This window comes from Sphingopyxis sp. BSN-002, from assembly GCF_022024275.1.
Classification (GTDB): Bacteria; Pseudomonadota; Alphaproteobacteria; order Sphingomonadales; family Sphingomonadaceae; genus Sphingopyxis.
This window is the reverse complement of the sequence record NZ_CP091804.1, coordinates 1,063,052-1,116,995: the sequence shown is the minus strand read 5'-3', so window position 1 is coordinate 1,116,995 and position 53,944 is coordinate 1,063,052. Positions and strand designations below refer to the sequence as shown.

59 protein-coding genes and 1 pseudogene (2 of these 60 cut by a window edge) are annotated in these 53,944 nt (G+C 64.4%); 26 read left to right on the top strand and 34 right to left on the bottom strand.

The features are described 5' to 3' along the window. Positions 1–1,066, top strand: the 3' portion of a protein-coding gene (locus L7H23_RS05610) for a long-chain-fatty-acid--CoA ligase (RefSeq protein ID WP_237838369.1). Its footprint begins 500 nt before the window's first position; the window shows 1,066 of its 1,566 coding nt (coding positions 501–1,566); its start codon lies beyond the left edge, outside the window; its stop codon occupies positions 1,064–1,066. 68 nt (positions 1,067–1,134) lie between these two features. Here the strand turns inward: L7H23_RS05610 and L7H23_RS05605 are convergent, their stop codons facing one another. The 7 genes from L7H23_RS05605 to L7H23_RS05575 are packed head-to-tail and all read right to left on the bottom strand — an operon-like array spanning position 1,135 to position 6,578. Next, positions 1,135–1,728, bottom strand: coding sequence for a VOC family protein (locus L7H23_RS05605; RefSeq protein WP_237838368.1), 594 nt, complete (start codon positions 1,726–1,728; stop codon positions 1,135–1,137). Positions 1,729–1,747: 19 nt separating this feature from the next. Beyond that, positions 1,748–2,365, bottom strand: a complete 618-nt coding sequence (locus tag L7H23_RS05600; protein WP_237838367.1) for a glutathione S-transferase — start codon at positions 2,363–2,365, stop codon at positions 1,748–1,750. A 43-nt stretch (positions 2,366–2,408) separates the two neighbouring features. Continuing rightward, a complete protein-coding gene (locus L7H23_RS05595; RefSeq protein ID WP_275671228.1) occupies positions 2,409–3,338 on the bottom strand; it encodes an SMP-30/gluconolactonase/LRE family protein in 930 nt (309 codons plus the stop codon). Next, positions 3,335–3,982 (bottom strand): carboxymuconolactone decarboxylase family protein, encoded by a 648-nt coding sequence (locus tag L7H23_RS05590; RefSeq protein WP_237838365.1) that lies wholly within the window; start codon positions 3,980–3,982, stop codon positions 3,335–3,337. The genes L7H23_RS05595 and L7H23_RS05590 overlap by 4 nt, the downstream gene beginning before the upstream one ends. A gap of 10 nt (positions 3,983–3,992) precedes the next feature. Beyond that, a complete protein-coding gene (locus tag L7H23_RS05585; RefSeq protein ID WP_237838364.1) occupies positions 3,993–4,388 on the bottom strand; it encodes a nuclear transport factor 2 family protein in 396 nt (131 codons plus the stop codon). Between the two features lie 10 nt (positions 4,389–4,398). Continuing rightward, a complete protein-coding gene (locus L7H23_RS05580; protein WP_237838363.1) occupies positions 4,399–5,286 on the bottom strand; it encodes an SDR family NAD(P)-dependent oxidoreductase in 888 nt (295 codons plus the stop codon). Then, positions 5,283–6,578, bottom strand: a complete 1,296-nt coding sequence (locus L7H23_RS05575; RefSeq protein ID WP_237838362.1) for an MFS transporter — start codon at positions 6,576–6,578, stop codon at positions 5,283–5,285. The genes L7H23_RS05580 and L7H23_RS05575 overlap by 4 nt, the downstream gene beginning before the upstream one ends. A gap of 108 nt (positions 6,579–6,686) precedes the next feature. Here L7H23_RS05575 and L7H23_RS05570 point away from each other — a divergent pair, with 108 nt between their 5' ends. Next, entirely contained in the window at positions 6,687–7,454 is a 768-nt protein-coding gene (locus L7H23_RS05570; RefSeq protein WP_237838361.1) for an SDR family oxidoreductase, read from the top strand. Here L7H23_RS05570 and L7H23_RS05565 read toward each other — a convergent pair. The 3 genes from L7H23_RS05565 to L7H23_RS05555 are packed head-to-tail and all read right to left on the bottom strand — an operon-like array spanning position 7,451 to position 10,874. Beyond that, on the bottom strand, positions 7,451–8,161 hold the full coding sequence (locus L7H23_RS05565) for a glutathione S-transferase N-terminal domain-containing protein (protein ID WP_237838360.1): 711 nt from the start codon (positions 8,159–8,161) through the stop codon (positions 7,451–7,453). The genes L7H23_RS05570 and L7H23_RS05565 overlap by 4 nt on opposite strands. Next, the gene (locus L7H23_RS05560; RefSeq protein WP_237838359.1) at positions 8,158–8,655 is read right to left on the bottom strand and encodes a nuclear transport factor 2 family protein; all 498 of its coding nucleotides are present in this window, start codon (positions 8,653–8,655) and stop codon (positions 8,158–8,160) included. Before L7H23_RS05560 ends, L7H23_RS05565 begins: the two co-directional genes overlap by 4 nt. Further along, positions 8,655–10,874 carry a TonB-dependent receptor gene (locus tag L7H23_RS05555; protein WP_237838358.1) on the bottom strand — a complete coding sequence of 740 codons (2,220 nt, stop codon included), beginning with the start codon at positions 10,872–10,874 and terminating at the stop codon, positions 8,655–8,657. The genes L7H23_RS05560 and L7H23_RS05555 overlap by 1 nt, the downstream gene beginning before the upstream one ends. 124 nt (positions 10,875–10,998) lie before the next feature. Here L7H23_RS05555 and L7H23_RS05550 point away from each other — a divergent pair, with 124 nt between their 5' ends. Both L7H23_RS05550 and L7H23_RS05545 read left to right on the top strand, forming a co-directional pair. After that, complete coding sequence (locus L7H23_RS05550; protein ID WP_237838357.1) at positions 10,999–11,505, top strand: DUF3237 domain-containing protein; 507 nt, start codon at positions 10,999–11,001, stop codon at positions 11,503–11,505. Position 11,506: 1 nt separating this feature from the next. Next, entirely contained in the window at positions 11,507–12,232 is a 726-nt protein-coding gene (locus L7H23_RS05545; RefSeq protein ID WP_237838356.1) for a glutathione binding-like protein, read from the top strand. A gap of 2 nt (positions 12,233–12,234) precedes the next feature. On the opposite strand, the gene L7H23_RS05540 is transcribed toward L7H23_RS05545, so the two are convergent. Then, complete coding sequence (locus L7H23_RS05540; RefSeq protein ID WP_237838355.1) at positions 12,235–12,939, bottom strand: glutathione S-transferase N-terminal domain-containing protein; 705 nt, start codon at positions 12,937–12,939, stop codon at positions 12,235–12,237. A gap of 4 nt (positions 12,940–12,943) precedes the next feature. Continuing rightward, positions 12,944–14,110 carry a CoA transferase gene (locus tag L7H23_RS05535; RefSeq protein ID WP_237838354.1) on the bottom strand — a complete coding sequence of 389 codons (1,167 nt, stop codon included), beginning with the start codon at positions 14,108–14,110 and terminating at the stop codon, positions 12,944–12,946. 119 nt (positions 14,111–14,229) lie between these two features. On the opposite strand from L7H23_RS05535, the gene L7H23_RS05530 reads away from it, so the two are divergent. Continuing rightward, the gene (locus L7H23_RS05530) at positions 14,230–15,144 is read left to right on the top strand and encodes a hydroxymethylglutaryl-CoA lyase (protein WP_237838353.1); all 915 of its coding nucleotides are present in this window, start codon (positions 14,230–14,232) and stop codon (positions 15,142–15,144) included. Here the strand turns inward: L7H23_RS05530 and L7H23_RS05525 are convergent. Next, a complete protein-coding gene (locus L7H23_RS05525) occupies positions 15,137–15,568 on the bottom strand; it encodes a heme-binding protein (RefSeq protein ID WP_237838352.1) in 432 nt (143 codons plus the stop codon). The two genes, L7H23_RS05530 and L7H23_RS05525, sit on opposite strands and share 8 nt — an antisense overlap. Positions 15,569–15,793: 225 nt before the next feature. On the opposite strand from L7H23_RS05525, the gene L7H23_RS05520 reads away from it, so the two are divergent. Further along, positions 15,794–16,816, top strand: coding sequence for an acyl-CoA dehydrogenase (locus L7H23_RS05520; RefSeq protein ID WP_237838351.1), 1,023 nt, complete (start codon positions 15,794–15,796; stop codon positions 16,814–16,816). On the opposite strand, the gene L7H23_RS05515 is transcribed toward L7H23_RS05520, so the two are convergent. Together L7H23_RS05515 and L7H23_RS05510 are read right to left on the bottom strand one after the other, a co-directional pair. After that, complete coding sequence (locus L7H23_RS05515; protein WP_237838350.1) at positions 16,813–17,937, bottom strand: acyl-CoA dehydrogenase family protein; 1,125 nt, start codon at positions 17,935–17,937, stop codon at positions 16,813–16,815. The two genes, L7H23_RS05520 and L7H23_RS05515, sit on opposite strands and share 4 nt — an antisense overlap. A 55-nt stretch (positions 17,938–17,992) precedes the next feature. Beyond that, a complete protein-coding gene (locus tag L7H23_RS05510) occupies positions 17,993–18,742 on the bottom strand; it encodes a helix-turn-helix transcriptional regulator (RefSeq protein ID WP_237838349.1) in 750 nt (249 codons plus the stop codon). A gap of 148 nt (positions 18,743–18,890) precedes the next feature. On the opposite strand from L7H23_RS05510, the gene L7H23_RS05505 reads away from it, so the two are divergent. The 3 genes from L7H23_RS05505 to L7H23_RS05495 all read left to right on the top strand — a co-directional run bounded on the left by L7H23_RS05505 (position 18,891) and on the right by L7H23_RS05495 (position 24,145). After that, positions 18,891–21,332: a TonB-dependent receptor gene (locus tag L7H23_RS05505; RefSeq protein WP_237838348.1), complete on the top strand. Its 2,442-nt coding sequence runs from the start codon at positions 18,891–18,893 to the stop codon at positions 21,330–21,332. Positions 21,333–21,360: 28 nt separating this feature from the next. After that, positions 21,361–22,266 (top strand): oxygenase MpaB family protein, encoded by a 906-nt coding sequence (locus L7H23_RS05500; RefSeq protein ID WP_237838347.1) that lies wholly within the window; start codon positions 21,361–21,363, stop codon positions 22,264–22,266. 61 nt (positions 22,267–22,327) lie between these two features. Continuing rightward, positions 22,328–24,145, top strand: a complete 1,818-nt coding sequence (locus L7H23_RS05495) for a DUF885 domain-containing protein (RefSeq protein ID WP_237838346.1) — start codon at positions 22,328–22,330, stop codon at positions 24,143–24,145. 144 nt (positions 24,146–24,289) lie between these two features. Here L7H23_RS05495 and L7H23_RS05490 read toward each other — a convergent pair whose 3' ends face one another. Then, positions 24,290–25,141, bottom strand: a complete 852-nt coding sequence (locus L7H23_RS05490; RefSeq protein WP_237838345.1) for a hypothetical protein — start codon at positions 25,139–25,141, stop codon at positions 24,290–24,292. Positions 25,142–25,332: 191 nt separating this feature from the next. Between L7H23_RS05490 and L7H23_RS05485 the strand changes: the two genes are divergently transcribed. After that, positions 25,333–26,532 carry a family 1 glycosylhydrolase gene (locus L7H23_RS05485; protein ID WP_345790421.1) on the top strand — a complete coding sequence of 400 codons (1,200 nt, stop codon included), beginning with the start codon at positions 25,333–25,335 and terminating at the stop codon, positions 26,530–26,532. A 96-nt stretch (positions 26,533–26,628) separates the two neighbouring features. Here the strand turns inward: L7H23_RS05485 and arsH are convergent, their stop codons facing one another. From arsH to L7H23_RS05465, 4 genes and pseudogenes are all read right to left on the bottom strand, one after another. Continuing rightward, positions 26,629–27,387 (bottom strand): arsenical resistance protein ArsH, encoded by a 759-nt coding sequence (gene arsH, locus L7H23_RS05480; RefSeq protein ID WP_237838343.1) that lies wholly within the window; start codon positions 27,385–27,387, stop codon positions 26,629–26,631. Between the two features lie 4 nt (positions 27,388–27,391). Next, positions 27,392–28,455: pseudogene (gene arsB / locus L7H23_RS18575) on the bottom strand (ACR3 family arsenite efflux transporter). A 10-nt stretch (positions 28,456–28,465) separates the two neighbouring features. Continuing rightward, positions 28,466–28,894 (bottom strand): arsenate reductase (glutaredoxin), encoded by a 429-nt coding sequence (arsC, locus tag L7H23_RS05470; RefSeq protein ID WP_237838342.1) that lies wholly within the window; start codon positions 28,892–28,894, stop codon positions 28,466–28,468. A gap of 13 nt (positions 28,895–28,907) precedes the next feature. After that, positions 28,908–29,237: a metalloregulator ArsR/SmtB family transcription factor gene (locus L7H23_RS05465; protein ID WP_237838341.1), complete on the bottom strand. Its 330-nt coding sequence runs from the start codon at positions 29,235–29,237 to the stop codon at positions 28,908–28,910. 473 nt (positions 29,238–29,710) lie between these two features. Here L7H23_RS05465 and L7H23_RS05460 point away from each other — a divergent pair, with 473 nt between their 5' ends. Next, the gene (locus L7H23_RS05460) at positions 29,711–30,370 is read left to right on the top strand and encodes a BON domain-containing protein (protein ID WP_237838340.1); all 660 of its coding nucleotides are present in this window, start codon (positions 29,711–29,713) and stop codon (positions 30,368–30,370) included. A gap of 64 nt (positions 30,371–30,434) precedes the next feature. Here the strand turns inward: L7H23_RS05460 and L7H23_RS05455 are convergent, their stop codons facing one another. Together L7H23_RS05455 and L7H23_RS05450 are read right to left on the bottom strand one after the other, a co-directional pair. Further along, positions 30,435–30,917, bottom strand: coding sequence for an NUDIX domain-containing protein (locus L7H23_RS05455; protein WP_237838339.1), 483 nt, complete (start codon positions 30,915–30,917; stop codon positions 30,435–30,437). A gap of 75 nt (positions 30,918–30,992) precedes the next feature. After that, a complete protein-coding gene (locus tag L7H23_RS05450; protein ID WP_237838338.1) occupies positions 30,993–31,472 on the bottom strand; it encodes a hypothetical protein in 480 nt (159 codons plus the stop codon). A gap of 41 nt (positions 31,473–31,513) precedes the next feature. Here L7H23_RS05450 and L7H23_RS05445 point away from each other — a divergent pair, with 41 nt between their 5' ends. After that, positions 31,514–33,061: an NAD(P)/FAD-dependent oxidoreductase gene (locus L7H23_RS05445; RefSeq protein WP_237838337.1), complete on the top strand. Its 1,548-nt coding sequence runs from the start codon at positions 31,514–31,516 to the stop codon at positions 33,059–33,061. Between the two features lie 106 nt (positions 33,062–33,167). Here L7H23_RS05445 and L7H23_RS05440 read toward each other — a convergent pair whose 3' ends face one another. From L7H23_RS05440 to L7H23_RS05430, 3 genes are all read right to left on the bottom strand, one after another. Then, complete coding sequence (locus L7H23_RS05440) at positions 33,168–33,569, bottom strand: STAS/SEC14 domain-containing protein (protein WP_237839129.1); 402 nt, start codon at positions 33,567–33,569, stop codon at positions 33,168–33,170. Between the two features lies 1 nt (position 33,570). Beyond that, positions 33,571–34,122, bottom strand: a complete 552-nt coding sequence (locus L7H23_RS05435; protein WP_237838336.1) for a hypothetical protein — start codon at positions 34,120–34,122, stop codon at positions 33,571–33,573. A 221-nt stretch (positions 34,123–34,343) separates the two neighbouring features. Next, positions 34,344–34,928 carry an NAD(P)H-dependent oxidoreductase gene (locus L7H23_RS05430; protein WP_237838335.1) on the bottom strand — a complete coding sequence of 195 codons (585 nt, stop codon included), beginning with the start codon at positions 34,926–34,928 and terminating at the stop codon, positions 34,344–34,346. A 336-nt stretch (positions 34,929–35,264) separates the two neighbouring features. On the opposite strand from L7H23_RS05430, the gene L7H23_RS05425 reads away from it, so the two are divergent. From L7H23_RS05425 to L7H23_RS05415, 3 genes are all read left to right on the top strand, one after another. Beyond that, on the top strand, positions 35,265–37,133 hold the full coding sequence (locus L7H23_RS05425; RefSeq protein ID WP_237838334.1) for a PAS domain S-box protein: 1,869 nt from the start codon (positions 35,265–35,267) through the stop codon (positions 37,131–37,133). Continuing rightward, entirely contained in the window at positions 37,123–37,737 is a 615-nt protein-coding gene (locus tag L7H23_RS05420) for a response regulator (protein ID WP_237839127.1), read from the top strand. The genes L7H23_RS05425 and L7H23_RS05420 overlap by 11 nt, the downstream gene beginning before the upstream one ends. Positions 37,738–37,925: 188 nt before the next feature. Continuing rightward, positions 37,926–38,150, top strand: a complete 225-nt coding sequence (locus L7H23_RS05415) for a LuxR C-terminal-related transcriptional regulator (protein ID WP_237838333.1) — start codon at positions 37,926–37,928, stop codon at positions 38,148–38,150. Here L7H23_RS05415 and L7H23_RS05410 read toward each other — a convergent pair. The 4 genes from L7H23_RS05410 to L7H23_RS05395 are packed head-to-tail and all read right to left on the bottom strand — an operon-like array spanning position 38,147 to position 41,375. Continuing rightward, a complete protein-coding gene (locus tag L7H23_RS05410) occupies positions 38,147–39,496 on the bottom strand; it encodes a divalent metal cation transporter (RefSeq protein ID WP_237838332.1) in 1,350 nt (449 codons plus the stop codon). The two genes, L7H23_RS05415 and L7H23_RS05410, sit on opposite strands and share 4 nt — an antisense overlap. A gap of 7 nt (positions 39,497–39,503) precedes the next feature. Further along, positions 39,504–40,763 carry an MgtC/SapB family protein gene (locus L7H23_RS05405; protein WP_237838331.1) on the bottom strand — a complete coding sequence of 420 codons (1,260 nt, stop codon included), beginning with the start codon at positions 40,761–40,763 and terminating at the stop codon, positions 39,504–39,506. Between the two features lie 34 nt (positions 40,764–40,797). Further along, positions 40,798–41,127: a TraR/DksA C4-type zinc finger protein gene (locus L7H23_RS05400; RefSeq protein ID WP_237838330.1), complete on the bottom strand. Its 330-nt coding sequence runs from the start codon at positions 41,125–41,127 to the stop codon at positions 40,798–40,800. After that, positions 41,127–41,375, bottom strand: a complete 249-nt coding sequence (locus L7H23_RS05395) for a DUF465 domain-containing protein (RefSeq protein WP_237838329.1) — start codon at positions 41,373–41,375, stop codon at positions 41,127–41,129. The genes L7H23_RS05400 and L7H23_RS05395 overlap by 1 nt, the downstream gene beginning before the upstream one ends. A gap of 284 nt (positions 41,376–41,659) precedes the next feature. Between L7H23_RS05395 and L7H23_RS05390 the strand changes: the two genes are divergently transcribed. Continuing rightward, positions 41,660–42,343, top strand: coding sequence for a Crp/Fnr family transcriptional regulator (locus L7H23_RS05390; protein WP_237838328.1), 684 nt, complete (start codon positions 41,660–41,662; stop codon positions 42,341–42,343). Further along, entirely contained in the window at positions 42,321–43,334 is a 1,014-nt protein-coding gene (locus tag L7H23_RS05385; RefSeq protein WP_345790420.1) for a L,D-transpeptidase, read from the top strand. The genes L7H23_RS05390 and L7H23_RS05385 overlap by 23 nt, the downstream gene beginning before the upstream one ends. Before the next feature lie 72 nt (positions 43,335–43,406). On the opposite strand, the gene L7H23_RS05380 is transcribed toward L7H23_RS05385, so the two are convergent. Further along, positions 43,407–43,892, bottom strand: a complete 486-nt coding sequence (locus L7H23_RS05380; RefSeq protein ID WP_237838326.1) for an Hsp20/alpha crystallin family protein — start codon at positions 43,890–43,892, stop codon at positions 43,407–43,409. A gap of 280 nt (positions 43,893–44,172) precedes the next feature. Here L7H23_RS05380 and L7H23_RS05375 point away from each other — a divergent pair, with 280 nt between their 5' ends. The 3 genes from L7H23_RS05375 to L7H23_RS05365 all read left to right on the top strand — a co-directional run bounded on the left by L7H23_RS05375 (position 44,173) and on the right by L7H23_RS05365 (position 46,314). After that, the gene (locus L7H23_RS05375; protein WP_237838325.1) at positions 44,173–44,832 is read left to right on the top strand and encodes a BON domain-containing protein; all 660 of its coding nucleotides are present in this window, start codon (positions 44,173–44,175) and stop codon (positions 44,830–44,832) included. Between the two features lie 137 nt (positions 44,833–44,969). Then, a complete protein-coding gene (locus L7H23_RS05370; protein ID WP_237838324.1) occupies positions 44,970–45,764 on the top strand; it encodes a universal stress protein in 795 nt (264 codons plus the stop codon). A gap of 130 nt (positions 45,765–45,894) precedes the next feature. Continuing rightward, positions 45,895–46,314, top strand: coding sequence for a response regulator (locus L7H23_RS05365; protein WP_237838323.1), 420 nt, complete (start codon positions 45,895–45,897; stop codon positions 46,312–46,314). A 49-nt stretch (positions 46,315–46,363) separates the two neighbouring features. Here the strand turns inward: L7H23_RS05365 and L7H23_RS05360 are convergent, their stop codons facing one another. The 3 genes from L7H23_RS05360 to L7H23_RS05350 form a co-directional block, all read right to left on the bottom strand. Then, the gene (locus L7H23_RS05360) at positions 46,364–46,564 is read right to left on the bottom strand and encodes a hypothetical protein (RefSeq protein ID WP_237838322.1); all 201 of its coding nucleotides are present in this window, start codon (positions 46,562–46,564) and stop codon (positions 46,364–46,366) included. A gap of 101 nt (positions 46,565–46,665) precedes the next feature. Continuing rightward, complete coding sequence (locus L7H23_RS05355) at positions 46,666–47,643, bottom strand: zinc-dependent alcohol dehydrogenase family protein (RefSeq protein WP_237839125.1); 978 nt, start codon at positions 47,641–47,643, stop codon at positions 46,666–46,668. 62 nt (positions 47,644–47,705) lie between these two features. Continuing rightward, positions 47,706–48,260 carry a GNAT family N-acetyltransferase gene (locus L7H23_RS05350; protein WP_237839123.1) on the bottom strand — a complete coding sequence of 185 codons (555 nt, stop codon included), beginning with the start codon at positions 48,258–48,260 and terminating at the stop codon, positions 47,706–47,708. Between the two features lie 327 nt (positions 48,261–48,587). On the opposite strand from L7H23_RS05350, the gene L7H23_RS05345 reads away from it, so the two are divergent. Further along, positions 48,588–49,397 (top strand): universal stress protein, encoded by an 810-nt coding sequence (locus tag L7H23_RS05345; protein WP_237838321.1) that lies wholly within the window; start codon positions 48,588–48,590, stop codon positions 49,395–49,397. Positions 49,398–49,440: 43 nt separating this feature from the next. Beyond that, positions 49,441–50,130, top strand: coding sequence for a Crp/Fnr family transcriptional regulator (locus L7H23_RS05340; protein ID WP_237838320.1), 690 nt, complete (start codon positions 49,441–49,443; stop codon positions 50,128–50,130). Positions 50,131–50,154: 24 nt separating this feature from the next. Here the strand turns inward: L7H23_RS05340 and L7H23_RS05335 are convergent, their stop codons facing one another. Further along, complete coding sequence (locus L7H23_RS05335; RefSeq protein WP_237838319.1) at positions 50,155–50,826, bottom strand: OmpW family outer membrane protein; 672 nt, start codon at positions 50,824–50,826, stop codon at positions 50,155–50,157. A 170-nt stretch (positions 50,827–50,996) separates the two neighbouring features. Between L7H23_RS05335 and ccoN the strand changes: the two genes are divergently transcribed. The 4 genes in view from ccoN to ccoP are tightly spaced (at most 11 nt apart) and all read left to right on the top strand, a layout consistent with a single transcriptional unit that may run on beyond the window. Continuing rightward, positions 50,997–52,655 (top strand): cytochrome-c oxidase, cbb3-type subunit I, encoded by a 1,659-nt coding sequence (ccoN, locus tag L7H23_RS05330; RefSeq protein WP_237838318.1) that lies wholly within the window; start codon positions 50,997–50,999, stop codon positions 52,653–52,655. An 11-nt stretch (positions 52,656–52,666) separates the two neighbouring features. Next, a complete protein-coding gene (gene ccoO, locus L7H23_RS05325) occupies positions 52,667–53,449 on the top strand; it encodes a cytochrome-c oxidase, cbb3-type subunit II (protein ID WP_237838317.1) in 783 nt (260 codons plus the stop codon). Continuing rightward, on the top strand, positions 53,446–53,604 hold the full coding sequence (locus L7H23_RS05320) for a cbb3-type cytochrome c oxidase subunit 3 (RefSeq protein WP_237838316.1): 159 nt from the start codon (positions 53,446–53,448) through the stop codon (positions 53,602–53,604). Before ccoO ends, L7H23_RS05320 begins: the two co-directional genes overlap by 4 nt. Then, positions 53,597–53,944, top strand: the start of a protein-coding gene (gene ccoP, locus L7H23_RS05315; RefSeq protein WP_237838315.1) for a cytochrome-c oxidase, cbb3-type subunit III. It continues 603 nt past the right edge of the window; only the first 348 of its 951 coding nucleotides appear in the window; it begins with the start codon at positions 53,597–53,599; its stop codon lies off the right edge, out of view. Before L7H23_RS05320 ends, ccoP begins: the two co-directional genes overlap by 8 nt.

Genomic DNA, 53,944 nt, shown 5'->3' with positions numbered 1-53,944 from the left:
GCTGCAGCTTTACACCAGCGGCACGACGGGGCGGCCGAAGGGCGTGGTGCTCGCGAACAGGAACTACCGCCGGTTCCTCGAGATGGCGACCGAGGTCGACGGCTTCGCTTATGGCGAGGACGAAACGGTGATGATCGTCATGCCGCTGTTCCACGTTGCCGGAACGAATGTCAGCTTCTCGGGGCTTGCGCAGGGCGGCCGGCTCGTACTGGTCAAGGATTTCGCCGCCGGCGACGCGATCCGGATGATGACGGAGGAGCGGGTCGCGCATGCCTTCCTCGCGCCCGCGATGATCCAGATGATGCTCCAGCAACCTGAAGCCGAAGCGGGCGATTATTCGCAGCTCCGTTCGATCGCCTATGGCGCTTCGCCGATCGCCGAGGATGTGCTGCGCCGCGCACGCGCGACCTTCGGCTGCGATTTCGTCCAGTTTTACGGCATGACCGAGAGCTCGGGGGGCGGTTCCTATCTGTCGCCGTCGGCGCACGATCTTCCGGGCAAGCTGACGTCGTGCGGCAAGCCCTGGCCGCAGACCGAGATGGCGATCCTCGACGGCGAGGGGCGCGCGCTGGACGATGGCGAGATCGGCGAGATCGCGATCCGAGGCGACCTTGTGATGAAGGAATATTGGAACCGCGCCGAGGCGACCGCCGATACGGTGGTGGACGGCTGGCTCCGCACCGGCGACGTCGGCTTTCGCGACCCTGACGGCTTCTATTTCGTTCATGACCGGATCAAGGACATGATCGTGTCGGGCGGCGAGAATGTCTATCCGGCCGAGGTCGAGAGCGCGATCATGGGCTGTCCCGGGGTCGCCGACGTTGCGGTGATCGGCGTCCCTGACGATAAATGGGGAGAAGCGGTGAAAGCACTGATCGTCCCCGCGGCGGGCGCGACGGTCGAGGCCGCCGACGTCATTGGCTGGGCCCGCGAGCGGATCGCCGCATACAAGGCGCCCAAGAGCATCGACTTCATCGACGCGCTGCCGCGCAATCCGTCGGGGAAAGTGCTCCGGCGTGAGCTGCGTGCACCCTATTGGGAAGGCCGCGACCGCGCTGTGGGATAAGCGGCGCTGGATAAAAAGAAGGCCCGGCGCTTGCACGCCGGGCCAAGAGGAGTTCCCGGTAGGATTTCTTACTCGGCCGGCACCGGCGTCCGGCCGGTGATGAAGCCTTCGCGCTTCGTGCCGTCGGCCTGCACGGGGTCGTGCGCAACGTCGCGTTCGTCGAATTCCTTGGTCCACGCCGCGAACTCGAGGCACACGCCGTCGGGATCGAAAAAATAGACCGAGCGGACGAAGACCCCGGGATGCAATTCGGCGGAGGCCTGCATCGGTGAATCGTCATGGTTGAGCACCGGGGTTACCTCGATGCCCTTGTCGATCAGGCGCTGGTAATAATCGTCGAACTTTTCGGCCCGGACGTTGATCGCGATGTGGTTCATCGAGCCATGCGCCGACACGAAGCTGCCCTGCGTCGGCAGCGCGGCGGGTGCCGAGATGCCCGGAACGGCTTCGGGCGCATTCGGAAACCAGAAAAAGGCGAGGCTGTCGCCATTGCCGATGTCGAAAAAGAAATGCTGGCCGCGTCCGCCGGGCAGGTCGATCGTCTTGGTCAGCGGCATGCCGAGAACGTCGCGATAGAATTCGACCGTCTTTGCCATATCCTTGCACACGAGCGCGAGGTGGTTGACCCCGCAGAATTCGAACTCGCTATTTGCTGCAGCCATGATCCGTCTCCTTGTGGTTTCAGTTGGCGGTGACGCTGGGACGGCTTTTCATCCGTTCGTACCAGCCCAGAATATTGAGGTTGGCGGGGTCGATCGGCTGACCGACCGACGCGCCGAAGTCGAGGAATGCGAACAGCATGATATCGGCGAGGCTGAAGGCGTCACCCGCGACGAATTCGCGACCGGCGATCTGCGCATCGAGCCATGCGATCCCGTCCTGTGCAGTCGCCTTCAGTCCATCAGCCGCCTCCGGCAGGCATCGCAGCCGCGGTTCGAACAGGGGCAGTCCCTCGGCAAAACGAAAGCCGTTGGTCAGCGGCTCGCAGATCTTGAGATCGACGCGGCGCGTCCACATCCGTGTCTTCGCGCGCTCTTCCGCCGTCGAGCCTGTCAGCGTCGGATCGGGAAAGCGTTCGTCGAGATATTCGCAGATGGCCGTGATCTCACAAAGAAAACTGCCATCGTCGAGTTCGAGCGCGGGCGTCTGTCCGGCAGCGTTTACATCGACATTATAGGGCGCACGGCGGTTCTCGCCCCCGCGAAGGTCGACCGTGACCTCGGGGATTTCGATACCCTTTTCGGCCATGAACAGTTTCACGACACGCGGGTTAGGTCCGACGCTGGTGTAAAACTTCATATTGTCCTCTCGTTGTGTCTCTTATCACGTCACTGGCAAACCGTCAACTAAGTTGACAGTTTGCCAGCCGAAGCCCGGCGCGCGGCCAGCGGATGCGGTACAGCGCTCCCGTTGTCGAAGCCGTGATATACGCGTCGCGCCGGTCGGCGCCGCCAAAGGCGATATTGGTGATGCCGATGTCGGGCAGCGGCACAAACTCCGAGCCGCCGCCGTCGGGGTCGAAGATCGTGATCCCGCCCTCGACCATCGTGCCGACGCAGATGCGGCCGCCCTCCTCGATCGCCATGCTGTCGAGCAGGCGAAAGGCAGGCGGGGTGCCAACGAAGCGTCCCGGCGCCCATGGCGGCGGCGGCGCAAGCTCGCCGGGGGCGACAATGTCCATCGCCCAAACGCGCGCGGTCATCGTCTCGCTGACATAGAGCGTCCGGCCGTCGGGCGAGAGGCCGATCCCGTTCGGCCCCATCACGTCGGCGCGCTGGCGGCTGATCTTCGATCCGTCAGCGGCTGCGTAATAGATCGCGCCATGGTCGCGGCCGCTATCGCGAACCTGCCCATGGTCGGTGAACCAGAAACCCCCGCCTGCATCGAAGACGATGTCGTTCGGTCCCTTCAGCCGCTCGCCCTCGAAACTGTCGTAGAGCGTCGTGACGGCGCCGGTGACAAGGTCGACGCGCTGGATCGACCCGCAAGGTGCAGCGTTCGCGGCGTGACCGGGAAACAGCAAACCGCCCGCCTCGGTCCACCGGAAACCGCCATTATTGCAGACATAGGCGGCACCGTCAGGTCCAATGGCGAGGCCGTTCGGGCCGCCACCGGGCTCCGCAACGACGGACAGCGTCCCGTCGGGCGCCACGCGGGTCAGCGTTCCGCGCGCAATCTCGACCAGCAGCACTGATCCGTCGGGCATCGGGACAGGGCCTTCGGGAAAGCGAAGTCCTGTCGCGACAACCTCCGGGGTGCCGTAGTCGGTCACCCGTTTGCCGGACGCGGGGCGCTGAGGAAGTCGGCGGCGCTGAAGCCTTCGGGCGCCGCGACCTCGACGATCGGATCCTCGCGCGCGTCATATTCCATGCGCAGCGCCCGGGTGATCACGGCGTGCATGTCATAGAGGCAGGTGATGTAGGTAAATTCGAAAATCTGCTCGTCGTTCCAGAAGGTCTTGAGCTTGTCGAACACCTCCAGCGGGACGCGGCCCCCCGCCTGGCTGAGACAATCGGCATAGGCGAGGACGGCGCGCTCCTGATCATCGTAGCAGTCGGCAACTTGCCAGTGGGCGATGGCTGCGATCTTCTCGTCGCTGACGCCCAGACCGCGGAGCGACTTGCAATGCTGCGAAAAGACGAACTGGCTGCCCTTGACCCAGCCGGCGCGCGTCTGACCCAGTTCGCGCAGCACGGGATCGATGGTGCGCGCGGGGTTGCGATAGACCGCGAAGCCCTTGACCGCATGTTCGAAAATGTCGGGCGACAGCGCGAACACCGTCCACCAGTCGCCGGGCGTGCCGGTCGCGGTGCCGGGTTCGGCAACGGGGTCGCGATCGCCGAACAGGCGGTTGTAATAGGCGAGGACGGTCTCGTCGGTGACTTCCGAGCGGGGGACCTGACGCAGGACGGGCATGATTGACTCCTCAGGCGTTCGCAAATTTGCGGAATTCGGCAACATGCGCGCTGTCGAAATATTCGTCGAGCCGCGTGATCCGGCCATTCTCGACCTTGCACACGATCGCGCAGGGCAGGCGGACTTCGCCGTCGTCGTGGACGCGGCGGCCCTTCAGGACATGCTGCTGAACGAATCCGCCAGGAAAGGTCGTCAGCCGGCGATCGGCATATTCGCGGTCCTTGATCCGCGCGACCATGCCGGTCAGCGTCTGCGCAGTCTGCGCGGGGGTGACGATCAGCTCGTCGGTATTGTGCCAGATCTCGGCGTCGGGGGTGAAGCTGCCCTGCATCGTCTCGATGTCGCCCTGTTCGATCGCGTCGAAGAAGCGCTGCGCCATCGCGCGAATGTCGTCCTGCTCTGCCATGATATTCTCCTTAAGCCTTGGCGCCGAACATGCGGCCGCCGTTGGCCGCGATCAGCCCGTCGATATCGTCGCCCTTGTAGGCGGGGTCGGCCGAGGGGCCGAAGGACGACAGCATATCCTGCGTCACCAGTTCGGCCATCGCCTTCCATTCGGGGTGGGTGAAGATCCAGTACTCGCCCGCCTCGATCGCCTGCACGACGCGCGTGCCGATCTTGTCGGGCGACATGCCGCCCGCGAGGACGCCCTGCATCGCCTGGCTCGTCGCGGCGGCCTTGCCGACCTCGACCTCCACGGGACGCAAGTCGCGGGTCGTCTCGACGATGCGCGTTGCCGACATGCCGGGCATCAGCACCGAGATATCGACGCAGGTTCCGGCGAGCTCGTTGCGCAGCGCCATTGCGATGCCGAGCGTCGCATATTTGGAACTGATATAGGCGACCGAGATCGGCGGCGGCACGATCGCCACCATCGAACTGGTGATGATCAGATGCGACGGCTCGCCGCTCGCTTTCATCTCGCCGAGAAAGGTGCGGCAGGCATAGAGATGCGCGTGCGCGTTGACGGCATAATTCCAGCGCCAGACGTCGGTGTCATATTGCTCGAACGGTCCCGACCCGCCGCCGACCCCGGCGTTGCTGAACAGGATGCGCACCGGGCCGAACTCGCGAGCAGCTGCGCCGGCTTCGGCCCAGCTGTCCTCGCTGGTGACGTCGAGTCCGAGCCCGAGCGCGCTGGCGCCCGCGCTACGCAATCCCGCGGCTGCACTTTCGGCGCCCGCCGCATCGATATCGGCAAGGATGACCGATGCGCCCTTCGCCGCCAGCGCTTTTGCCGCGGCGAGGCCGAGCCCGCTCGCGCCGCCGGTGATGAAGGCGGTCTTGCCATGAACATCGGTCATTCGGCGAAGTCCTTTTCGAGCGTGCGCCGCATGCGGAACTGCGCGAGGCCGGCCGCCGCGGCGAAGGGCATCAGCGCCATCAGCGCCCAGCGCAGGCTCTCGTCGCCGAAGTCGGGTTTCAAGGTGTCGCTGACGATCCCGGCGAACAGCGGGCCGAGCCCCAGACCGACGATGTTGAACATCAGCATCAGCACCGCGGCTGCGGTCGCGCGGCTGCGCGGAGGGGTCAGGTTCTGCACCAGCGCGAGCGCCGGGGCGACATAGGCGGTACAGGCGGCCATCGGGACCAGCATCAGCGCAAGCGAGAGCTGCCAGCTGTCGACGAGCAGCGCGGCGATGAAGGTCGGGATCAGTATCAGCGTCGCAAGCGCAGGGATGGTACCATAGGCGCGCGCAGAGACCTTGGCGCGGTGGCTGACGAGCCAGCCGCCGCCGAGGATGCCGATGCCGAAGGTGATGCCCGCCGCCGGCCCGAAATAGGTCGCCATCGCTTCGAGCGGCATTTTTTGCGTACGCATCAGAAAGGCAGGGATCCAATTGAGCATGCCATAGCTGGTGAAGGCGGCAAGGCCGCTGCCGATCATCACCATGCGCAGCGACGGCCGGCGCCAGAACATTGCGAGGCTCTGGCTGAAGGGCAGGGCCTCGTCGGCGGGCTTGTGCGTGTCCATCGCGCCGCGTGCGGGTTCGCGCACAAGCCAGATCAGGATCGGCGCGATCAGGATACCGACGATTCCGATCACGACGAAGGCGTTGCGCCAGCCGATGTTTGCGGCGGCCCACGCGCCGAAGGTCGCACCGACGAACACGCCGAAGGGGCCGTTACAGGTGAAGAGGCCGATCGCGAGCGGGCGCTGCGCGGGCGGATAATAGTCGGCGATCACCGACAGCGAGGGCGCTGTGCCGCCGGCCTCACCCGCGCCGACGCCGAAACGCATCAGCGCGAGTTGCCAGAAATTGCCGACCATGCCGCACGCTGCAGTGAAGCCGCTCCACACGACGCAGGCGATGCCGATCAGCCTCACGCGGTTCCATCGATCGGCGATCATCGCGACCGGAACGCCCATCGCGGCATAGAAAAGCGCAAAGGCGAGCCCGGTCAGCAGGCCGAACTGGGTGTCGCTGAATTGCATATCGGCGCGGATCGGCTCGACGAGGACCGACAGGAGCTGGCGGTCGACGAAGTTGATCGTCCCGACCACGAACAGCATTGCGAGCGCGACATTGCGGCGCAACGCGAGACCCGCGTCAGGCGCAGCAGCGCCGGGATTGAGGGCGGTGGCCTCGGTCATAACTCTCCCCAAAAACGCGCGATTCTTCTCGGTCGAAAAATACTTAGGTATTTAAGTTTATCTGTCAATGTGCTTTACGGTAGCGACAGGATAAGCGGGAGAGAAGAGATGGATATCAAGGGCAAGACCGCGATCGTGACGGGGGCGGCCGGCGGCATCGGCCGCGCGACTGCAGTGATGCTGGCGGCGCGTGGCGCGGCGGAAATCAGGCTGGTTGATGTGAAGCAGAATGAGCTCGCCGAAACGGCGCGGCTCGTCGAGGCCGAAGGGGCGCGGGCGACGACGCATGCGCTCGACCTGTCCGACGTCCCCGCAGCCGAGGCGTGGTTTCTGGCGCATGGCGACGTCGACATCCTGCACAATAATGCCGGGGTCGTGTCGGGCCTGCCGCAATTCCCCGACGTCGATGCGGCGCGTCTCCGCTGGATCATCGACGTCAACATCACCTCACTCGTCGCGGCGACGCAGATCGCGGTGCAACGGATGAAGGTGCGCGGGGGCGGGGTGATTATCAACACCGTCTCCACCGTCGCGCTTGGTACCGGTTTTTACGACGCGATGTATGCGACGACGAAGGCGGCAGTTATGATGTTCACGCGCTGCTGCGCACCGCTGAAAGAGGAATGCAATGTCCGCGTCGCGGGGATGCTCCCGGGGCTCGTCGACACGCCGATCCTCGACACGACGGGCGCGGGCGGCAAGTCGGAGTGGATGAAGACCGTGCTCGCGAACAACGAGGCGTGCGTGCCGGAAGATATCGCGGGCGGCGTGGCCATGCTGATCGAGGACGACAGCCTTGCCGGCGGCGACTGGGTCGCGGTGCGGCGGTCGAACGGGCAGGTCGAATATCAGTGGGGCCACGCCGACACGGTTTAGCGTGTCGGCGCCTCGAGCATATTCTTGCCGAACAAATTCGACCATTGTTCTTCGGTCAGCACCGGCCGTGCGCTCGACAGGTTTGCGGCATTTTTGACGTCGGTGCCCGCGATGACCGCGGGGCGTTCGCCGATCCGCGCGAACCAGTCGGCGACAGCGGGATAATCGTCGAGGGTCAGCCCGATCGCGCGGATCGCGCGCGTCCAGGGCCAGGTGGCGATATCCGCGATCGAATATTCTTCGGCCAGATAGTCGGCTTCGCCCAGACGTCCGTTGAGGACATGGAGCAGGCGCAGCGTCTCGTTGCGATAGCGTTCGACCGGATAGGCCTGCCCCTCGGGGGCGTAACGGATGAAATGATGCGCCTGGCCCTGCATCGGCCCGAAGCTCGCCATCTGCCACATCAGCCATTGCTGCGCCTGACTGCGGCGGCGCGGGTCGGCCGGAAGCATGCGGCCGCTCTTTTCCGCGAGATAGAGCAGGATCGCCCCGCTTTCGAACACCGGCAGCGGCGCGCCGCCGCCGACGGGGTCGTGGTCGACGATCGCCGGAAGGCGCCCGTTCGGATTGATGCGCCGGTATTCGGGTGTCAGATGATCGCCCTCCAGCATGTTCATCGCCAGCAGCCGGTGGGGCAGGCCGATCTCCTCGAGCATGATCGAGACCTTGTGGCCGTTGGGCGTGGGCGTGAAATAGACGTCGATCATGCGATGTTTCTTCCGGAAAAATTGGCGCGGGCGGCCGCGAAGGCCGCGTCGAACGCGTCCTTTCCGGCAGGATAGGCGACAACGGTCAGCGTGACGCCGGCGATTTTCCAGCCGTCGCGCCGCACAAGACGATGAGTGTAGCGGCCGATCAGGTCGCCAAGCAGGGCATGGTCACCGACGCCTACGACGTGAACGGCATCGACGATGCTCGTCGCGGTCGCCCGATCGCCGTCGATTGTCGCAACGATATTATGCAGCTGGTGTGCCGTGGCGTCGAAGCCTTCGAGCGCCTTGCAGCGGTTCGTCCATTCGTCGGCGGAAACGGTTGCGACGAGCGAACCGATCGCGCCATAGTCGATCGCGATATCGTCGAGGAAGAGCGCGCGATACGCGTGCCAGTCGCGCGCATCGAGTGCGCCCGCATAAGCGGTCACGACCGCGGCCACCGCTTCCCTGTCGAGGAGAGCGTGGACCGCGGCCATGCCGTGGGACATCAGAATTTGAAACCGGCTTCGATCGAAAGATTGCGCGGCGGTTCGAGGTAGAGGATCGCACGCGGCGCGGCGGTGATCGGCGCAGGCAGGTTGAAGGCGCTGCCTGTCGTCAACTCGTTGGTCAGGTTCTTGCCGACGAACGCCACGAACCATTTGTCGTCTTGATCCGCCAGCTGGACGCGCAGGTCGAGCTTTACATAGCCCTTCTGCACCCCGAAGATCGGGCTCTGGTTGTCCGAGTTGAAATATTTCGAACGGCCCGCCGCGACGCCGGTGATGTCGAGCTTCAGATCGTCGCCGAAATCGAAGCGGCCGTGCGCCGAGACGTTGCCGGTATATTTCGACGAATAGGCGACGCGGTAGCCGGCAAGGTTGTTGGTCGCCGGCAGGCAGGTGGTGGGCTGCGAGGCAAGGCAGGCGGCACCCGGATAATCGTCATATTTGACGTCCTGATAGGCGCCTGATGCCTGGATATCGAAGTTCTGCGACAGATAGAGCGCCAGAGATCCTTCGATGCCCTTCGAGGTCGCACTCGCGGCGTTACCGGTGAGGTAGCTCGATGTGGCGGGCTGATAGACCGAGACCTGCAGATTCTTGAACTGTGTGTCGTAGATCGAGACGTTCGCGACGAGCTTGCCGTCTAGCAGCGTCGATTTGATGCCTGCTTCATAATTGGTCGAGCGCTCGGGCTTGAACGCGAAGGTCGCGTTCGTGGTGCCGAGCGTGTTCGACACGAAGCCGCCCGACTTCGACCCGCGACCATAGGTCGCATAGACCATGATGTGCGGTGCGATATCATACTGCAGGGTCGCCGACGGGTCGACATTGCCTTCGCTGAGCGAGCCGACCGCGCTGGAGATCGGACGGATCGCGAACGGGCCGTAAACGAGACGCGAAGCGAAATCGGCGTCCTTGCTCGTGTGCGAATAGCGCAGGCTGCCGATGATGCGGAAGGTGTCGGCCAGATTCAATGTGCCTTGCCCGAACACCGACCAGCTTTCCGAAGTCTGGTTGAAGCGGCTGTCGATCCGGCCGAAATAGGGGCTGCCGGCAAGGTTCAGGATGTTGAAGCCCTGAAACTGGTCGAGCCGGTATTTGCCATGGTCATAATAGGCGCCAGCGATGAATTCGAAGGTCCGGCCAGTCGGCGACAGGATACGGAATTCCTGCGAATATTGTTCGAACCGTTCGGGGAAGCTGTTGTACACCGAATTATTGGTGACCGCGCCGGTGCCGTTCGGAATCGTCTGGTCGAAGCCGTTGACGATATTGGCGTTGAACCAGCTGTAGCCCGTGACCGACGTGAGCGTGTAGTCGCCGATCGACAGGTTGCCGGTACCCGAAATCATCCAGGATTTGGTCTTCGTTCCTTCATCGCCGAGCGCCGACTTTTCGAGATAGCGCGTCCGCTGGGGATCCTGCGAACTCGTCAGCGGGCTCGAAACGGTGATCCCGCCGATGATGTCGCGGTTCGCATATTCGATCTTGGTCGTGTAATCGAAGTTCGACGAGGGTTCCCATTTCAGGGTCAGGCGAAGCAGTTGCTGCTTGGTCTCCGGATCGTCGTGATCGGTCGCAAGATTGCGGATATAGCCGTCCTGATTGACGACTTTCATCGCGAAGCGCGCGCCGAGCGTGTCGGTGATCGGTCCCGCCAGATAGCCGGAGAAGTCGACGCCCTTGAAGTCGAAGTTATAGTTGCCGGTGAGCCGACCTTCGAAATCCTTGGTCGGTCCGGCGGACACGACGCTGACGGCACCCGCTGCAGTGTTCTTGCCGAAGAGCGCGCCTTGCGGACCGCGCAGCACCTCAACGCGGGCGAGGTCGAAGAAGGGCGCCTGCGCCTGACGCGAACGGCCCGCGTAAACGCCATCGACATAGAGCGAGACCGACTGGTCAAAGGCGAAGTTCGCCGGCGGAGAACCGAAGCCGCGAATGTAGATGACGTCGTTGCCGGCGGTCGACTGGACGAAGACGTTCGGCGTGTAGTTCATCACCGACTTGATGTCGCTCGCGTTGAAGTCGTCGAGGCGCTGGCCGCTGACGACTTCCATCGAGATCGGCACGTCCTGGATATTCTGTTCGCGCTTCTGCGCGGTCACGATGATCTCGTTCGTGTCGGTGGTTTCCGATGCGTCCTGCGCCATCGCCGGAGCGGCGGACGCGAGCATTGCGATCGTCGCAGCGCCGGACAGCAGAATCTGGTTACGAGCCTTCATATTCACCCTCCCATTGAGTGTCGTGCAGCGGTACCGGAAATGACCTCCGATCCGTCAATCTGATTGACCCTTAGTATACTAATGGTTTTATGCTTGTCCATAGGTTGGGAAGAGGATTCGTATAATGACGCAAGAAAACGGGGATCGACCGACGGCCGCATTGGCGAGCCGGCATCTGTGTACCGTGGAGTTCGAGGTGGGCGGCGGGCTGATCGCGATCGGTGCTTCGCCGTTCGGCGAGCAGCGGCTCGGCTATGTCACCGGAGGCCGGTTTTTCGGGCCCAGAATCAACGGTATCGTTCTGCCGGGCGGCGGCAACTGGTCGCGTGCCGGCCGACTGGAAGGGGCGGCGTCGGTCGGCACTTTCGATGCCCGCGCGGTGTGGCAAACCGATGACGGGGAGCTCATCTATCTGAGCTATACCGGGCGCAGCATCATTCCCGATGATGTGCGCGCGACGTTCGCCGACCCGGCGATCCCTGACGCCGATCCGTCGCGATATTATCTGCGAATCGCGCCGGTGTTCGAAACCGCAAGCGCGAAATATGGCTGGCTCAACGGCATCCTCGCAGTCGGGGTGGGCGAGCGCACCGATTTCGGGGTTCGCCATGTCATTCACGAGGTGCTGTAGGATGATCGACCTGCATTATTCGGCGACGCCGAACGGCCAGAAGATCGCGATCATGCTCGAGGAAATCGGCGAGCCCTATCGCGTCATCGCCTATGACATCTTCAACGGTGACCAGTTGACCGAGGCCTATGGGCGGATCAATCCGAACCATCGACTGCCCGCGATCGTCGATCGGAACCCGGCGGGGGGCGGCGGGCCGGTGACGGTGTTCGAGTCGGGCGCCATCCTGCAATATCTTGCGGAAAAGAGCGGACGCTTCCTTCCCGCATCGGGCGCTCCGCGCGCTGCGGTGCTGTCGTGGTTGACCTGGCAGGTTGCGGGGCTCGGTCCGATGGGTGGGCAGGCGAGCCACTTTCTTCGCTATGCTCCATCGGGGCAGGATTATGCGATCGAACGCTATACGAAGGAGCTGAAGCGACTGTTGACCGTCCTCGAAAAGCGGCTGGAGAAAAGCGCCTATGTCGGCGGTGACGACTATTCGATTGCCGACATGGCGATCTGGCCGGGCCGTGCCTCCGCCTTCGTGATGGGGATGGGCCTCGACGAATGGCCCGCGATGCACGCGTGGTTCGAACGGATACGCGAACGGCCCGCAGTGGAGCGCGCCATGTCGCGCGAGGATCTGAAGGCGCCGGCCAAATATGTCGGACGGCACCAGCAGCTCGACGAGAAGGAATGGTCGAACATGTTCGGCGACGCCAATCACGCCGCGGTGACGAAGGATTGAGCCTAGCGTGGGGCGTGCTGACGGTCGCCCCACAGGATTGCGCGATGCTCGTCGGTGAAGCCGGTCAGTCCGCCCTCGATCGTCTCGGCGCGCGCGATGCCGACCTTCATTCCTTCGGCCACGGCGGGGCGCTCCAGCATCGCGGCGCCCCAGCGCTCGACGTTCGGAAAGCGTCCCGCCTTGTCGATGAACTGCCGGCGAAGATAGGGCAGGGTCGCCATGTCTGCGATCGTGTACTCGTCGCCGGCGAGCCATTCGGCCTCGCCCAGTCGCCGGTCGAGCACCATCATCAGGCGGTCGACCTCACGGCTGTACCGTTCGATTGCATAGTCGTGACGGTCCCGGGCATAATGGGTGAAATGCGCTTCCTGTCCGAACATCGGACCGACACCCGACACCTGGAACATCAGCCACTGCCAGCAGGTGGCGCGCTTCACGGGATCTTCGGGGAGGAAGCGGCCGGTCTTCTGCGCGAGATAGAGCAGGATCGCGCCCGTCTCCCACAGCACAAAGCCGGGACCATGCGGACCGGCATCGTCGACGATCACAGGGGTCTTGTTGTTCGGATTGAGCGCGAGGAATTCCGGGGTCAGCTGTTCCCCCGCAAGAATGTCGACGGGTTCGAGCCGCCATTCGAGCCCCATTTCGATAAGTGCGATCGCGATCTTGCGCGCGTTGGGCGTGGGGCCACCGTATAGCGTGATCATGGCATCAGCTCCCCCGTCCGAGCCAGCGCTCGAGCACCTCGGCGCTGTCCTGCCCCACGGTCAGCGGCGCGGGGCGGCGCACACTGCCAGGCGTGCCCGACAGTTTCGGAAACACGCCCTGCATGGTGATCTCGCCGAACTCGTCATCTTCCACCGTCACCAGCGCTTCGCGCGCGGCAAAATGAGGGTCGGCCAGCATATCCCCGGCGTCGAACACGCGCCCGGCAGGGACGCCGGCTTCGACCATCTTTTCTTCGAGCTGCTCGATCGTCAGCGTCGCCGTCCATTCGCCGATCATCGCGTCGAGTTCTTCCTGCCGCGCGCCGCGGGCGCGGTGCGTCGCATAGCGTTCGTCGGTCGCGAGTTCGGGCCGACCCATTGCCGCAGCGAGACGCGCAAAGACGCCATCCTGATTGGCGCCGATCAGATATTCGCCGTCGCTGCAGGGATAGACGTTCGACGGGGCAATCCCCGGCAGCGTCGACCCGGTCCGCCGGCGTTTCGTGCCGCTGGCGGAATAGTCGGACACGGTCGACTCCATCACCTGAAGCACCGCTTCGTAGAGCGCGGAATCGACGATCTGGCCTTTGCCGGTCCTGTTACGGTGGTGAAGGGCGGCAAGCGCGCCCATGCAGCCGTAGGTGGCGGCGAGCGTGTCGCCGATCGAGACGCCCATGCGCGCAGGCGGCAGGTCGGGGTAGCCGACGATGCCGCGCCAGCCACCCATCGCCTCGCCGATGCCGCCGAAGCCGGCGCGCGCGGAATAGGGACCGGTCTGGCCATAGCCCGACACGCGCACGACGATCAGGCCGGGGTTCGCCCGGCGAAGATCGGCGGGGTCGAGGTTCCATTTCTCGAGCGTGCCGGGGCGGAAATTCTCGATCAGTATGTCGGCCTTTGCGATCAGATCGCGTGCCAGACCTTGCCCCTCCTCGCTGCGCAGGTCGACCGCGACGGAATATTTGTTGCGGGCAATGACGCGCCACCAGCTGGGCTTGTCGCCCTGGCCCCAGTTGCGCATCTGGTCGCCGGTCACCGGCGGTTCGAGCTTGACGATCTCGGCACCCATGTCGCCTAGCAGCTGACCGCAGAAAGGGCCTGCGATCAGCTGCCCCATCTCGACCACCCTGATTCCCTCCAGCGCTCCCCCGCCGCTGTTCGTTTCCGTCATGTCGTTCCTTTCGGGGCCGGGCCTGATAGAAGCGGGCCACGCTACCCATTGGCTCCTTATACTTAGAATGCTATGTAATTTTCAACCTGCTAAATGATTCACATGCTCCGGAACGCAAGATGCTGAAAAATCTACGGATGGAAATCGTCGAAGTCGGGCCGCGTGACGGCTTGCAGAATGAAGCGGCGATCGTCCCGACCGCCGACAAGGCCGAACTCATCCGCCGTGCGATTGGCTATGGTGCCCGGCGTATCGAGGTGACGAGTTTCGTCAATCCCCGAAAGGTGCCGCAGCTCGCAGACGCCGAAGAGCTGGTCGCGATGCTGCCCGAACGGGACGACGTGACCTATATCGGTCTGGTGCTCAATCGTCGCGGTGCCGAACGCGCGCTGGCGACGGGGCAGATCGGCGAACTGGGTGCGGTCTGCGTCACCAGCGACACGTTCGGCATGCGGAATCAGGGGCAGACTTCCGCCGAATCGCTGGCGGCGGCGATGGAGATCGTCGCATTGGCAAGCGAGGCGGGACGTGGCGGACAGATCACGATCGCGACCGCATTCGGATGCCCGTTCGAGGGAGAGGTCGCGCTCGCGCGCGTGATCGAGATGGCAAAGCGGGCGGCCGACGCGAACCCCCGGGAAATAGCGCTAGCCGACACGATCGGCGTCGGTGTTCCGGCGCAGGTGTCCGAGATGGTCGGCCGCGTTCGTGAAGCGGTCGGCGGGTTGCCGGTTCGCGTGCATTTCCACAATACGCGGGGCAGTGGCCTTGCGAATGTCTGGGCGGCGGTGGGAGAGGGCGCAGCGACCGTCGATGCCTCGCTCGGCGGGCTCGGTGGCTGTCCCTTCGCGCCGGGCGCGGCGGGCAATGTCGCGACCGAAGATGTCGTCTACATGCTCGAACGCGGCGGGGTGGCGACGGGCTTCGACCTGCCGGAAACGGTCGAGGCCGCGGACTGGCTCGGTCGCGCGATGGACCGGACCTTGCCGGCGATGGTCAGCAGGGCGCCAGCCTTTCCGCCCTCGCTCAGTTAGCGGGCAGCCCCAGCGCCCCGAGCGCCTTGGTCGCGACTTCCATGTCCTGATGATAGTGGCCGCCGCTGATGCCGATCGCGCCGATTACCGCGCCGTCTTCGGTCACGGGATAGCCGCCGCCGAAGGTCACGAGCCGGTCGGTGTGCACGATGCCGTGCAGCAACGGCGGATCGTCCTTGATGAATTCGTGCCACACATGCGTCGCCATACCGAAGCCCGCGGCGGTGTAGGCCTTGTTGATCGCAATATCGCTGCTGAGCAGCGGAGCGCCGTCCATGCGCAGAAAGTGGAGCAGATTGCCTGCGGTGCAGGTGACGGCAATGCACATCGGCACGCCCATCTGGTCGGCTGCGACAGCGGCAGCGTCCGTCAATTTGCGTGCGCAGTCGGCCGAGAGTGTCCTGATCGTGCGGCTGTGCGTCATTTCCGAATCCCTTAGAATGCTAACTGTTGACACGGCCTATGGCAGCTTTGGCATTCAAGCGCCAGCCCTCTCTGTCTTTCCGGTTCGCTGCGCGGCGAGCGTGGCAGCCTGACACACCCGATAGCTGGACTCGCCGGCCGTCCCGTCACAACAAGGCCGGGGAGGAACGAGGGGCTTCTGAAATCGGGAATGCCCTTGCGCCGGTTCGATACGGGGAAGTGGAATATGAGCGTGCTCGATCTTTCGCTGAGCGAGGAGCAGGAGTTGCTGCTGGGCAGCGTCCAGCGCTTTCTTGCCGACAAGGAGAGGCCGCTCTGGAGCGATCTTGCGGATACGCTCGGACTGGCGGGGCTCGGCTTGCCCGAAGCGGTCGGCGGCTTTGGCGGGGGAGCGATCGAGATCGCTCTCGTCATGTCCGAGCTTGGCCCGGCGCTGGCGGGCGCAGACTGGCTTTCACACGTGGTGGCCACGATATTGCTCGCCCGCGTCGCACCAGATGATGCGATGCTGGCCGACCTTGCATCGGGATCGCGTCGCATCGCGACGATCTGCAGGGCGTCGGCCTCGTCGATGCCGGCGGTTCAGGACGGAACGGTGCGCGGGATCGCGGCGCTGGTGGCGGGCGCAGCCGAGGCGGATATGTTCCTCCTTGCCGATAGCGACGCACTGCTGCTGATTGCCGCGGACGGCGGCAAGGTGGACCAGCGCCATCGGCTGATGCACGACGGCAGCGCCGTGGCCGATCTCGGCTTTACGCTGATGCCGGACGATGCCGCGCGGCTTGCGGCGGGCGTCGAGGCGCGCTCGCTGGCCGGCCAAGCGAACGACCTGATCCTTGCCGGACGCTGTGCCGAGGCGGCGGGACTGATGCGGGCGATGATTGCTGACAGCATCGATTATCTGGGTCAGCGCCGGCAGTTCGGGACGGCGATCGGTACGTTTCAGGCGTTACGCCACCGCGTGGCCGATATGCAACTTGCGGCGATGAAGGCGATCGCGCTGACCGAAGCGGCGATCGTCGCCGTCGACCGGAATCAGCCCGATCGTGCACAGGCGGTCAGTGCCGCATGCCTCGAAACCGCCGACGCGGTGCGCATCGTCGGCGAAGGCGCCGTGCAGATTCACGGCGCGATGGGGCTGACCGAGGAATTGCGCGTGGGCGCCCATTTCAAACGCGCGCTGGCGATCGCGGCCGCGATGGGCCCCCGGGCGGGGCATCTGGCGCGCTTCGCCGAAGCGGTCGCCTAGCCGAGCAGCAACCGCGCGATCAGGTCGCGCTGGATCTCGTTCGAGCCCGCATAGATGCTCGCCGCCCGATCGTTCAGATAGCGCGGCACCGCGACGGCGAGGTCGGCCGGCGTCTGGCCGTCGGCCTCGGCCCAGGCGGCATAGCCTTCGATATCGCACGCGAGGGTGTCGATCCGCTGCGCCGTCTCGGTACCAAGTATCTTGAGCGCCGATGCGTAGAGCGCCGCGCTGCCGCCGATGCCCCGCATCGCCTTGACTTCGAGCGCCTGCAGCGCCCGCAAGGTAACGGCCTCGCGGTCGAGCCGCGCGCGCAGCACCGGATCGGCGACCGGTTGCGCGCGCAACCGTTCGAGCCGCGCAATGAGGCCGGGCGCATATTTGCCGCCGCGCTCGAAGGTCAGCAGATGCTTGGCGACAGACCAGCCTTCATTCTCCGCCCCGAGACGGTTCGCCTGCGGTACGCGGACGTCGTCGAAGAAGACCTGGTTGAATTCATGATCGCCCGCGAGAGTCCGGATCGGTTCGACCGTGATTCCGGAGGCGGCCATGTCGAGCAGCAGGAAACTGATCCCGGCCTGCGGCTTGCCGTCGCTCGACGTACGGACCAGGGCGAACATGCGGTTCGCGAAATGCGCGTGCGTGGTCCAGATTTTCGAGCCGTTCAGCACATAATCATCGCCGTCGGGCGTCGCGCGGAGCTGGAGCGCGGCGAGGTCCGACCCTGCGCCGGGTTCCGAGAAACCCTGGCACCAATAATCCTCGCCCGACAGGATGCGCGGCAGATAATGGGCGCGCTGCTCCGGCGTGCCGTAGTGCATGATCACCGGTGCGACCATCTTCAGCCCCATTGGTGCAAGTCCTGGCGCGCCGGCGCGGGCGCATTCGGCCGCGAAGATATAGCGCCGCACCTCGTCCCAACCGGGGCCGCCGAACTCGCTCGGCCAGTCGGGCGCGGCCCAGCCTTTTGCGTTCAATATGCGCTGCCAGGGCAGGGTGATCGCGGGATCGATAAAGACGCTGGTCGCACGCGCCGCGGCGTTGCGCAGCTCGTGCGTGAGATGCGTTTCCAGAAAGGCGCGCACATCGCCCTGAAAGGCTTCGAGCGCGGGATCGTTCAGCATGTCCATGCGCCTGTTATCGGCGGGGTGCATGGGCCCGGCCAAGCTGGCACCTGCGTCAGGCCGCCCTGGCGCCGACGAAGCCGAGGCCGGCGGCAAGCTGGATCGATTGCGCGCGTCCGGTCGCGCCGAGTTTCGCCGCGGCGTTGCGGAGATGGAAGCGCACGGTCGACACCGACAGCGACAGGATGATGCCTATTTCGCCATCGGTCTTGCCGGCCGCAGCCCAGCGCAGGCACTGGACCTCGCGTCGCGTCAGCGTCTGCGGCACGGTGGCATTGCGCGGGCGGCCGCGCGCCTCGTTATGCGTCGCGACGAGCTTGAGCGCGAGATTGTGCAGATCGCCGGCATGCTTGTCGAACAGCGCCTCGACCCCAACCGGTTCGCGCGAACACCAGAAGACTGCGCCGACAAGGCCGCGCGGCAGGTGGACCGGCGCGATGATCGCTTCGCCGAAATTGGGGGTGTTCTTCGCCTGTGTGCAATCGACGGCTTCGAGCAGTTGCGATGCGCGCCAGGTGCGGAGGCGCCCGTCGCTGTAAAAGAAGGGTTCGGCGACGAGCCGCGCCGCGGTCAGGAAGGCGATATGCAGCGCCAGCTTGCGGTCGCGCCAATAGGCGTGATCGGGATCGACCCAGCGAAAGCTTGTTTCGGCATAGGGTCGCCCGTCCGGGTCGCCCATCGGCTCGGGATCGCCAAGGTCGGCCTGCGCCGCGATGAAGGGCAGGTCGATCGCATCGCCTGCGGCTTGCACCGCGGCGATCAGGGCCGGCATCGCGTCCCAGCATTGCGTCCGATAATCCGTCACGCGACCTTTCCTCCACCCCATCCTGCCACAGGTGCCAGCTTGTCGGCGCCGCCGCTTTTCTGTCCTCTGGCATCGTCCGGCCAAGCAACGTTCGCACGAAGACGAGCGCAGCGGCAAGCCGTTTGAGGGAGGATATATGATGAAGGCAATGCGTTTCTTGCTGCTCGCGGGCACCGGCCTTGCGCTTGCGGCTCCGGCTTTCGCTGCCGAGGCTGCCGCCGACGGCGCCGACACGGCCTCGGCCGAGGGCGAGATCATCGTCACCGCGCAGCGCCGCGCGGAATCGATCAACGACGTCGGCATGGCGATCCAGGCGGTCGACGGCGAGATGCTGGAGAATCTGCGCGTCACCGACGTGCGCGACCTGACCGCGGTCGCGCCGAGCTTCACCGTCTCGCAAAGCTATCAGGGGGTTCCGACCTACACGCTGCGCGGGATCGGCTTCAACACGATCAACCTGTCGTCGACCTCGACCGTCGGCACTTACGTGGACGAAGTCGCCTACGCCTATCCGATCATGAACACCGGTCCGGTGATGGACCTCGAGCGCGTCGAGGTGCTGAAAGGGCCGCAGGGCACGCTCTATGGCCGCAACACCACCGCGGGTCTGATCAACTTCATCACCGGCAAGCCGACCGACAGTTTCGAAGGCAGCATCAAGGCCGATCTCGGCAATTATCAGACCTATAATTTCGCCGGCCACATCTCGGGACCGCTCGGCGAGGGCGTCGCGGCGCGCCTCGCCTTCCGCAGCGAGAACAGCGACAAGGGCTGGCAGGTCAGCAACACCCGCGGCGAGCGGCAGGGCAAGGTCGACAAGCTCGGCATCCGTGGTTCGCTCGCGATCGACCCCGCCGACGGCACGCATTTCGACCTGTCGGTGACGTGGTGGCAGAACAAGTCCGACACGGGGGTCGGGCAGGGCATCGGTTTCACCCCCGCAACGAACCCGACGACGGGCACGAGCAACTCGCGCTTCTTCAACGCGCCGGGCCTTGCCGCCTACATCGCCAATAATTTCCCGACCAAGGCGACGCAGGCCGACTGGGCGCCCTATGCTCAGCGCTCGGCCGACATCGGTACCGGCCTTGGGCTCGACGGCCCGCTCGCTGAGGACAATCGCTTCTGGGGGCTGAAGCTACGCTGGGATCAGGATCTGGGCGACACGATGAAGCTCGTCTCGCTCACCAGCTACAATGACTTCAAGCGCAACGCGCTCTCCGACTGGAGCGGCGCCCCCTATGAAATCCTGCTTCAGAACACGGTCGGGCGGATCAAGAGCTTTGCGCAGGATGTCCATATCGAGGGCGAGAGTGGTCCCGCGACATGGCTCGTGGGTGCCTATTACGCCAACGACCGGATCATCGACTCGAACCGCACGATGCTGGGCCAGAACGCCAATGTCGGGTTGATCCGCGCCGCAGGCGCGCCGCTGCTCGCGAGCCCGATTTTCAACTCGGGCGGCTATACGCTCGCCCAGTTGCAGCAAGCGTTCCGGACCTATGAGGATTTCGGGCGCATCCGGACGAAGACATGGAGCATCTTTGCGAACGCCGACTGGGAGCTCAGCGACCAGTTCAAGCTGACCGCGGGGGTGCGCTACACCGAAGACAAGCAGCACTACAATGGCTGCTCGCGCGACTTCAACGGCAACATGCTGCCGAACGTCAATGTCGTGAACCGTGCGCTGTATCTCCAGACCTATGGCGTGCTCGCCGCGCCGATCGCGCAGGGGCAGTGCAACACCTTCGATCCCGCGACCGGCACCTTCGGCGAGGTGCGCTCGGTGCTCGACGAGAATAATGTCGCGTGGCGCGTCGCGCTCAACTGGGCGCCGAACAGCGACACCTTGCTCTACACCTCGGTGTCGCGCGGCTATAAATCGGGAACGACCCCGATCAACGCGGCGAACCTCGCGCGACAGAATGCGCCGGTGACGCAGGAAAAGCTGACCGCCTATGAGGTCGGGATCAAGGCGACGCTCGCCGACCGCGCGGTGCAGGCGAACCTGTCGGCCTTCTACTACGATTACGCCGACAAGCAGATCAGCACCTATTTCGCCGATCCGATCTACACCGCGCTGTCGCGCCTCGACAATGTGCCGAAGTCGAAGGCCTATGGCGTCGAGGGCGAGCTGACGGTGCGTCCGGCAACGGGGCTGAGCCTGTCGGCGAACGCGCTGTGGCTGAAGACGCGGATCGACGATTACAACGGTACCAATGCCGCGGGCCAGCCGCAGAATTTCGACGGCGCGGAATTCATCTACAGCCCCGAATTCCAGGGCAGCCTGACGCTTGCATACGACACGCCGGTGTCGGACAGCCTCAGCCTGACCGGCGCGGTGAGTGCGCGGTACCAGAGCAAGTCGAACACGATCTTCGAAGATCTCGATCTCTATAAGGTCAAGGCCTATGGCACCGTCAACGCCAGCCTGGGTGTCAAGAGCGAGAGCGGCTGGTCGGTGTCGCTGTGGGCGAAGAACCTGTTCAACAGCTATTACTGGTCGGCGGTCGCCAGTAACGCGAACGTCGTGGTACGTTTCCCGAACCCGCCGCGGACTTATGGTGTGACGTTCGGGTTCGACTTCTGAGCGTATCGCGAGAAGGGCGCACGCAGGCATGCAGGACAATTATCTGGGCACGATAATCGACTTCGCATCTCCCGCCGGGGAACCGGCCCTGCTTGCGCCCGACAGCGTCCAGTGGCGTGTCTACAAGAATCCGATCGCGCTCGGCATCGGCGGGATTGCCGCGGTCCTGCTCGAATTCGCCGAGCCGCGGATCCGGTCGGGCGTATGGGATCACTCGACCTACAAGGCAGACCCGATCAGCCGCTCGCGCCGTACAGGACTTGTCGCGATGCTTGCCTGCTATGGCCCCGCCAGCACGGCAAAAGAGGTGATCGGCAAGGTCAACCGGATGCATGGTTCGGTGAAGGGCGAAACGCCGGCCGGAGAGAAATACCGGGCGATGGACCCGGTGCTGCTCGACTGGGTTGCCGCGACCGCCGCTTACGGCTTCCTGATGGCCTATGACCGCTTCGTCCATTCGCTCAGCGACGCCGACAAGGACCGTTTCATGCGCGACGGCGATGTCATCGGCCGCGAATTCGGGGCGTGCCATACGCCCGCCAGCGTCGAGGATTTCATGGCGATGATGGCGAAGCTGGAACCGCGTTTCGAACCGCATCCGATCATCTTCGAATTTCTGGATATCATCCAGTCGGGCCGTGCCGCGCCCGGCGTGCCGCGTTTCCTGCATCGCGCGATCGCGCGCGCATCGGTCTCCTTGCTTCCCGTGCATGTCAGGCGGAAGCTCGATCTCGGCGCGGCCTATGATCTGACGCGGATCGACCGCCTGATGCTGCGAACCGCAGGCCGGCTTGCCGACCGGCGGATCGACCGCAACTCGCCGCCATGCCGGGCGAGCGCGCGGCTCGGCCTTCCAGAAGATTTTCTCTTCAGACCGCCGGCAGCGCAAAGCCGCCTTCTGGCAGGCAACGAACGCGTTCCGGTACATATTTAGCCTTGGCCCCGGCCCGCCAATCGCGGTACCGCTGACCCCGGAAAACAGAGAAAGGGGTCCGGTGCAGCTATCACGACGGGAATTTTCACTGGCGCTGGCGACCAGCCTGGTTGCGGCACCGGCGGCAAGAGCAGCGACGGGGAGAGGTACGGCCGATGCTGCGCTCACCACCTTTCTCGACGCGGCCTTCGAGGCGGAACTCGCGCTCGACCCTGAACAACTGACCCAGCTCGGCCGCAAGGAGCAGCAGGACCGGTTCACCGACCCGAGCGACGCGGCGGCGATGGCGCGGCTCGAATGGCGCCGTGCCAATGTTGCCGACATGAAAAAGCGCTTCGACCGCGCCGCGCTCGGGGAGGATGCGCGGGTTTCCTACGACATGTGGGTGCTCGAACTCGAACGCGCCGAGGCGTCGACGAAGTGGCGCGGACATAATTATATCTTTGACCGCAACGGGCCGCACACCGGCCTGCCGAACTTTCTGATCAACCAGCACCGCGTCGATACGCCCGCCGACATGGAAGCCTATGTCGCGCGCGTCACGGCGCTCGGCCCGACGCTCGACATCTATCTCGACCGGGCCAAGGCTTCTGCGGCGAAAGGCATCCGCATGCCCGGCTTCGCCTATGACCAGTCGATCGAACTGATCGGCAGGCTGACGAGCGGGGCGCCGTTCGGCGATGGCGAGGATAATGCGCTCTATGCCGACGCCAAGGCAAAGGCGGCCGGGCTCGTCGCCGCGGGAAAGATCGACGCACCCGCCGCTGACGCCCTCGTTGCGCGCGTCGCGAAAGCGATGACCGTTTCGCTGAAGCCCGCCTACGACCGGATCGGAAGCTGGCTTGCATCGGACCGTTCTGCCGCCGGCGCCGAACCCCGCGGTGCTGGCGCGCTGCCCGAGGGCGCGGACTATTATGACGCGATGCTGCGACTGCAAACGACGACCGGCATGACGGCCGGCGAAATCCACGATCTGGGCCTTTCCGAGGTCGCGCGCATCCGTGCGGAGATGGAGGCGCTGAAGGCGAAGATCGGTTTTGAAGGCAAGCTCGAGGATTTCTTCGTCTTCCTGCGCAGCGACGATCGTTTCTATGTCGCCAACGATGACGCAGGCCGTGCAATCTATCTGAAGGCTGCCGAGGATTATCTCGCCGGCATGCGCGCGCGCCTGCCCGAGCAATTCGGGCGGCTGCCCAAGGCGGACCTGATCGTCAAGCGCGTCGAGGCTTTCCGCGAGGAGCCGGGCGGGGCGGCCCATTATTCTCCCGCGGCGCTCGACGGGTCGCGGCCGGGGATTTTCTATGTCCACCTCGCCGACACGCGTGCAACGCCAACCTATGAAATCGAGGGCACCGTCTATCATGAAGGTTTGCCCGGCCATCACATGCAGATCGCGCTCGCACAGGAGATGACGGGCACGCCCGAGTTCCGGAAGAATTACTTCTACGGTTCCTATGGCGAGGGCTGGGCGCTCTATGTCGAGCGGCTCGCGAAGGAGATGGGTTTCTACACCGATCCGTACAGCGATTTCGGTCGGTTGGGGCGCGAGATCTGGCGCGCGATCCGTCTGGTGGTCGATACCGGAATCCACGCCAAGGGGTGGAGCGAGGCTGAGGCCTTGGCCTATTACACCGCCAATTCGCCGCAGCCGATCGGCAAGATCCGTTCGGAAATCCGCCGCTATTTCGTCACCCCGGGTCAGGCGACTTCGTACAAGGTCGGCATGCAGAGCATCCTCGCGCTGCGCGAGAAGGCCCGAAAGGCGCTTGGGGCGCGATACGACCAGAAGATGTTCCACGAGATCATCCTCGGGCGCGGATCGGTGCCGCTGCCCGTCCTCGAGGCGCAGGTCGACCGCTGGATCGCCGCGCCCGCCTGACGCCGTCGGCGCCAGACAAGGGGCGGATATATGCGGAGGACAGGGGTTCTGACGGCAAGGCTGTTCTGGTCGTAGCGGGTCGTGGTGGATGGCGGGCTTTCGCTCTAGCCGCCTGTTTTTCTCGCGCGGCGGACCTGGGTGCGATCAGCGCCCCTTGATGCCATAGTCGATCCGGATCCTGACCCAGCTGCCGACCATCGACCGTCCGCCGAGGCGCGGAGGCCGTACCCTGAACTGCCACGCTGCGGCGAGCACGGCGCGGGTTATCTGCGATCCGTTCGGATACTCGTCGAGCCCGACGCAATCGTCGACGCGATAATCGGGCACCGTACGGCAGGCGATCAACCCCCAGCCGGGTCCGCTTGCCGTGGATAGAAAGCCGCGCAACTCGTCATTGCTCGGCTCGCGATACCAGGCGGCGGCGTAGAGCGGCTCGCCATTAGGGGCCGTTCCGACCCGTTCCGAGTCGCCGGAGGACGAGCCGCCGGTATCGGGCGGACCATAAACCCGCCCGGTCGACGGACGCGCGGTGCTGGGTGCGTTCGGCAATGCGGGCAAGCGCGGGATCGGGGCGATTGCGGGTGGTGCCGGCTTCGGTTCGGTCACCAACGGGGGCAGCGGGGAGCGCGGCTGCGGAGGCTGGGGCGTTTCGGGGGGCGGCGGGGCCTGCTTCGCCGCCTGCTCGCGTTTCGCGCTGCTCGAATCGGTTTCGTCTTGCGAAGAGGTGGTGGCCGCGATGCTCACCACGCTGACGAATTCTTCCTTCTTGTCGGGCGGCTTTCCCGGACCCCACGAAAGCAGGACGAGCAGCAGGAGAACCGCGATCGCCAGGGCCAGGCTGATCGCGAGCGTACGCCGTCCCGCCCCGATGTTGAGCTGGTCGACGTAGGGGGTGGCTGGAACAGGGCTCAGCTGAAGTGTTCTTTGGTTGTCGGTCCCGACCGGGGTGTTCGGGCCGTTCGCGCGAGGGATAGTCGCGCGCCCGATCTTTGACAAGCGGGAGCGCGGTGGGGCCTCGCGCGGTCCGGATATCGGTATCGCAAGACGTCGGGGCACGACCCGACGGCGTCGCGCCGGCCATGAGAAAATTCAACGGGTCCGGATCGGCGGAGCGATATATTGACCTGCTATTTCATCCGACTAAGGGTCAGTTGAATGCCTCTTTCAGCGCTTCTCCGGTATGATATTTGGCTGGCTTGGCGGCATTTGAGGGCGGCATTCAGCAAACCCGGCGATGTCGCGATCGCCGTGATCGGCATTCCGCTTTTGCTCGCGGTGCTCGTAAAGGCGACCGAAAATTTCGTGACCCGTCGGGTGACGCCGCCGACCATTATCACCGCTACACCGAGGACATCGCGATCGTCGCGGACTTGGGCCTCAACGCCTATCGCTTTTCGGTCGAATGGGCGCGGGTCGAGCCCGAGCGAGGCCATGTGTCCGAGGCGGCGCTCGATCATTACCGGCGCATGGCCGGCGTCTGCCTGACGCGGGGCATCGCGCCGGTCGTGACGCTCCACCATTTCACCCAGCCGCGCTGGCTTGCGCGCCTTGGCGGTTTCGCGGCGCGCGATTTTCCCGAGCTGTTCGCCGAGCAGGCGGCGCGCGTCGTGCGCGCGCTGGACGGCATCGCCTTGGTCTGCACGATCAACGAGCTCAACCTGCCCGCGATGGCGGCGCCCTATTTTCAAGCCCGGGCGACCGCCGAGCAGCGCGCGGCGGCGGAGCACGCGCTCGGCGCCCCGCTTTCGGCCTTCTTTCTTTATGCCGATGCGGAAACGATCTTCGGTAACGGGCTCGCCGCGCACCGCGCCGCGCGCGCGGCGATCCGCGCCGAGCGCGCGGGACTCGCGGTCGGCATGACGCTCGCCATCCACGAAGAGGCGGCCGAGCCGGGCGCCGAGGCGGTCCGCGACCGGCGGCGCGAAACCTGGTACGCGCCCTTCCTCGACGCCGCGCTCGAGGATGATTTTGTCGGCGTCCAGACCTATTCGCGCATGACGAGCCGCGCCGACGGCAGCGTCGGCATCGCGGCGGGCGGCGTGCCGACGACGATGGGTTGGGAGGATCGGCCCGAGGCGATCGGCGCGGTGTGCGAATGGATCGCGGGGCGCTGGAAGATGCCAATTATCGTTACCGAAAACGGCTATGTGGGCGAGGACGATGCCCGGCGCGCCGCCTTTATCGAGGCTGCGATTGCCAGCGTCCGGCAAGCGATGGCACGCGGCGCCGATGTGCGCGGCTATTTCTACTGGTCGCTGCTCGATAATTTCGAATGGATGCTCGGCTATGGCCAGAAATTCGGGCTAGTGGCTGTCGAAGGCGAGAGCAAGAAGCGGCGAATTAAATCGTCTGCAAGCGTGATGACGAGCCTCGATCCCGGCCGCTGAAAGAGCATCCGGCTTCAGCACTGCCTTTGTGGTCTAACGTCCGGAATTGCAACTTGTCGCCCGGAAAGCAGACCGTCCGCAATCGGCCAGAATTGTTCAACGAGTGCCCGGAATTCCGGCGAGTTCGGCCGGCGTGACGACCGGCACTTTCCGATCCTTGCGTTCCGAATAGCGGTCGACGAGCTGGTCGGCATGGCCGCGTGTCAGGACGGTGAACCGCACGAGCTCTTCCGCAACGTCGACGATCCGGTCATAGTAGCTCGACGGCAGCATCCGGCCGGCCTCATCGAACTCCGCATATGCTTTGGCAACGCTCGACTGATTGGGGATGGTGATCATCCGCATCCAGCGGCCGAGGATGCGGAGCGTATTGACGCTGTTGAACGACTGCGACCCTGCCGACACCTGCATGACCGCAAGGGTGCGCCCCTGCGTAGGGCGGAGGCCTTTGTAGGCAAGCGGCAGATGGTCGATCTGCGCCTTCATGATGCCGGTGATCTGGCCATGGCGCTCGGGGCTGCACCAGACCTGGCCTTCGGACCAGATGGAATGCTGCCGCAGCTCCTCGACTGCCGGGTGATCGTCATCGGCGATCTGATCGGGGAGGGGGAGGTCGGAGGGGTCGAAGATACGTGTCTCGCAGCCGAAGAGCTGGAGCAGACGCGCAGTTTCTTCGACGACGAGCCGCGAGAAGGAGCGCTCGCGCAAGGATCCGTAGAGTAGTAGGATGCGCGGCGCCGGATCAAGCGGCCCGAGGCCGAGCGCGGGCTGCGAACGAATATATTCCGGGCTCAGCGCCGGAAGATGGTCGGCATCCGCGAGTGTGCGCAGGCGTGTGAAATTATGGTGGGTCATGTGGTCAGGCTTCCGAAGGCGTACTTGCGGGGAACCAGCGGCGACCGAGGCGGAAGGCGACGCCGACAAGCAGGATGAGGACGGGCACTTCGACCAGCGGGCCGATGACGGCGGCGAAGGCTACGGGGGAGGCGAGGCCGAAGGCGGCGATGGCGACTGCGATCGCGAGCTCGAAATTATTGCCGGCGGCCGTGAAGGCCACTGCGGTCGTGCGGGGATAATCGGCTCCGATAAACTTGCCCATCCAGAAGCTGATCAGGAATTGCACCACGAAATAGATGGTGAGCGGGATCGCGATCCGCACGACGTCGCCGGGAATAGTGAGGATCTCGCTGCCCTTGAGGCTGAACATCGCGACGATCGTGAAGAGCAGGGCGACGAGCGTGATCGGGCCGATTTTCGGCAGGAAGCGTGTCTCATACCACTCGTTACCCTTGGCGCGCGCGAGGTAGCGGCGCGTCAGATATCCGGCGAGGAAGGGGATACCGAGATAGATGAGGACCGCCTCGGCGATGGTCCAGAAGCTTACGTCGATGACGCTGCCTTCGAGGCCGAAGAGCGGCGCAGCACGGTGAGGAAGAGCCAAGCGTAGACGCTGAAGAAGAGGATCTGGAAGATCGAATTGAAGGCGACGAGTGCGGCGACATATTGATTGTCGCCCTTGGCGAGCTGGTTCCACACGATCACCATCGCAATGCAGCGGGCGAGCCCGATCAGGATCAAGCCCGTCATATATTCGGGCTTGTCCGCGAGGAAGATGACCGCGAGCGCGAACATCAGCACCTGCCCGATGATCCAGTTCTGGATCAGCGAGATCGCCAGAACACGCTTGTCCTCGAACACACGTGGCAGTTCGTCATAGCGCACGCGGGCGAGCGGCGGATACATCATCAGGATGAGGCCGATCGCAATCGGGATGTTCGTCGTTCCGACAGACATGGCATCGATCGCGGCAGGCAGACCTTTGAAGGTTGATCCCAGGAGGACGCCGAGCGCCATCGCAAGGAATATCCAGAGCGTCAGATAGCGGTCGAGGAACGACAGGCGTTCGGGCTTTGCGACAGTCATGATGCTGTCCTCAGGCTTGGACGCGGTTACCGTCGACGTCGACGACTTGCTCGCCATCTTCTTTGGCAAAGGCACCGAGTTGCCGTGCGGGCAGGATGCCGAGCACGGTTTCGGACGGGCGGCAGAGCCTGACACCAAGCGGCGACACGACCAGCGGACGGTTGATGAGGATAGGATGCTCCATCATCGCCTCGATCAGGGTGCCATTGCTCAAGCTTTCGTCTCCAAGGCCGAGGTCCGCGTAAGGCGTGCCCTTTTCGCGGAGCAGGTCGCGCGGGCCTATCCCGGCGCGCTGGATCATGTGTTCGAGCAACGCGCGCGACGGCGGCGTCTTCAGATACTCGACGACATGCGGTTCGATCCCCGCGTTGCGGATCAGTGCGAGCGTGTTGCGTGACGTGCCGCAGTCGGGATTGTGGTAGATGATGATGTCGGTCACTGCGCTGGTTCCTTCAGCAACAGGTGAGTTCGGCGAGCAACGGTTCGCATAGCTCGGGGCGGCCCTGGCAACAGTCCTTCGCAAGGAAGAGCATCAGTTCGCGGAGCGTGTCGATATCGGCTCGCTGGATTTGTTGTCGCCCGAGCTTCTCGGATTTGACGAGACCGGCTTTGGCCAGCACCGCGAGATGCGTCGAAAAGGTGCTCTGCGTGAGACCCGACGCGTCGACAAGCTCGCCGGTCGACAGGCCCTCCGGCTCATGCCGGACGAGCAAGCGGAAAGCCTCGAGACGCGTCGGATGGGCGAGGGCGGAGAGAGCTGGAAGCGCGGAATCGATCTTCATGCATCGGAATTATCCGATGCATTTCTGCCGGTCAATTCATATCGGGAATTTACGATAGAACGCAAAGAGAGCTCGCTTGCTCGGCTGGCCGCTCGTTGCTCGTGACGACGGAATGCAGCTTGGTTTCTCCCACGCACGTTGTGGCAATCTTAATTTCATCCGTCTGGCGCGGGCTTTTTGATCGAGGTCAATGCGTTGGTGCGGCGATCTCTTATGGTGACCATGCGGGCGGCGGTGATTTTCGCCCGCGCCGCGGTCCTGCGCGACCTCGCACTGCGGTCTTTATCACCTCCCCTACTGCCCTGCCGGCGACGTCGGCGGGGCGTTTTGTTTCTGGGATGCCGGGACTGCGGCCGGGACCGTCCTTAAGGATTCATACCAATTGGTAGCGCTGCCGCCTTTGGCCAAACTCGCCCGACCGAAACATCGATCGTTGGTTCAGTCGGCGATCTTCTTGGCCAAAGGAGGCGAACATGTTGAAGAAGACCGATGATCAATTGCAGCGCGATGTGATGGACGAACTCGAATGGGAACCGAGCATCGATCATGCCGATATCGGTGTGGCCGTCACCGCCGGCGTCGTTACGCTCTCGGGCTATGTGAAGACCTATGCCGAGAAAATCGCGGCCGAACGGGCTGTCCGACGGGTCGCCGGAGTCCGTGCGATCGCCGAAGAAATCAAGGTGCATTTCGGGTCGGAACCGAAAATGGCCGACCATCAGATCGCGGCGCGCCTTCTCGACCTGATGTCGTGGACGGTCTCGGTCCCCGCGAATAAGGTCCAGGTCAAGGTCGAGCGCGGGTGGGTGACGCTCAGCGGCACGGTCGACTGGGATTACCAGCGCAAGGAAGCATTCCGGTCGGCCAGCCGGGTGTCGGGCGTGGCCGGCGTAACCAACCTGATCGAGGTCAAACAGCATCCGGCGCCGGCCGACGTCAAGGAGCGCATCGTCGCGGCCTTCAAGCGCCAGGCCGACCTCGACGCGGCTGCGGTCACCGTTTCGACCGATGGCGGAACGGTCAAGCTCGCGGGGAAGGTGAAGGCTTGGGCGGAACGCGGCGTGGCCGAGCGCGCGGCCTGGTCGGCGCCGGGCGTGACGCGCGTCGAAGACAATATCACCATCGCGCTCTGATCGGGACGGAGAAAGCGCGGCGGCCATCGCCCGAAAAGTCGGTCGCTGCGCTCTCCGATGGACTTCAGTCGACGGCGAGTTGCGCGCTCAGCCGGGCGAGGAATGGAAGCTGGCTGGGCAGCATCATGGCCTGCGCTTCACCGAGCGTGAACCAGCGCGCTTCATCGATTTCCGGAAAGCTCTGCAGCCTGCCGCTCTTCGGGGGCCATTCCATGTCGAACCTGTTGCTCGTGACGATCGACGGATCGATATCCTGTTCGGCCCCGAAGCAGGTGACGATCTTTCCGCCCGCCTGACGAAGACTTCCGAGCGGAACCAGGGTGCCCGCTATGGCGATACCGAGCTCCTCTTCGGTTTCCCGCCGCGCAGCCGCTTCGACATTCTCTCCGGCTTCGATCTCGCCTTTGGGAATTTGCCAGGCGCCTGCGTCGCGGCCACGCCAATAAGGACCGCCGGGGTGGACGAGAAGCATATGCAGCGCGCCCCGCTTTCGGTGATAGATCAGAATACCGGCGCTCTCGTTCGTCGCCGGCTCGCCACCTCTCATCGATCCGCTCCCCATCGCACGCCGCCCCGGCCGGTCGCAGGTCTGCCCTTTGATGACCCGGCGTAAATGCGGGATCTACGTATATCGTCGCACGAGGCTGGCGGCCATTCCTGTGTCCTGACAATTGCAGGAGGCCGAGATGGATATCCCGAATGTCGACAGATCGCTCGCAAAGATCGGCGTACCGCGGCGGATGCGGAAGAAACTGCGCCGGGCCTCCCAATCGCCGAGGTTCAAGGTGGCGGCAGCCCTCGTCCCGCTGCTTGCCGCCGGCTTGGTTGCCGCGCGGAAGATTGCACGACGGGGCATCTGACAGTGGAACCCTCGCACCTTGACGATCCGGTGGAGTGTGCCCGCGAACGAGCCGCGGCCATCGGCTTCTGGGTCATATTTGTGGCGTTTGCGATCGTCGGGAGCATCTGGTTCATGCTGTTTCGCCAATAAGCATTCGCTTTGCGGATTGTGGGTGGGTCCAGCGTGCGAGGGCGAGGCGGCATGGTGGGGCTGGCGAGCTCGCGCGTTGATCCAAATCAATGCGAAACGGCGTCCTGCCATCCATGTCTTGGGTGGCCAGTGCCGTGAGAAAGGAACTGAAGATGTCGGAGATCAAGGTTCGTCAGCATGCCGTCGCCAAGAGCGGGCCCGTTCATGTCGACGTCCTGATCGTAGGAGCTGGTATTTCGGGGATCGGTTCCGCCTATCATCTCCAGCAGCAATGCCCGGGCAAGACCTATGCCATCCTCGAGGCGAAGCCGACATTTGGCGGGACTTGGGAAACGCACAAATATCCGGGAGTCCGGTCGGACTCAGATCTCTATACTTTCGGCTACCGTTTCAAGCCCTGGGTCGGCGCGCCGATCGCCAGCGGCGCCGAGATCCTCAAATATATCGGCGAGGTGATCGACGAGAATGATATCGGCGTCCATATCCATTACGGTCACCGTATCACCCGATGCCGCTGGTCGAGCGCGGACAATCGCTGGACGGTCGAGGCCGTCCGTGGATCGGACGGAGAGACTGCCACCTTCACAGCCGCTTTCCTCTGGATGTGCCAAGGCTATTACGACCATGACAAGCCCTATATCCCCGACTGGAAAGGGCTTTCGGACTATAAGGGACGCTTCGTCCACGCCCAGCTTTGGGATCCAGCGATCGACTACGCCGACAAGCGCATATTGGTGATCGGTTCAGGCGCGACGGCCGCCACCGTGGTACCGGCCTTCGCCGAAAAGGCGGCACATGTGACGATGCTCCAGCGATCGCCCACCTATTTCTATTGCAGCGAGAACCGGAACGAACTCGCCGATCGGCTCCGCGAGATTGGAATCGACGAGCCCACGGTGCATCGCGTCGTGCGTGCGCAGATCATGCACGATCAGGATTTGATGACGCGGCGCTGCAAAAACGAGCCCGACACGGTGTTCGAGGAGCTGAAAACCCTGATCAGGGCCTATTCGGGCGACCCCGGCTTCAAGTTCGAACCGCATTTCACGCCGAAATATCGTCCATGGCAGCAGCGGCTCGCCTTCTGTCCCGAAGGCGATATCTTCAAGGCTGCCGCGACCGGGAAATTGACCGTCGTGACCGACACGATCGATCACTTCACCGAGAAGGGCGTGCGAACGGCAAGCGGCAAGGAGATCGAAGCCGACATCATCGTCGCAGCGACCGGATTCAACCTCTCGGTGATGGGCGGCATTCCCTTCGAGGTCGATGAAGCGCCAGTCGACTGGTCGAAGACGGTAACCTACCGCGGGATGATGATGACCGGCGTACCCAATCTTGCCTGGGTCATGGGCTATTTCCGGGCGAGCTGGACGCTGCGGGTCGACATGATGGGCGATTTCGTCTGCAACCTTCTCAACCATATGGACGATATCGGGGCGAAGAAGGTCGAGGTCGCACTCCGGCCGGAGGATGCCGATGTGCTGATACTGCCCTGGATCGAAGAGGATAATTTCAATCCGGGCTATCTGATGCGCGGTCTCGATGCGATGCCGCGGCGCGGCGACAAGCCCGAATGGCGCCACAACCAGGACTATTGGGCTGAAAAGGACGCTTTCCCGAAGATCGACCTGAGGGGAGAGGAGTTTGTCTACGATGGCGAACGGTCAATAGTTCGCTCGGTTGCCGCTGCTGCATAAGGGGCGGCAGGGTGTAACGGCGGTGTCGAGATAGTGACCCGCGCCAACCAGCTACTTCCTGCCGCGCTGATTGTGGGTGCCACTGTCCACGTGGATCTCGCCGGCATCAAGCCTTGTCCCAATTCTCTGAGCTCAGGTCGAGCAAACTCATATGACCCCTGACCCATTCAAGCGCGGTGTGGCGGTCCTCGGGCTTGAAGACACGGTAACTGATATGGGGAAGGATCGCACTTTCGATCCGCGTTAACATCCGAACCCACGCCTGATCGGCGACCACCGCGACCCGCCCGAAATGGCTGAGCTTGCCGAGCAACGGCGCAGCGCGTGCAACGTGTGACGCAAGGCCGGCGATCTCGATCCCGTCGATCGCAGCGGTCTCGGCATAAACATGTACGCGGCGGTTCACCGCCAGCATCACCACGAGACGGTTCATGATCTCGAAGAGATCCTCGCCGGTGATCTTGCCTTGGATCCGGACCGCAAGGACATCGTCGGCGCCTTCGATCATTTCATGCACGCGGGGCCTTTCCGGTTACGCTCACCAGCATCGTTGAGACCGCAAGGAAGTCGAGCGTCAGGCTCTGCGCTGCAGGAAGGACCGAAGCGAACGGCCACGCAAAGCCGATTGCGAGTGCAACCGCCATTCCCACCAAGCCCGAGAGGTACAACCAGCCGCGCGCGGCAGGTTCGCGGACGAGCGCGAGCGTCAGCCGCGCCGCGGCACCCGCTGCAAGAGAGCCTGCCAACACCATCGTCGTCGCCTCGCCGCCCAGCAGCGGATCGACGAAGAGGATGATGGCTTCGACGACGCAGGCGACGGCGCTGGCGAGCCAAAGTTTGCGGTCGAGGGCGTCCGCGCAGGTCGCGGCCATTCGTGCCTGTGCCGCAGCGGCAAACAATATCGCCGCCACCAGCATATAGATCGCGGCGATCGTTTCGAGAAAGCTTTGCGACAGCAGAAAGAGGACCATCAGGCACAGCGCAACGCTCGCCTCCATGACCGAAACCTCTTTCCAGAAATTGTCTCTGATCGGCCTGCTTGCAGAGGTGCTGTCCCTCATTATCGCCTCCTCGGGATATCGAACCTGACACGACGCATAACGCGCGGCGGATCACGCATCATTCCGTGATTCTACGGACTTCTCGGTGTGGTCGAGCTTCAGCGTGGTGCGCAGCTTCATAGCCGGCCAGCTTGCGGCGAATCTCGCCGAGCACTCTTCGTCGGCCCTCCTCGGTTCGGATATGCGCGAGGTTATGCTTCAGATTGGCCGCGAAGTCGGCATTATCGCCCGGCAGCTCCGCGCTCCGTCATTGCTTCGAGCCACTTGATGCGATGTACGGGATCGCCTTCGACATTGCCGACGATGCTGCGTTCGACGGGAGCGATGCCGACGAAGCCGAGGATGTTGCGCTCAAGGCTGCGCAGGCTGTGAGCGCCGAAATAGAAGCGATAGAAAAAGGCTGGCATTCCCATCGTGACGACAGAATGCGCCGTACGCCCCTTGAGCGCCTTCTCCGGGAAACCTTTGGGCCGGGGATGAAAGGCGAAGCCCGGGCGCATGACTTGCTCGAAGAATCCCTTCAGCAGGGCCGGAAGGTCGCCGAGCCAGAGCGGGTAGAAGACAACGAGATGCTCGGCCCAGGCGATGTCCTCCTGCGCTTCTGCGATCGCCCGCGGCATCGGGCCGTTTTCCCAGACGTCGCGGCTGGAGAGCAGGCCGAACTCGATGCGCGCTACATCGATACGCCGGACTTCATGGCCGGCGGCTGAAGCCGCCGCGGCATAGGTGTCGGCAAGAGCATGGACGAACCGGGAGGGGTCGGGGTCGGGATGCCCGTCGATCAGGGTGATGCGCTTGCTCTTCATGGGCGATACCTTCAATCTCGTGCTCGCGCGGTAAAGCATCCGAAAAATGCCTGCGGACCGCTGCGGCGCTTGTGCGGGGCAGGATGAAGGCAGCGGTCCGCACGGGCGCTTTTGCGCGGGTCGACCGCTCCCTGCTATCCGTAGATTCCCGCATGGCTTGAGTGCTGTCATGGTCGTAGCCAGCACGGCATGGCCCATAAGGATCATTACGGATCGCGCGCGCGCCGGACATTTCGCCCGCACCCCAAATCCGCTATGAGCGGCGGCAGGGGGAAGACGCGTCCGGACGCTGGCGCGGCCTTGATTGCGCGGGCGGAGGCCGCACGGCCGATGACAATGACAGGATACTCATTTCCGGCTCGGCTTGCCTGCGCGCTGGTCCTCGTTGGCGCTGCGGGACTTCTTCGCTATGCGCTTGCCCCTTGGCTCGGCGATGGTGCGCCCTTCCTGCTGTTTGCGCCGGCGATACTGGCCGCAGCCATTTTCGCCGGTCCGCTTGCTGCGTCGCTGGCGATCGCTCCGGCGCTGCTGATGGGGCTATATTTTTCGGGCTTTCAGCCAAGCGACGCCCACGACCTCGTCGAAGCGATGGTATTTCTGGTCACGGCCGGCAGTATCGTCGCGCTGTCGACGGGGTTCGAGCGGATACGCGCCCGCCTTCGCGAAGGCGACCGGCTCCTTGCCCGCCGCGACGCGGAGGCCACACTCCTCGCCGAGGAACTCAATCTCCTTATCGACGGCGCGCAGGGCCATGCGATCTACCTGCTCGATGCCGAGGGGAGAGTTACGATCTGGAACAAGGGCGCCGAGCGGCTCAAGGGATGGTGCGAAGAAGAGGTCGTCGGCAAGAGCGCAGCGATATTCTACCCACCCGACTCGATCGCGTCCGGAAAGCCTGGCGAAGATCTCGTTATCGCCGCGCGCGAGGGCCGCTTCGAAGCCGAGGATTGGCGGGTGCGGAAGGACGGGTCCGAATTTCTTGCCGACGTGTCGATCACCGCACTTTTCACGAGCGACGGCGAGCTGCGCGGCTTCGCGAAAGTCGTTTCGGACATCACGGGTCGCCGTGCGACCGAGGAGGCTCTCCGGTCGCAGGAAAGCCATCTTCGCTCGATCCTTTCGACGGTGCCCGACGCGATGGTCGTCATCGACGACGAGGGCTTGATCGTGTCGTTCAGTGCAGCGGCCGAGCGCCTGTTCGGTTACCGGGAACCGGAACTGCTCGGCGTCAATGTCAGCCGCCTCATGCCTTCGCCCGATCGCGAAAGGCATGACGCCTATATCCGCCGGTACCTTCAGACGGGCGAGAAGCGGATCATAGGCATCGGCCGCGTTGTCTTCGCCGAGCGCAAGGACGGCTCGACCTTCCCCATGGAGCTGTCGATCGGCGAAGCGTCGGGCGATGCCCATCCGCTCTTCACAGGCTTCATCCGGGATCTGACCGAGCGCCAGCAGACCGAGGCGCGACTTGAATCGCTTCAGTCCGAGCTCATTCATGTCGCGCGCGTGAGCGCGATGGGAACGATGGCATCGACACTTGCGCATGAACTCAATCAGCCAATCACGGCGGTGGCCAATTATGTCGAGGCCGTGCGCGACCTGCTCGCAAACCCCGATCCTGCCGATATTCCCATGATCCGCGACGCCCTCGACGATACCGCGAAAGAGGCGCTCCGTGCCGGACATATCGTTCGCCGCCTGCGCGATTTCGTGGCGCGCGGCGAAGTAGAGAAGACGATCGAGAAATTGCCGCTGCTTATCAACGAAGCGGCGGTTCTTGGGCTCATGGGTGCGCGTGAGAAGGGGGTCGAGCCGCGCTTCGATCTCGATCCCTATGCCTCTCCGGTACTCGTCGACAAGGTGCAGATCCAGCAAGTGCTGATCAACCTCATCCGCAACGCGGTCGAGGCGATGGCAGACAGCCCCGAGCGGCAGCTTACGGTAACCAGCCAGCCCGATCAGCAGGGCTTCGTACGGGTGATCGTTTCCGATACCGGTCCGGGCGTCGCGCCCGAGGTTGCCGAACAGCTGTTTACGGCCTTCGTCAGCACCAAGTCCGAAGGTATGGGGCTCGGTCTTTCGATCTGCCGGACGATCGTTGAGGCCAATGGTGGCCGCATCTGGATGGTTCCGCGCGAGGGCGGTGGCACCGAGTTTCATTTCACATTGGTGAGCGCGAAAGCGGAGGAAAATGATGTCGGATAGGAAGCTCGTACACATCGTCGACGACGAGGATGCTATCCGGCGTTCGGCGAGCTTCATGCTCAAGACCTCCGGCTATGCGGTCGAGACCTGGCCGAGCGGTGCCGCTTTTCTCAAGGAAATCCGCCACGTGCCCGAGGGCTGTGTGCTGCTTGATGTGCGCATGCCCGAGATGGACGGACTCGAGGTCCAGGAGGCGCTGCTCGAACGCGGCGTGACCATGCCGGTCATCGTTCTCACGGGCCACGCTGACGTCTCCATCGCGGTGCGCGCGATGAAGGCCGGGGCGGTCGATTTTCTGGAGAAACCCTTTGAAAAGGCGGTCCTCCTCGCCGCGATCGAGACCGCCTTTGCTCGCATGGCTTCTGCCGACGGCGCGGCGGCGCGCGCTGCCGAGGCCGACGTCATCCTCGCCGTCCTGACGCCGCGCGAGCGCGAAGTGCTCGAGGGCCTGGCGCAGGGGCTTCCCAACAAGACGATCGCCTATGATCTCGGCATCTCGCCGCGCACGGTCGAAGTGCATCGCGCCAATCTCATGGCGAAACTCGACGTTCGCAGCCTGTCCGACGCGCTCCGGCTCGCTTTCGCCGCCGGTCTCGGCGCCTGAATGGGCCGGACCGCGTCTGCGGACATTACGTAGCGACCCCGACCGCCTGCCCCGATAGACCCGCCTATCGGAGGAAGCATGGCATGACGACGGTCCGCCGCGACTATAACCGAGAAGCGCGTCTCCACACCGCCTCTCGCTCGGCCCCGCTCGGGTCAAGGCCCCAGCGCTCTGCGTCCATCGAGCGATTGACTCTGCGCGAGGTCGAGGTCGTCTGCGGACTGGTTCGCGGCCTCACAAACAAGCAGATCGGCCTTGAGCTCGGGATCAGCCACCGCACCGTCGAAATCCATCGGTCGCGTCTCATGCGCAAGCTCGGCGCGTCGACGCTCGCAGGCCTTCTCGGGATCATTCTGCCGCAGCGTGCGATGATCGAAGCCCGTCTCGCCGAGGCGGGCGAGCCCGCAAGCTAAGCTTGGCCTGCAAGCATGAAGAAGAAAAAGAGCGAGGTCGCGAGGGCCATCACCGCGGTCGCCGCCCAGCCGGACCAATGTTGCCGCCGCGATATGACCAGGCGCCCCATCGCGCGCGGATTGCGGGCGATCAGCATCATAACGAGCATGAGGGGCGCAGCGAGAACCCCATTGACCACAGCGGCCCAATAAAGAGCCCGCGCGGGGTCGACGCCGATGGCGGAGAGCGAGGCGCCGGCGAGCGTCGTCGCCGCGATCGTGCCATAGAAAAGACGCGCCGAAAGCGGCTTCGCATCAAGGCTCCCGGCGACGCCCGCCATCTCGGTCACGGCATAGGCCGCCGAACCTGCGAGCACGGGCACGGCGAGAAGGCCGGTTCCGATGATACCCAGCGCGAACATCGCGAAGGCGAACGGGCCGGCGACGGGCCGAAGAGCTTCCGCGGCTTGCGATGAGGTCGCGATGTCGCGAATGCCTTCGGCGTGGAGCGTCGCGGCGGTCGCGAACACGATGGCGAGCGAGATGAGCGTGGAAAGCGCCATGCCGGTCAGCGTGTCGATGCGGATGCGGCGAAGTTCGGGTCCAGCTGACGCTGGCGTCAAGCACAAAGGCTTCGCATGGTGGCGACGCTGCTCTTCGATCTCCTGGCCGGCCTGCCAGAAGAAGAGATAGGGGCTGATCGTCGTGCCGAGGATCGCCACGAACGCCGTCGCATAGGCCGCGTTGAGCTCGATATCGGGAAGGATGAGTGCCCCGAGAGCCTTTCCCCATGGTACATGCACGACAAACAGGACGGCGACATAGGTGAACAGGGTCAAGGTCGTCCATTTGAGGATCGCCGCATAGCGAGGGTAGCTGAGCCCGACCTCGAGCAGGATGCTGACGATGCCGAACAGCAAGGTGTAAAGTCCGGCATTGCCGCCGGCGAGCAGGACGAGAGCCGCGCCCATGGCAGCGAGATCGGCACCGAGATTGATGATGTTGGCGACGAGCAGGAGCGACACCATCGACCAGAGCAGCGGGCGGGGATAATGGCGGCGCAGGTTGCGGGCAATGCCGGCGCCGGTCACGCGCCCGATTTCGGCGGCAATCTCCTGGATCGCCACCATCAGCGGAAAGCTCAGGACGAAAGTCCAAGACAGACGATAGCCGAAGGCCGCGCCGATCTGGCTGTGCGTGCCGATCCCGCTCGGATCGTCATCGGCCGCGCCCGCGATCAGTCCGGGACCGAGCGCCCGCAGGAATGCCCGCAGACCGCGTTGCTGTTTCGCGCCGCGTACGCCGTCGACATCTTGGGGCTCACTTCGCGCGATGTTTTCCGAAGAGTAGTCGGGGACGCCTGACATCGGCGGGTCAGACCAGCAGGACCGGGACGAGCGCGAGACTGGCGGCGACGCTGAGCACGAGGGGCAAGGCAAGCCTCCAGCCCTTCCGCCAGCCGGCGACCGCCACCGCGGTCGCGCCCTTGAACAGCGTGTTGGCAAGCACCGGCGCGATAATCACGACCGTTGCAAGTTCGCCCGCCAGCATGTTTCTGGGGAGGGATCCCACCGTGATGATCGCCGAATCGACGTCGGCCAGTCCCGAAATGGCGATCACGAGGGCGAGGCCGCGTTCGCCCACCAGTGCCATCATCCAGCGCGCCGTCGCCGTCAGCAACATGACGAGAAGCATCAGACCGATCGCGGGCGCGAGGCGGAACGGGTTCCGGAGCGCGACAGGAAGATCGCGGGCGGGCACATGCTTTTCGCGCAGACCCCAGAATATCGCTCCGCTGCTTACGATCGCGGCGGGCGCCGCCATCCACGCGAAACCGGGCATTGCTGCGGGAGCGAGTAACGTGGTCAGGATGATCGCGCGCACCAGCATGACGGCCGATGCGGCACCGATCCCCGCGATCGCCATCGCCTCGCTCTCCTCGCCGTCGCGCACCCGCATGGCGAGCGCGGCGGTGACCGCGGTCGAGGAGACCATCGCCCCGGCTCCCGCCATGACCAGCGTGCCACGCGTGGCGCCAAAACGCTTGGCGGCAATATAGCCGAGCAAGGAGAAGCCCGAGACGAAGACGACCACAAGCCAGAGTTGGCGGGGATTCCAGGCCTCATAGGGCCCGAAGCTGGAGTCGGGAAGCAACGGCAGGATCGCGAGCGCAATCAGCGCAAAGCGGGCGATGGCGCCGACCTCGACGTCGGTCAGCCCCGATACCCAGCCGTGAAGCTCGGATCGGAGCGCCAGTACCATGGTCATTCCCGCAGCGACGATGGTCGCCATCTCCATCCGCCCGCTCGCGGCGAGGAAACCGCAGCCGATCGTGATGAGCGCGGCGAGGCTGGACGTGCCACTGAGCTGGTCGGGGCGATGGGCCGCCTTCGCATAGCCGATCAGCGCCAGCACGCCCGCGAGGCTGGCAAGCGTTGCGGCGACGACGGGGTACGCGTCCGCAAGGGTGCCCGAGATACCTCCGGCAAGACCGAAAAGCGCAAAGGTTCGAACTCCTGCGAACCGGCTGCCCTCGGCTTCGTCGCGCTGCGCCCAGCCGCGCTGAACCCCGACAAGCAAGCCGAGAAGAAAGGCAAGGGCGATTCCACCCAAAGGCAGTAGCGATGCGGGCATGACGATCTCTGGCATGGCGCGCGATGGGCGGGGCTCAGCTGGCGAGCTCGCGCTCGCATTCGATACAATGCGCCGCCGTCGGCATGGCTTCGAGGCGGGCGGCGTCGATCGGTATGCCGCACGACGTGCAGAGCCCATAAGTTCCGGCCTCGAGCCGGGTGAGCGTGTGGCGTATCGCCTTCATTTCGTCGGTGGCGGCGCGCTGTTCGGTGTCGAGCGCGTCCTTGACCTCTCGCTCGATCGCCTGCTCCCCCGAATCATCGTCGAGCGGCAGGCGCTGCTCGCGTTCGATCCGCTCGACTTGCGCCGCGAGGCGTGCGAACCGCGCCTCGAGATCGGCGCGTACCTGGGTGAGACTGTGCATCACACCGCCTCCTCGTTCGTGATCAGCGCCGAAATCTCGTCGAGGACGAAGAGCCGCCGTTTCTTGAGTGTTTCCAGCTCCTCGTCGGACACGGCGGCGAGACCTGCCTCGAACCGCTGGATCTGGACCTCCAAGTCGTGATGCTCGTCCGCCAGCACACGGAAATGCGGATTTTCAAGCTTCAGCATGTGAAGCGCAGGCCCATGATCGGGGAACAGGGCGTGAAGATCGTGACCGGCTTCGCTCATCTCGGATCCTTTCATTGTCGGATGTGCAGCAGAGCCCGAGCGTTGCGCTTGCCAAGGCCCGCTGTCGTTACGCAAAAGCCCTTATGCAGGCGGCCATAGTCGAGGCCCTGCCCTCCGGAAATTTGCGGTCTCGGGACATACGTACAGTTGCGTAATCACGGCTCGGCATGGCGCCGTTATTCCTGTGGCATGAGAAACGACATGCAACCCGAATGGTGCCGGCCTGCCGACACGGCATTGGAGACGGGGCAGCTTCGGGCCGTACGCCGCAAGGGGAACCGAAAATGAGCGATTGTGCTTCTTGTGCCGTGCGCTGCCGCGCCATTTGCGCCAGCCTCACGCCCGACGAAGCCGAAGCGCTCGGACGCATGGGACGCCGGCAGCGCGTCAAGGCGGGGCACACGCTCGTCTGGGAAGGCGACGAGGCGCCGACCGTAGCCAATATACTCTCGGGCGTCCTCAAACTGGTGGTGGCAACCGCCGACGGCCGCGAACAGATTGTCGGCCTCGTCTTTCCGTCCGATTTCATCGGCCGTCCCTTTGGCAAGGAAAGCCCTTACCGGGTGACCGCGATGACCGATGCCGAAGTCTGCATATTCAATCGCCAACAGTTCGACGATTTCGCCGCGCGCCACCCGCATCTCCAGCAGAAGCTGCTTCATCGAACTCTCGACGAGCTCGACCGGGCGCGCCACTGGATGATGCTCCTCGGCCGCAAGTCGGCGCCCGAGAAAGTGGCGACCTTCCTGCTCGACATGGAGGAACGGCTTCCCGTCGGTTGCGGCGACGTTGTCGGCGGTTTCGAGCTTCCTTTCGGCCGTCAGCAGATCGCGGACATCTTGGGCCTGACGATCGAGACGACCTGCCGCCAGCTTACCCGCATGCGCAGCGACGGGCTCGTCGACCTGCCTTCGCGGCGCGCCGTCCGGATCAATGACCGCGCGCGTGTCGCCGCGATGGCCGGCTGATACAGTGGCGAAGAGCCGGAACGCAGCCGAAAGGACAAGATTCCTGTTCGCCGCAGCCCTGCTGCCGCTAGCGGCAGCGGCATCCTCGGCTTCCGCTGTCCCGGCCCCCTCCACGGGCAGCGTCATGGAAGCCGCGGAGCGAATGAAGCCCGGCGACTTCATCTGGGCCCCCGAGATTGCGCCAGATGGGCCGCTGCTCATGATCGTGAGCCTCGCGACCCAGCGCGCGACGCTCTATCGCAACGGCGTGCCGATCGCGATCACGACGGTATCGACCGGCAAGAGCGGCCATGAAACGCCGACCGGGGTGTTCACGATCCTTCAGAGGCAGGTCGAGCATTATTCGAGCCTCTACGACAGCGCACCGATGCCATATATGCAGCGACTGACCTGGGGCGGCGTCGCGCTGCATGGTGGATCCTTGCCCGGCTATCCAGCCTCGCACGGCTGCATCAGGCTCCCGCAGGCTTTTGCTAGGCTTCTCTACGGGGTAACGCGCCTTGGCATGACCGTGATCGTAACCGACGCCGCGGCCGTTCCGCGCGCCGCGCCCGCCGATACGCTGCTCCAGGCCGGATCGGTCATGGCGGACAACGCGACGATGTGGAATCCCGCCCGTTCGCCCAGCGGCCCGGTATCGATCATCGTCAGCGCCGCCGATCGCCGCATGCTCATCCTGAGGAATGGCATCGCAATCGGGTCGGCGCCGGTGCGGATCGAGGGCTCGATCACAGGAACCTCCGCCTTTCTGATGCGCAGTGGCGAGGCGGGCGCGCCGTCATGGATCGAGGTTTCCTTGCCGGGAAGCGTCGCTGCGGCATCGCCCACGCGCTTCGCGGGACGCGTCCAAGTCGCGGATGAGATGCGCGCCCTCGTGGCGCCGCTTCTGGCGCCCGGCACCAGCGTGATCATCACGCCGGACTCACTGCGCGCAGCAAGCCCGGTGCCGGTCGAGGTGCTGGGCGGCGAGGCGGACGCGCCGGAACGCTGATCGCGCGTACCGGCGCTGCCTGATGCTTGCGCGCGGGGCGGTTCCTGCGAAGGACCCGGCCCGGGCGCGCTTTTAGCCCCCGATCTTGATCTTGCGGACATGGTCGCGCGGCTTCTCTGCCTTCTCGATCTTGACCGTCAGAAGGCCATGCTTGAACTTCGCCTCGATCTTGTCCGCATCGGCATCGGTGGGCAGCGAAATCCGGCGGCGGAAGCTGCCGTGACGGCGCTCGCTGATGATGTGCCCGTTCTCGTGCCGCTCCGATGTTTCGTCCTTCTCGCTGGCGAGGAGAAGCACGCCATCGGCGACCTCGAGCCTTACGTCCTTTTCAGTCAGTCCGGCGAGCTCGGCCGTCAGCTTGTAGCAGTCGCCCTCATCGACGAGTTCGACGGCCGGTACCGGACTGACGAGGCGCGGAACATAGCTCAGGATGCTGCGGCCGGGCAGCGCGAATTCCTCGAACATGCGATCGAGTTCGCCGCGTAACCAGTTCATCGCACCGAGCTCGGCCTCGGCGGGTGTGCTGTTGGCGGTCCGGGTCGGGGTGAGGTCGTTCATTCTTTCGCTCCCTTCATCAGGTCGGATGGTCACCCGGGTGGCCGGCTGAGGTGAGGGAGAGTCCGCAATCCTCGCGGCCGGTTCCGGCGCGATCCGTCACCTAAGGCGGGCGCAGGACATGTAGAATCGGGGAAGCTCCCAAGCGGGATCCTCCTTACGGAAAGTAACGGATGCGAAAGCGGCGCCGCGTTCGCCAATGTCTGGCCATGCTTGACGGCCGCGCCTTCGAGCCTTTCGTGGCCTCCCCTCTCGGCGGCCCCCTCTCAAAAGGAGAGCGAAGATGCTGAAGAAAGAAGACGACCAGCTCCAGGATGACGTCATCGCCGAACTCGAATGGGATCCGAGCGTCGATCACACCGATATCGGCGTTGCGGTGACCCATGGCGTTGTCACCCTTGCGGGCTATGTCAAAAGCTATCCGCAGAAGCTTGCGGCCGAGCGCGCCGTGCGCCGGGTCGCCGGCGTGCGCGCGCTGGCCGAGGAGCTCAAGGTGCGCTTCGCCTCGGACCCCAAGACGGCGGATCATGAAATCGCCAGGCGCATCGTAGACATGATTGCCTGGACCGTCCCGCTACCGGAAGATCAGGTCAAGGTGAAGGTCGAGCGCGGCTTCGTTACGCTGACCGGCACCGTCGACTGGAATTTCATTTCGAAGGAAGTCGCGCGCGCCGCAGGGCAGATCTCGGGGGTGACCGGGGTGTCGAACATGATCAAGATCGGTCCGATCCTTCGGCCCGACGACGTCAAGGCGCGCATTACGGCCGCCTTCAAACGTCAGGCAGGCCTCGATGCGAGCGGCGTGACGGTGCTGGCCCATGGCGGCACGGTCGAACTGCGCGGTCATGTGAAGGATTGGGGCGAGCGTCGTATCGCCGAGACCGCCGCCTGGTCGGCTCCGGGCGTCTCGGACGTCCAGGATTATCTCGCGGTCGATCGCTGATCGAACTCGCCTTGGGGAAGAGGCGAACCTGCGGCCGTCCGGATCGTCCGGGCGGCCGCCCTTATATCCGTATCATTGCGCATATCGGCTGCCCCAGCCGCTTCATAATCTGGCTGGCGACTGGAAGGAGATGGCTCATGAAGAATATCCTGCTGCTGGTGCATGACGATCATGGTCAGGAGGCGCGGTTGCAGGCTGCGCTCGATATTACCCGCGCGGTCGAGGGTCACCTCACCTGCATCGACGTGACCCCCTATCCTCTGATCGCCGGCGATGGCTTCGGTTTCGCCGAGACCGTCGTGCTGCTCGATGAACGCGAGAGCGAGGCGAAAAACAAGTCGGTTGTCAGCGACCGGCTCGCGCGCGAGGATGTGAGCTGGAGCTGGGTCGACGCGCAGGCCGAGATCGCCAATGCCGTGCTCGATGCCGCCGACCTCGCCGATCTCATCATCGTGAACTGCGCGCTCGATGGCTTCCCGATGCCCGACATGCGCGACATCACGAGCCGTATCGTCGCCCGCGCCAGCGCTCCGGTGCTTGCGGTTCCCGAAGGACTAGAGCGCTTCGAGCTCGATCGAGCGCTTGTCGCCTGGGACGGCCGGCCATCGTCGGCAGCGGCCCTGCGCGCCGCGGTGCCGCTTCTGGCGTTCGCCAAGGAGGTCGAGATCTTCACCGCCCATGGTCCGGACAACCATACCACGCCCGAGGCCGCCGCCGCCTACCTCTCGCGCCACGGCATCAAGGCGGCTATTCGCTCCACGGATATCGGACGCTTCCACGCCGACTTCCTGATCGCCGATGAGGCGAAGGTGTTTCGCGCTGACTATGTTGTCATGGGCGCCTATGGCCGCGGCCGGCTGCGCGAAACATTCGGCGGTACGACCAGGAATCTGCTGACCAAAAGCAAGCATCCCTTGCTGATGGCCCATTGATGCGATCGTCGTCTGTTTACGGGCTTCGGGCTTGCCTCTGCGACCGGGCGAGCCCGAAGAACTCGATATTTTCCTTTGAACGCGGCGGCGTGGATACGCCGGCCCAACCGCTGCAGCGATAACAGGGGCCATGGATATGCTGACCGCGAGACAAGGGTGGGGTGGGGCTCCGCCCTCGGTCCTTATCGTCGAGGACGATCCGGCGGTAAGGCGTTCGCTGCTCCTTCTGCTGCGAGGGCGCGGATTTGCGGCCAAGGCCTGGTCCGCGGCCGATCCGGCGCTAGCCGAGGCCGCGCGCACCGCGCCGGACTGCTTGATCGTCGACTATCGGCTGGAGGGTGGCGACGGGATCGCGATGCTCGCTTCGCTTCGCGCCGACGGCTGGCAGGGGCCCGCCATTCTGATTTCTGCCTATGGGTCGACGGAACTCGGCGCTCGCGCGACCGACGCTGGCTTCGCTCTCATTCTGGAGAAGCCGCTTCGCGAGCATGCCTTGATCGATGCGGTAACCCGCCTCACGCGGAATGGAGCGCCTTCGCCAAGTCACTGACAAGCGGGGTTTTGTACGATCGGCCGTATTGATTGATCGAGAACCGCTGTCAGTCGGGATATTCGACTGGAACGGCTTCAGGATGGCTGTCGGGCATGACCGGCGTCTCGGACGGGGTGCGCAGCGGCTGATTGTCCGGGCTCGGCGCGGGCGTCTCGGGATAGGTCTTCGCGGGCCGGGCCGGTGGCTCGCAATCGGGGCATTCGCTTGGCCGCCCCGCGCGGCGCCTATGTTCATCGCTCCCGTTCATCCCGGTTCTCCTTGTCGAAGCGTTGCCGCCAGCGATCTTTTCGCGCGGAGCGCGCCACGCCGCCATTAGGAATAGCCCGTATCGCCGAAGCTCAAGGCGCATCAATTCGTGGGGATAAGGACGAGTGCACCCGAAACCTCGCCGCGCCGAAGGCGGTCGAGCGCGTGGTTTGCATCGCTTAGCGGCAAGGGCGTGACGAACGTCTCGACGCCGGTTCGCGCCGCCACCTCGAGAAATTCCACTCCGTCCCTGCGGGTCAGGTTGGCGACCGACGCGATCATGCGCTCCTCCCAGAGGTCCGCATAGGGAAAGGCTGGGATGTCGCTCATATGAATGCCGGCGCAGATCACGCGTCCGCCCTTCCGGACCCGGCGCAGCGCCTCGGGCACCAAAGCCCCGAACGGCGCAAAGATGATCGCGGCGTCGAGCGCGCCGGGTGGAGCGTCGCCCGACGCGCCCGCCCAGACGCAACCCAGGCGGCGCGCGAAGGCTTGACCAGCGCTGTCGCCCTCGCGCGTGAACGCATGAACCTCACGGCCCTCGGCCGACGCGAGCTGGGCAAGAATATGCGCCGCGGCGCCGAACCCATAGAGGCCCAGCCGCGGGGCATCCCCCGCGAGGCGATAGGCGCGGTAGCCGATCAGGCCCGCGCACAGCAAGGGCGCGGCATGGACATCGTCGAAGGCCTCGGGGAGCGCGAAGACGAAAGCCGCATCGGCGATGCAATAAGAGGCAAAGCCGCCGTCGCGGGTGAAGCCGGTGAAAGCGGGCGTATCGCAGAGATTCTCGCGGCCCTCTTTGCAATAGGGGCAATGACCGCAACTCTTCGCAAGCCATGGCACCCCGACGCGATCACCTCGCCGGAAACCGGTCACGCCGGGACCGAGCGCATGCACGCGGCCGACGATCTCGTGACCGGGCACGATCGGAAGCGGGCACTTCAGTTCGCCGTCGACAATGTGAAGATCTGTCCGGCACACGCCGCACGCCGTTATGGCGATCCCGATCTCGCCAGGTCTTGGTTCCGGGCGCGGCCGCTCGATGTAGCGAAGGGGCGCTCCCGGAGTCTCCATCTGCATGGCATAATAGGTTTCGGACACGACCGCGCTTCTCCTCGCCCGCTCCCTGCAGATCCGGCCCCTCAGGCCGGCGTGGCCAGATCGAGTTCGAGAAGCGCGAGCGTGGCGTCGCCGTCATAATCGCTCGCATGGAAGCCGAGCGTTCGCTCGACCTCCATCGCGCCGCGATTGGCCCGGCTCTCGATCGAGCGTAGTGTCTTGAGACCGCGGCTGCGACCGAGATCGACGGCATGGCTGAGCAGCGTCCATCCAACGCCGCGCGTCTTGTAGTCCGGGGCGACCGCGATCGCGACCTCGGCGCTGACGAAGGCCTCATCGGCCGCAATCAGAAGGCTGGCCGCGAGCAATCCTGTATCGGCATCAAAAGCCAGAAGATGTTCGCGGTGACGATGATCGACTTCGATCATCGCGGTGAGTTGCGCGTTGGACAAATGCGACTGCCCGCTGAGAAAGCGGAACATCATATCGTCCGGCGTCAGGCTATCGAAAAACCGATTCACGATGTCCGTGTCGCTTTCGGCTACGGGCCGGACGCGCAGCTCGACGCCGTTTCGCGTCAGGAGATGTATCTCACCCGCGTCGCTCAACGTCCGGTCGGGTGCGTTTGCAAGGCTCATCACGTGCATTCTCCTTCGGGCGGCTCGGGTTGGCGAAGCGGTGCGGTGCGCAGGGTCAGCGTACCGGCTATCCTGCGCAGTTCGCGGAACACCGGCTTGGGATCGGTCGGCCGGCGACCGGGCGGGTTCCGCCGCCCGGCCGCACTTCCGCTCTGAAACGCGCCATGTCTCGGCATCGCCTGCTCCTTTGCTGGCGACAGGCTAGCGCCGCACGCGCGGCGCGCAGTTCGTAATTATACGGACCGTGGGCGCGCGCGAATTTTGATCCTGGTCAATGAATCGCGCTCGTTTCGGGTCTTCCCTTGCTCACCTTGGAGGAGACATCTCATGCGGAACATATTGATTCACGCCGACGCGAGCCCTGCCATGGCAGCCCGTACCGAGAGCGCGCTGAAAATCGGCCGGCGCTTCCGCTCGCACCTGAGTTTCCTGATCGCCTCGCCCTATCAGCAGTTCATCGCCGCAGATCCGTTCGGCGGCCTGTACCTGGCGCGCGAGCAGCTCGCCAAGGCACAGCTTGCTGACGCCGAGCTCGAGACGTCGCTCGGCGCGCAGCTCGCCCGCGAAGATGTGCCTTGGGATATCGCCGTGGCGGACGGCGAGGTGCTCGGATGCCTTGCGCTCGCCGCGACCCTCTCGGACCTGGTCATTGTCTCGCTAGGTGCCCGAGACCGGCGCGGCCTCGCGCAAGGCGCGATCGTCGGCGATCTTGCGATGACCGTGCCGGCTCCCGTGCTTGCCCTGCCCGCCGAGGGCAAGCCGATCGATCTCGATGCACCGGTCATGATAGCCTGGAACGGCAGCCCGCAGGCAGCGCACGCACTGCGCGCCGCGGTTCCGCTCATGGGCGACGCGCGCAGTGTCGTGATGGTGCAGGTCGGCCCCGACGAGGGGCGCGTGGGCGCCGAGGACGCGCTTTGCTATTTGTCGCGCCACGGCGTGCATGGGGAACTCCGCCGCGTCGAGCGCGGACAACAGACACCCGAAGAAATCCTAGAGACTATCGCGGAAGACATGGCGCCGGGGCTCATCGTCATGGGGGCGTACGGGAAGCCGCGGCTTCGCGAGACGTTGTTCGGCGGCGTCACCCGTTATCTGCTCGAGGCCGCCCCCGCGCCGCTGCTGCTTGCACATTGATCGACGTGCAGGTCTGTGAAGCCGCCCGGACCGTCAGCGCACCATGAATGACTGCCTGTCCTGCATCGTTCGCAACCGCGCGATCTGCGCAAGCCTCGGTCGCGAGGAATTGCTGCTGCTGGGCAAAATGGGCCGACGCCAGCGCGTCTCGAGCGGCCATACGCTTCTCTGGGAGGGCGACGATGCCCCCGTCGTAGCCAATGTCCTGGAAGGGGTGCTGAAGCTTGTGACCGCGACCGCCGACGGGCGCGAGCAGATCGTCGGCGTCGTCTTCCCGTCCGACTTTATCGGTCGGCCATTTGGCGTCGAAAGTCCCTATAGCGTCAGCGCGATGAGCGATTCCGAGCTTTGCATCTTCAACCGCGACAGTTTCGACGATTTTGCTTCGGGCCATCCGGACCTTCAGCAGAAACTGCTCCGCCGGACGCTCGATGAACTCGATCGCGCGCGGGGCTGGATGCTGCTTCTCGGGCGCAAGTCGGCATCCGAGAAGGTTGCATCCTTCCTCCTCGAAATGTCCGCGCGGCTGTCTGACCATGGCTGCCGACCCGGGAAACAAGGCGTGTTCGAGCTGCCATTTGGTCGTCAGCAGATAGCCGATATTCTCGGCCTCACGATCGAGACGACGAGCCGACAACTGACCGGGATGCGCTCCGACGGGCTTATCGATCTGCCTTCGCGGCGCGAAATCCGCATCAACGATGCCGCAGCGCTCAGGGAGATGGCGGGATGAGCATCTCCCCGAGCCTCCGCATGATCAGAAGCGGAAGGCGACGCCGGCGCTGAGTACCCATGGGTCGAGCGTGTGGCGCGTTTTGAGTACAGGCGTGGCTCCGGCAAACCAGGTCGCTGTCGGACGCAGGAAATAGCGCTTTGCGTCGAGCGAGAAGGCGAGTCCCTTGTCGTTCACCGGAATGTCGATGCCCGCCTGCAGCGCGACCCCGAGCTTGTCGCCCATCTTCTGGCGCGTTGCGCCGAGCGCGCGCGTGGTGGCGCCGGGCTTCTCGTCGATAAAGATGAAATAGCTCGGACCCGCGCCGACATAGGGCTGGATGCCGCCATCCTTGCCGAAATGATATTTGAGGGTGAGTGTCGCAGGCACGATCTTCGCATCGGACACCAGCGTCGCGCCGTTGAGGCCGCCGCGTCCGTTGACGTCATGCTGGGTCACGCCGGCGATGGTCTCGATCGAGATGGCGTCGGCGACGAAATATTCGATCGCCACCGTCGGCGTGATATTGTCGTCGGCCTTTGCCTGCGTGTTTGCCGGCAAGCCGATCGCATCGAGCTTCACGTCGCTGATCTTGCCGTCGGGCGCCACATAGGTCGCAAAAATCTTGAACTGGACGTCGCCGGTCTTGGCATATGCCTGGCCGGGAATTGCCAAGGCGGCCGCCATTGCGACGATGGGGAGATGGCTTCTTTTCATGTCGGTGCTCCTTGCGTTGACCGGCGCTCCCTGCACCGCGCAGCTCCGCCCGGCATTGATGCCGCGCAATTTATTCGTTGATCCTGGTCAATGTTTTTGCCCGCCCGCGCGCCCAAGAGCGGTCCCGAACCTTGCGGCATCGAAGCCGCGCGACGGCAGGGGCAAGCGTTATGGATACTCTGGTAGCAAAGGCGGGAGGCTGGCTCGGGCTGGCGTTCCTTGCGCTGGTGATGGCTGCGGTGGCGGTCGATGCGCCCTTTGCCGTTCACATGATCATCGTCGCGTTCGCCTGCCTGCTGATGCTCTGGGCGACCGTGTCGCGCGCCAATTATGAGGCGATCGCGCGCGGCTTGCTCAAAATGCCCGCGGACGAGGGCGTCTATGACGACGACCCGATCCGCTGGGGCGTCATCGCGACCTTGTTCTGGGGCATCGCGGGGATGGCGGCGGGGCTGTTCATCGCGCTGCAGCTCGCGTTTCCGGCGCTCAATCTAGGGTTTGAATATACGACATTCGGGCGCCTGCGCCCGCTGCATACCTCGGCGGTGATCTTCGCCTTTGGCGGCAACGCGCTGATCGCGACCAGCTATTATGTCGTTCAGCGCACCTGCCGCGCTCGGCTCGCTTTCCCGACGCTCGCGCGTTTCGTCTTCTGGGGATACCAGCTCTTCATCGTGCTCGCCGCGACCGGCTACCTGATGGGGGTCACCGAGGCGAAGGAATATGCCGAACCCGAATGGTATGTCGATCTCTGGCTGACGATTGTCTGGGTCGCCTATCTCGTCGTCTTCCTCGGCACGATCGTGAAGCGCCGCGAGCCGCATATCTATGTCGCGAACTGGTTCTACCTCAGTTTCATCATCACCATCGCGATGCTGCACCTCGTCAACAATCTGTCGATGCCTGCGAGCATCTTCGGATCGAAGAGCTATGCCGCCTTCGCGGGCGTCCAGGATGCGCTGACGCAGTGGTGGTACGGGCATAACGCGGTCGGCTTCTTCCTGACCGCGGGCTTCCTCGCGATGATGTATTATTTCGTGCCGAAGCAGGCCGAGCGGCCGGTTTATTCCTACCGCCTGTCGATCATCCACTTCTGGTCGCTGATCTTCCTCTACATCTGGGCGGGACCGCACCATCTTCATTACACCGCGCTGCCCGACTGGGCGCAAACGCTCGGCATGGTCTTCTCGATCATGCTCTGGATGCCGAGCTGGGGTGGCATGATCAACGGCCTGATGACGCTGAACGGCGCGTGGGACAAGATCCGCACCGACCCGATCATCCGCATGATGGTGATGGCGCTCGCCTTCTACGGCATGAGCACCTTCGAAGGCCCGATGATGTCGATCAAATGGGTCAACTCGATGTCGCATTATACCGACTGGACGATCGGTCATGTCCATTCGGGCGCGCTCGGCTGGAACGGCATGATCACCTTCGCCTGCGTCTATTATCTGGTGCCGCGCCTCTGGGGCCGTCCGCGCCTCTACAGCCTGCGCATGGTCAACTGGCACTTCTGGCTCGCAACCGTCGGGATCGTTTTCTACGCCGCGTCGATGTGGGTCGCGGGCATCATGCAGGGCCTGATGTGGCGCGAATATGGCGCCGACGGCTACCTCGTTTACAGCTTCGCCGAAAGCGTCGCAGCCATGCATCCGATGTATCTGATCCGCGCGGCGGGCGGGGCGATGTATCTCGCCGGCTTCCTCATCATGATCGTCAACGTCTGGGCGACGCTCGCGGGCAAGGTCCGCGCCGAGAAGCCGATGACCGAAACTCCCCACAATGCGGCGGCGGATCGCCCGCTCGCCATCGCGCCCGCCGAATAAGGAGCCCACTCATGGCAAAAGAGAAGGCCGCAAAGGGCTTCAGCCACAAGACTCTCGAGCGTAACGTCAGCCTGCTCGGCCTGTTCGCGCTCGTTGCGGTCACGATCGGGGGCATCGTCGAGATCGCGCCCCTGTTCTGGATCGACAATACGATCGAGAAGGTCGACGGGATGCGGCCCTACACTCCGCTCGAGCTTGCCGGGCGCAACATCTACATGCGCGAGGGCTGTTACACCTGCCACAGCCAGATGATCCGTCCCTTCCGCGACGAGGTCGAACGCTACGGTCATTACAGCCTCGCGGCCGAGAGCATGTACGATCATCCCTTCCAATGGGGATCGAAGCGCACCGGACCCGACCTTGCGCGCGTCGGCGGCCGCTATTCGGACGAATGGCATCGCGCGCATCTGATCGATCCCAGGAGCGTCGTGCCCGAATCGATCATGCCGCCCTACGCTTTCCTTGCCGATCGCGATCTCGAAACCGGCGACATGCGCAATGATCTCACCGCGCTTTACCGCGTCGGCGTGCCTTATTCGAAGGCGGATATCGCCAAGGCGAACGACGATATCGCTGCGCAGGCCAATCCTGAGGCAGGGGCAGGCGATCTCGCCAAGCGCTATCCCAAGGTGCAGGTTCGCGACTTCGACGGCGATCCCGACCGCATCACCGAAATGGATGCGCTCGTCGCCTATCTCCAAATGCTCGGCACTCTCGTCGACGTCGACAAGGCGGGGCCGCAGGAACGTCCGCACGAAGCCGAAACCGCACCGGCCGGAGCGAAAGCGCCATGAGCTACGACGCGCTCCGCCATTTCGCCGACAGCTGGGGGCTCCTCGCCATGGCCATCCTCTTCCTCGGCCTCGTCGCCTGGCCGTTCCGCAAGGCCGCGCGCCCGCGCAACGACGCCGCCGCACGTATGATCTTCAAGGACGACGAACATGGCTGACTTGGACAACCAGACACCCACCGGCGGAAACCGCATCGACGAGGCGACCGGCACGAGCACGGTCGGCCATGAATGGGATGGCATCGAGGAGCTTAACACGCCCCTGCCGCGCTGGTGGCTGTGGACCTTCTACCTGACCATCGTCTGGGCACTGGGCTATGTCATACTCTATCCGGCCTGGCCGATGATCGATGGCGCCACCAAGGGCGCACTCGGCTGGTCGAGCCGCGGCCAGCTCGAACAGGAGCTCGCCGCCGACGCGAAGCGCCGCGCGCCGACGGTCGACGCGATCGCTGCGACCGATATCGTCGATCTGCCAGCCAAGCCCGCGCTGATGCAG

What these genes read in the sequence shown, in the direction of transcription:
- L7H23_RS05605 (WP_237838368.1), bottom strand. Translation starts at nt 1,728, where the DNA reads ATGGCTGCAGCAAATAGCGAGTTCGAATTCTGCGGGGTCAACCACCTC.
- ccoN (WP_237838318.1), top strand. Translation starts at nt 50,997, where the DNA reads ATGGATACTCTGGTAGCAAAGGCGGGAGGCTGGCTCGGGCTGGCGTTC.
- ccoO (WP_237838317.1), top strand. Translation starts at nt 52,667, where the DNA reads ATGGCAAAAGAGAAGGCCGCAAAGGGCTTCAGCCACAAGACTCTCGAG.
- L7H23_RS05540 (WP_237838355.1), bottom strand. Translation starts at nt 12,939, where the DNA reads ATGATCACGCTATACGGTGGCCCCACGCCCAACGCGCGCAAGATCGCG.
- L7H23_RS05425 (WP_237838334.1), top strand. Translation starts at nt 35,265, where the DNA reads ATGACAGGATACTCATTTCCGGCTCGGCTTGCCTGCGCGCTGGTCCTC.
- L7H23_RS05350 (WP_237839123.1), bottom strand. Translation starts at nt 48,260, where the DNA reads ATGAGCCTTGCAAACGCACCCGACCGGACGTTGAGCGACGCGGGTGAG.
- L7H23_RS05530 (WP_237838353.1), top strand. Translation starts at nt 14,230, where the DNA reads ATGCTGAAAAATCTACGGATGGAAATCGTCGAAGTCGGGCCGCGTGAC.
- L7H23_RS05405 (WP_237838331.1), bottom strand. Translation starts at nt 40,763, where the DNA reads ATGCCCGCATCGCTACTGCCTTTGGGTGGAATCGCCCTTGCCTTTCTT.
- L7H23_RS05570 (WP_237838361.1), top strand. Translation starts at nt 6,687, where the DNA reads ATGGATATCAAGGGCAAGACCGCGATCGTGACGGGGGCGGCCGGCGGC.
- L7H23_RS05440 (WP_237839129.1), bottom strand. Translation starts at nt 33,569, where the DNA reads ATGATCGAAGGCGCCGACGATGTCCTTGCGGTCCGGATCCAAGGCAAG.
- L7H23_RS05560 (WP_237838359.1), bottom strand. Translation starts at nt 8,655, where the DNA reads ATGTCCCACGGCATGGCCGCGGTCCACGCTCTCCTCGACAGGGAAGCG.
- L7H23_RS05555 (WP_237838358.1), bottom strand. Translation starts at nt 10,874, where the DNA reads ATGAAGGCTCGTAACCAGATTCTGCTGTCCGGCGCTGCGACGATCGCA.
- L7H23_RS05380 (WP_237838326.1), bottom strand. Translation starts at nt 43,892, where the DNA reads ATGAACGACCTCACCCCGACCCGGACCGCCAACAGCACACCCGCCGAG.
- L7H23_RS05395 (WP_237838329.1), bottom strand. Translation starts at nt 41,375, where the DNA reads ATGAGCGAAGCCGGTCACGATCTTCACGCCCTGTTCCCCGATCATGGG.
- L7H23_RS05525 (WP_237838352.1), bottom strand. Translation starts at nt 15,568, where the DNA reads ATGACGCACAGCCGCACGATCAGGACACTCTCGGCCGACTGCGCACGC.
- L7H23_RS05460 (WP_237838340.1), top strand. Translation starts at nt 29,711, where the DNA reads ATGTTGAAGAAGACCGATGATCAATTGCAGCGCGATGTGATGGACGAA.
- L7H23_RS05580 (WP_237838363.1), bottom strand. Translation starts at nt 5,286, where the DNA reads ATGACCGATGTTCATGGCAAGACCGCCTTCATCACCGGCGGCGCGAGC.
- L7H23_RS05370 (WP_237838324.1), top strand. Translation starts at nt 44,970, where the DNA reads ATGAAGAATATCCTGCTGCTGGTGCATGACGATCATGGTCAGGAGGCG.
- L7H23_RS05565 (WP_237838360.1), bottom strand. Translation starts at nt 8,161, where the DNA reads ATGATCGACGTCTATTTCACGCCCACGCCCAACGGCCACAAGGTCTCG.
- L7H23_RS05390 (WP_237838328.1), top strand. Translation starts at nt 41,660, where the DNA reads ATGAGCGATTGTGCTTCTTGTGCCGTGCGCTGCCGCGCCATTTGCGCC.
- L7H23_RS05515 (WP_237838350.1), bottom strand. Translation starts at nt 17,937, where the DNA reads ATGCTGAACGATCCCGCGCTCGAAGCCTTTCAGGGCGATGTGCGCGCC.
- L7H23_RS05335 (WP_237838319.1), bottom strand. Translation starts at nt 50,826, where the DNA reads ATGAAAAGAAGCCATCTCCCCATCGTCGCAATGGCGGCCGCCTTGGCA.
- L7H23_RS05550 (WP_237838357.1), top strand. Translation starts at nt 10,999, where the DNA reads ATGACGCAAGAAAACGGGGATCGACCGACGGCCGCATTGGCGAGCCGG.
- L7H23_RS05345 (WP_237838321.1), top strand. Translation starts at nt 48,588, where the DNA reads ATGCGGAACATATTGATTCACGCCGACGCGAGCCCTGCCATGGCAGCC.
- L7H23_RS05450 (WP_237838338.1), bottom strand. Translation starts at nt 31,472, where the DNA reads ATGGCAGGACGCCGTTTCGCATTGATTTGGATCAACGCGCGAGCTCGC.
- L7H23_RS05505 (WP_237838348.1), top strand. Translation starts at nt 18,891, where the DNA reads ATGCGTTTCTTGCTGCTCGCGGGCACCGGCCTTGCGCTTGCGGCTCCG.
- L7H23_RS05365 (WP_237838323.1), top strand. Translation starts at nt 45,895, where the DNA reads ATGGATATGCTGACCGCGAGACAAGGGTGGGGTGGGGCTCCGCCCTCG.
- L7H23_RS05465 (WP_237838341.1), bottom strand. Translation starts at nt 29,237, where the DNA reads ATGAAGATCGATTCCGCGCTTCCAGCTCTCTCCGCCCTCGCCCATCCG.
- L7H23_RS05410 (WP_237838332.1), bottom strand. Translation starts at nt 39,496, where the DNA reads ATGTCAGGCGTCCCCGACTACTCTTCGGAAAACATCGCGCGAAGTGAG.
- L7H23_RS05545 (WP_237838356.1), top strand. Translation starts at nt 11,507, where the DNA reads ATGATCGACCTGCATTATTCGGCGACGCCGAACGGCCAGAAGATCGCG.
- L7H23_RS05435 (WP_237838336.1), bottom strand. Translation starts at nt 34,122, where the DNA reads ATGAGGGACAGCACCTCTGCAAGCAGGCCGATCAGAGACAATTTCTGG.
- L7H23_RS05430 (WP_237838335.1), bottom strand. Translation starts at nt 34,928, where the DNA reads ATGAAGAGCAAGCGCATCACCCTGATCGACGGGCATCCCGACCCCGAC.
- L7H23_RS05535 (WP_237838354.1), bottom strand. Translation starts at nt 14,110, where the DNA reads ATGACGGAAACGAACAGCGGCGGGGGAGCGCTGGAGGGAATCAGGGTG.
- L7H23_RS05420 (WP_237839127.1), top strand. Translation starts at nt 37,123, where the DNA reads ATGTCGGATAGGAAGCTCGTACACATCGTCGACGACGAGGATGCTATC.
- arsH (WP_237838343.1), bottom strand. Translation starts at nt 27,387, where the DNA reads ATGACCCACCATAATTTCACACGCCTGCGCACACTCGCGGATGCCGAC.
- L7H23_RS05520 (WP_237838351.1), top strand. Translation starts at nt 15,794, where the DNA reads ATGAGCGTGCTCGATCTTTCGCTGAGCGAGGAGCAGGAGTTGCTGCTG.
- L7H23_RS05600 (WP_237838367.1), bottom strand. Translation starts at nt 2,365, where the DNA reads ATGAAGTTTTACACCAGCGTCGGACCTAACCCGCGTGTCGTGAAACTG.
- L7H23_RS05355 (WP_237839125.1), bottom strand. Translation starts at nt 47,643, where the DNA reads ATGCAGATGGAGACTCCGGGAGCGCCCCTTCGCTACATCGAGCGGCCG.
- L7H23_RS05375 (WP_237838325.1), top strand. Translation starts at nt 44,173, where the DNA reads ATGCTGAAGAAAGAAGACGACCAGCTCCAGGATGACGTCATCGCCGAA.
- L7H23_RS05455 (WP_237838339.1), bottom strand. Translation starts at nt 30,917, where the DNA reads ATGAGAGGTGGCGAGCCGGCGACGAACGAGAGCGCCGGTATTCTGATC.
- L7H23_RS05400 (WP_237838330.1), bottom strand. Translation starts at nt 41,127, where the DNA reads ATGCACAGTCTCACCCAGGTACGCGCCGATCTCGAGGCGCGGTTCGCA.
- L7H23_RS05585 (WP_237838364.1), bottom strand. Translation starts at nt 4,388, where the DNA reads ATGGCAGAGCAGGACGACATTCGCGCGATGGCGCAGCGCTTCTTCGAC.
- L7H23_RS05360 (WP_237838322.1), bottom strand. Translation starts at nt 46,564, where the DNA reads ATGAACGGGAGCGATGAACATAGGCGCCGCGCGGGGCGGCCAAGCGAA.
- L7H23_RS05590 (WP_237838365.1), bottom strand. Translation starts at nt 3,982, where the DNA reads ATGCCCGTCCTGCGTCAGGTCCCCCGCTCGGAAGTCACCGACGAGACC.
- L7H23_RS05340 (WP_237838320.1), top strand. Translation starts at nt 49,441, where the DNA reads ATGAATGACTGCCTGTCCTGCATCGTTCGCAACCGCGCGATCTGCGCA.
- L7H23_RS05500 (WP_237838347.1), top strand. Translation starts at nt 21,361, where the DNA reads ATGCAGGACAATTATCTGGGCACGATAATCGACTTCGCATCTCCCGCC.
- L7H23_RS05575 (WP_237838362.1), bottom strand. Translation starts at nt 6,578, where the DNA reads ATGACCGAGGCCACCGCCCTCAATCCCGGCGCTGCTGCGCCTGACGCG.
- L7H23_RS05445 (WP_237838337.1), top strand. Translation starts at nt 31,514, where the DNA reads ATGTCGGAGATCAAGGTTCGTCAGCATGCCGTCGCCAAGAGCGGGCCC.
- L7H23_RS05320 (WP_237838316.1), top strand. Translation starts at nt 53,446, where the DNA reads ATGAGCTACGACGCGCTCCGCCATTTCGCCGACAGCTGGGGGCTCCTC.